This window comes from Clostridium nigeriense, from assembly GCF_050585245.1.
GTDB classification, from domain to species: Bacteria; Bacillota; Clostridia; order Clostridiales; family Clostridiaceae; genus Clostridium; species Clostridium nigeriense_A.
Map to the genome: position 1 here is coordinate 288,358 of NZ_JBNOOF010000002.1, position 57,671 is coordinate 346,028.

Here is a 57,671-nt window from a genome sequence, read left to right on the forward strand (position 1 = left end):
GAGGTTAGAGTACCATTTGCAGATTATAATATAGTAGAATATGCTTTTAATATTCCTTCAAATATAAAGCTTTTAAATGGAAGGGAAAAGGGCTTATTAAGAAAGGCTTTAGAAGGAATTTTACCAGAAGATATTATATATAGAAAGAAGAGTCCATATCCAAAGACTTATAATCCAATCTATACAGATTTAGTTTGTAATATGATGGGGGATATACTAAGAGATAAATCATCACCTATATTAAATATAATTGATGAAAATAAAGTTAAAGAAATAGTTGAAACTAAAGGTGAATCATATAAAACACCATGGTTTGGACAATTAATGGCTGGACCACAAATGATAGCGTATTTAATTCAAATAAATAATTGGTTAAAAAACTATAATGTAAAGTTAATATAGATAATTAATTTTTGATTGAGCTGTCTTTGCGACAGCTCATTATTTGTTTTATAATGAAAATAATAATTACTTTTTAGGAGGAGTTGTATGACCACTTTAATTTTATCTAATGGAAACATGATTAAAGATAAAGAAATAGATAAGGGATTGACTAATGTGGTTGCCTGTTTATCATCTTCAAAAAATATAAATAAGGTAAGGGATATACAGTTTAATAATATACATAAGGATATAATAATAAAAAATAAAAATAAAATATTTTTAAGAATACCAATTTTAATAGAGGAAGAAAAACTTATAATTAATGCAGTTATAGATAAGGATAAGTTAATTGTTAATTATGAAAATGACATACTTGTTAAATTTTTAAAAGAGAAAATATCATTACACGAAAAAGTAGACAAGTATATGATATGCTTATTTCTATTTCAATACTTTGCATATCTATATAATGAAGAATTATTGAAAATAGAAGATAGAGTAGATGATTTATTTCAAGATGCTATAAATTCTGGAAGTGTAGATAATAAGAAAATTTTAGAGATAAAAAAGGCAGTTTCATTGATCAAGAGATTTACATCATATTATAAATCAATGATAACTTATTTAGATGATGAATTTAGTGGATTAGATTTATATAACAAAGTTTTATTTGTTTTAGATAATACCTTAAGCCTAGTAGAAAATATAGAATCATCTATATTTTCATGTATAGATTTATATAATTCAGAGCTATCCAATAAAATGAATAAAACTATGGAACTTCTGACTATAATAACTGTATTGTCATTACCCCTTACTATTATATCAGGAATATTTGGTATGAATTTCGAAAATATGCCATTATTAAGAAATCCTTATGGATTTATTAGTTCTATTATTTTTACACTAGGATTAATAATATTAGAAATTATTTATTTTAAAAGAAAAAAATACTTATAAAAGATTGCGAAGCAAAATTAAAAATTGATAATGCATAATTGATAATGGATAATTAATGATGTTTTGCACAGCAAAACTTAAATTCAATTTGTGCGAAGCACCGTTTATTCAAAAATCCTTTAGGATTTTTTTCCTTAATTATGCATTATGCATTATCAATTATCCATTATAAAAATGCTCGCATTTTTTTACATAAGGTATTTTATTTCTAATATTTTATTATCTTTTATATAGACTCTTGGAGCTCTTCTTCCAATTAAGCAAAGGACTTCATAGCTTATAGTATTTAATATTTTAGCCATATCTTCCGCATCAAACTTAACATTACCATCAGAGCCTAGAAGTATAGCTTCATCTCCTGTCTGTACATCTTCAATATCAGTTACATCAACCATAAATTGATCCATACATACATTTCCTATAATTGGTGCTAGTTTTCCTTTAATTATTACGCTTCCTTTATTAGATAAGCTTCTAGAATATCCATCAGCATATCCAACAGGTAAAGTTGCAACAATTGTTTTTTTAGTTGTTTTATAAGTCATACCATAGCCTATAAATTCATTTTCTTCAACTTCTTTAATATGAACTATTCTAGTTTTCCAAGTTAAAACAGGCTTAATATTTATATCATCTTTATTAACTTCATCAGAAGGATAATAACCATATTGAATTATTCCTGGTCTTATATAATTAAAATGACTTTCTGGTAAATCTATTATAGCAGCACTATTAGAAAGGTTCTTTTTATTTATAGTAATACCTCTGCATTCTAGTTTAGTTAATATAGAATTATAAATATCAATTTGTTTTTTAGAGTAAGATTTATCCTTAGAGTCTGCTGTTGAGAAGTGTGAAAATACACTTTCAATACTTAAGTTACTTAACTTAGATATACTAACTATATCTTCTATATCCTTAAGATTATCTCTAAATCCTATTCTACCCATTCCAGAATCTATAGCTATATGAATATTAACATCTTTATTTAACTCTTTAGCTTTTTCATTAAGCTTTTCTGCAAAGCAAAGTGTAGATACAGTTGGTTCTACATTATATTTGATTAATGCATCAATGGAATATTCTTCGCTTATTCCAAGAAGCATTATTGGAGCAAGAATATCATTTTCTCTAAGCTCAATTGCTTCAACTATATTTGCAACTGCAAGTTTTTTAACACCACAATTAAGTAAGACTTTTGAAATTTCAACAGATCCATGACCATATGCATTAGCTTTAACAACTCCGATTATTTCACTACCTTTAGATTTCATCTTAATTTCTTTTATATTATTTATTAAATTATTTAAATTAATTTCTGCCCAGATTGGATGTAATAAATTCATAATATAACCCCTTACTATTGTTGACTTCTTAATTATATCATTGATAATATTATATACATAAACTGAAACTTTGATAAGTATCAGTTTTGATAAAATTAATGGTATCAGATTGGGTGATAATATGGATTTTCTAACAATAAATTTAAATACTAATAGTAATATACCACTATATATTCAACTTTATAGTTTTATAAAAAATGAAATTCAATTAGGAAACTTACAATCAAATAGTAAATTACCTTCGAAAAGAAAATTATCTAAATATTTAGATATTAGTCAAAATACAGTGGAAGCAGCTTATGAACAGTTGATAACAGAAGGTTATATAATTTCTTTTCCTAAGAAAGGATATTATGTTACAGAGCTTCAAGAGGTAATAGCATTAGGAAATAATAGTAAAATTAATGAAGATGAGCAAAAGAATAAAAAATACTATAAGTATGAATTCTATTCTAGTAGAGTAGACCTAGAAAGTTTTCCATATAGCATATGGAGAAAAATAAATAAGGATATAATATCAGAAGAAAATAAGGACTTATTACAGATTGGACATTCTCAAGGGGATAGAAATTTAAGGGAATCTATTTCAAATTATTTAAGGTATTCAAGAGGTGTAAATTCAAATATAGATAATATAGTTATAGGATCAGGAAGTGAATATCTAATTCAAATATTAATAAATATACTAGGAAGAAATAAAATTTTTGCAGTAGAGGAACCTGGCTATTATAAAATCAGAAAAATATTAAAAGTTAATGGAATAATACCAAAGGCTATACCAATAGACGAGCAGGGAATTAATATAGAAAATTTAAGATGTAGTAAGGCAGAGGTAATTCATATAACACCTTCACATCAATTTCCAACAGGAATAATTATGCCTATTAATAGAAGAATACAACTTTTAAATTGGGCTAATGAAGAAGATGAAAGATATATTATAGAAGATGACTATGATAGTGAGTTTAGATTTGAAGGTAGACCTATTCCAGCTTTACAAAACTTAGATACTAAAGGGAAAGTAATATATTTAGGAACATTCTCAAAATCATTTTCTCCTTCTGCAAGAATTGCTTATATGGTACTGCCTGATAAATTAATGCAAATTTATAAAAAAGATTTTAGTTTTTTAGCATGTACAGTATCTAGAACAACCCAACAAGCTTTATTTAAATTTATTGAAGAGGGATATTTTGAAAGACATCTTAATAAAATGAGAAATATATATAAGAAAAAAAGAGAATTTTTAGTTTCCTTAATAAAAAAATATTTACCTAGTACTGAAATTATAGGAACTAATTCAGGGCTTCATCTATTAATTAAAGTTAATAATGGAATGGACGAAAAGGAGCTTATTAAGGCTGCTGAAGAAAAAGAAATAAGAATATTAGGAATGTCTAATTCTTATTTAAATAAGTTGAAGGAAACAAATACTGTTTTCTTAGGATATGCAAGCTTAAGTAATGAAGAAATGGAGGAAGCTATTATTTTATTAAAGAAAGCATGGAATTTATAATTAATATTTGGAAATAATAATATAAGCAAATAGTTTAAAAGGAGTATTATTATGGCCTATATTAATTTTAAAGAAGAAATATCAGTAGCTAAAACACAATTTGAAAAAAGAATAAATAATAATAAAAGGATATTTGAGAATTTATTAGATAGTAAAGATGTATACACAGAATATATTCCAAATGAAAGATATAGTTTTAAAGAACATAAGGATTTAGTTATAGGTGGTGGTCATCCTAAGAAGGAAGATGAGTTCCAAGAAATTAAGGATGCAGACATAATTTGTGCAAAGTTTATAAAATGTAGATTTTCTAATATAAAGTTTACAAATTGTAGATTTGTAGGCTGCTATTTTGAAGAGTGTGAGTTTATGGGGGGAGGTGTTGTTTTTCAAGATTGTATTTTTGTTAAAAAGGATAGTGATGAAAAACCAAATTTAAATAAAAATGATAATTTTTCATGCGAATTTAATCATTGTAATATATATGCAAAGTTTATAAACTGCACATTGGAGTATATAATTTTCAATAAATCTAATTTAAAGAATACTAATTTTGAATTAAGTGATATGAGTAATGGTATGATATTTGATTCAAATTTAGATATGATTATTATTTCTGATACTGATCTTTCAGGTGTTAAAATAGTTAATACATATATTGAGGATTTAGAGTTTAGAGATAAATATAAAAGTAAATTAGATGAAAAGACATTTATAGATAAGATTAAAGTTAAGAAAAAGACTAGAGATGAGTATGAAGGTATTTATACAGTTTACGAAAATATTGCAGATAAGTTTAAGGATAACAATTTAACTAATAACTTTGGAGAATATTATTACTTGTGTAGAAAAACTCAAAGAAAAGTTCTTAAGCCTATACCTAAGATTGGATCTACCTTCGGACTATTAACCTGTGGATATGGAGAAAGACCAGTATATGCAGTTTATTTTTCTTTAATTGTAATTTTTCTATTTTCAATTTTGTATTTATTTTTGGGAATAAAGGTTGATGAAGAAATAATTACTTATAGTAGTAATATTAGCAAAGCATTTAATATAAGACAGTTATTAAAAGATTATAATGAATCTTTAAACTTAAGCGTTGGGATGTTTGCTGGAGTAGGACTAAATGAAGCACAACCTTCACCAAGGTCTTATATGCTTAGTAATATTGAAATGTTAATAGGCGTTTTGATGATGGGAGTTGGAATAGGAGCATTAGTCAAAAAGATAGTAAGATAATTAGAGTTGTATGATAAGTAAATTTAACTTATTATACAACTCCTTCACTTCTCAGGAATTTATAAAAAGATTAGCCTATGAATAATTTTTTATAAATTTCATCCTTCAGTTTTTGAAAATTTATTTTTATAATCTTCTCCCCATATAACCATTGAGTCTAAAATAGGCTTTAAGCTATAGCCTGTCTCTGTTAAAGTATACTCTACTCTTGGAGGGACTTCAGCATAAACTTTACGTGTTAAAAGTCCTGATGACTCCATAGTTCTAAGATTTGAAGTCAATACTTTTTGAGATATTTCTCCAATGGATTTCTTTAATTCACCAAATCTTTTTGTACCAGCAAGAAGATCTCTTATTATTAATACCTTCCATCTATCTCCAATAAGTTTTAATGTCATTTCAACAGGACAATCTGGAAAATCCTTTGACATAAAATCAATCCTTTCTCTATAGTATCATAAATATACTATAATTCTATTTATTATATATAGAAAATTATATACTAAAAATATTATAGGGACAAATGAATAATAATCTAAATAAGCATAATAGAATTATTTCTAGATATAATTTTATAGTTTCTAATCAATAAAAAAATATCGTTTTACAATAAAAATATCTTGATAAAGATTAAATACAATGCTAATATATAGATAAATAACTAGGAGGGATTTTATGGAGTTAAAGAACGAAAAATTTTTATCTAAGGCATTATCAATTATTCTTAATGTAGCTATTATTTTTGGTATAATTCTTACAGGGATACTAGTCTATGACACTTTTATAAATAGGGGAATTCAAGATATAGTAATAAACAAAGGTATAATTATAGTATTGTTAGTGGTAGGAATAAGTAATTTGTTTTTTATTGTTTTTATGTTAAAAGGAGTAATAAAGACTTTAATAAAAGGTGATCCTTTTGTTAGATCCAATGCTATTGCATTTAAAAAAATATCTTTATCATGTTTAATAATTGCTTCATGTTATTTAATTAATTTATTTATAAATTCAAATTTTAAAGAATTTAAATTCATTTATGTAGATAATATGGGTATTCATACGGATATGGAGGTATTTATATTTCTATTTGCATCTGCATTTATATATATTTTAGCAAAGGTATTCGATAAGGCTGTATCTTTTAAAGAAGAAAATGATTTAACTATATGATAAGGAGAATAGCATGGGAATAGTAGTAAATTTAGATGTTATGATGGCTAAGAGAAAGATTTCTTTAAATGAATTAGCTGAAAGAGTAGGAATAACTAATGCAAATCTTTCTATATTAAAAAATAATAAGGCCAAGGCAGTAAGATTTTCAACATTAGAAGCCATTTGTAGGGAACTTAATTGCCAGCCAGGTGATATATTAGAATATGTAAATGAATAGTGGAGGTGTATTATGGTCAATGCCGTATCTTTAGTTTTAATGAAGGGAGAAAAGGTTCTTTTATTAAATAGAGAGAAAAATAGGTTACCGGTTATAGTTATTAAAGATAACGAAACACCAGAAAAATGTATTGAGAGATGGACTAAGGATAATATAGAAGTAGGAACGTCAAAATTAATAAGACATGATAAAATATTCAAAATTGAAAATTATAATATAACTTTAATATTTATTGATGCTACTGATTCTGAAGTAAAATTGATTAATGAAGATTTAGTATTTGAGGATTGTAAATACACTAATAATATTAATAAAGTAGAAGAGGAATTTTTCAAAAATGTTATAAGAAAGTGTAGGTTAATTAATTATAATTCATTAGCAGTTGCAGCTTTAGCAAAAGCATATAATTTGAATAATAAATTTGAAATAAGAAATCCTTTTATGAGCTTTGAAAAAGGAAGGATGAAAAGCAACAAGGCTATTAATCTTGTATTATTATCATTATTAGTGGGAGTTTTATTCTCTATTTTTGTATTTAATTATTTAGGAATATCAGTACCAATTATAATAATTTTAACTTTTATAATATTTATTAGTATAGTTGGTATTAGAAATAAAAGTATTTTAGGTTTCTTTTTTGTTTTTTCCAGTATAGCATTATCTATAACTTATGGTATTTTTACTAATGAATTATTTAGAGCTTTGAATATAATAGTAATTCCAATAAATTTATTTTCTGGTTTCTTACTTTTAACTTATGATAATATACAGTTTAAATTAGCTACATTTACAACAGCATTTTTAGAAATAATAGTAGGACAGTCAATAGAAAATACTTCAAAGCTTCCATTAGAATTAAGAGAAAGATATGGAAAAACTGATGGTGAAAATAAAAAAGATTATTTTAAATATGTAATTAAAGGGCTACTAATATCTATACCTTTAGTTATATTCTTGTTAATTTTACTTTCTGGAGCAGATGAAGTATTTAGATATTATATATCAAATATTTGGGAATTTATCGTTATAGAAAATATATTTAATTTTATAGTTAGACTTTTAATAGCTGTAGTAGTTACATTTTTAATTTATGGGTTAAATTATGGATTAGCATCTACTAAGGTTACAAATGTAAATAACAAGAGCTTTAATAAGACATTTAATCCAGCTACAATTATTACTGTGCTTATTTCTATTATTTTAATATATCTAGTATTTACTAAGATTCAAGTTTCATATCTATATTTAAATAAAGAATTACCAGCAGGATTTAGTTTTTCAGATTATGCAAGAAAGGGATTTTTCCAATTAGTATTTTTAGTATTCTTAAATCTTATTATGATAATTTCAATTAAGCTTAAAACAGTAGTAAATAGCAATAAGATAAATAATGTTTTAAATACTTTTTATAGTATAATAACTATTTTAACTGTGAATATGGGGATAGCTGCAATATATAAAATGAATTTATATATTGGAGAATTTGGATATACAAGACTTAGAATTTTAGTTCAAGCCTTTACAGTATTTTTATGTATATCATTATTAACGCTTCTTATATTTATTTGGAGAGAAAAGACATTATTTAAGCCAATTGCTGTAACAGGAATGATTATATATCTTGCTTTAAATTATGTTAACATAGATAACTTTATTGCAAGAGAAAATATTAAGCTTATAAATCAGAGAGCTGAAATAGATTTATGGTATATATCAACTCTTTCCTTAGATGCCAAAAAGGCTATTGATGAAGGAAGAGAAAATGACTTAATAAGTAGTGAATATTATAATTTATGGGTAAATAAAAGAGTGTTAACTAATCATTGGTATGAGTACAACTATTTTAACAATAATATATTGAAATGAAAAAGCTAGGCTGTCTACGTACAGCCTAATTAAATAAAATGCATAATATTAACATATTAGGGAGTAGAGATAGTAGGGGTGAAGAGTATATGAGAAAAACAAAAAAATATTTATTGGCAATATCATTGTGAAAAAGCAGAATTAGAGTGGATAAGTGATGAAGTTATAAAAATAAATGGTGTTAAATTAAATATAAAAAAAGAAATTTATGATTATAGAAGAAAATAATATATTTTTAGATAATAAGTGCTTCTATTAATTTTGAAATTACTTGGAGAGAATTCCAAATAATAAGAAAAATTAAATAGATGCACTTTTTTAGTTATGTAAAGTTGTAAAAATAGTAAATATATTATATAATTACCAATAAAAACTAAATGAAAAGTGAAGAATTTAAAACTATTCCAGATTATATAATTGATAATCCTATAAGAACTAAAGAGTTTAGTGATGATAATTGTATTAATAAAGTATTAGAATTAAATAAGAGTAATTAGTAGAAATATAAGTAGTTAATTGTTAAAAGATTATAAGGGTATTAAAGCGAATAAAAAGATATTTTATTTTTTATAAAATAAATAGAGAGTGAGGCAAGATTTGAAAATGGATATAAAATTAATAAAACCAACTATAGAATATGCTAATGATATTATGGAATATAAAAAAGAGTTTTTAGAATGTGGAGATACTATGGCTGGCGGTGGAAATTTAAAAGAATGTTCTACAGCTGAAGAGTGGATTAAGGAAAACGAATTAAGAGAAAATAGTAAAACAGTTCCCTTAGGAAAGGTTAGCTCTAATGCTTATATAGCAGTAAGAATATCAGATAATAAAATTGTTGGAATGATTAATTTTAGACATCATATTAATCATCCTATACTTAGTACATGGGGAGGTCATATAGGATATTCTGTTCGACCATGTGAAAGGAAAAAAGGTTATGCAAAAGAAATGCTTAGACAAGTTATTATAAATTGTAAAAGTTATGGATTAGATAAGATACTTGTAACTTGTAATAAGGAGAATATAGGAAGTAAAAGAACCATAATTGCTAATGGAGGATTATTTGAAAAATATATTGAAGTAGATGGTGATACTATGGAGCGTTATTGGATAAAGTTGCAATAATGAAAGGAATTTGTATATTGGAATAAATTAAATACTAGATATTTTATAGGATTGGACAAATATAATTATTTATTTTAAAGGTGAGGATATTTATGAGAGAAACAATATGAGTTTAATTAATAATGGTTAGGTGGGGATTAATATGAATCATATAGAGTTAAATACAAATAGATTAATTATTAGAAATACTAAAAAAGAAGATGCTGATTTTTGTTTGGAAATATGGTTAGATGATGAAATGGGAAAATATTTATCTGATCCACCACGTAATAAAGCAAATGAAGCATATATTAAATGGAAAGAAAATGTGGAAACTTATAATGGGTGTTATTATTTTGTTGCAGTTTCAAAAGGAAATGGAGATTATATTGGAACATGTAGTGCTGTTCCAAGTGAAGATAAAAAGCATTGGGATTTAGGTTATGCAATTCATAAAAAATTTTGGAATCAAGGATATGCTACAGAAATGATAAAAACATTATGTGACTTTTGCAAAGAGAATGGAGCAAAATATATAACTGCTGATGTTGCTAAATTAAATAATGGCTCAAATGCAGTATTAAAAAAACTTGGTTTTAATATTGAAAAAGAAGATAGTTTCAGAAAAAGTGGAACAGATATTATTTATGAAAGCTATACGTATAGATTATACTGTTATTAATAATTTACTAACGTTGATATATAAATAAGTAAAACTTTTGGGGGCTTAAAATGAAATTAAAGTTGATAAAATTTACAGAATTATTTGCAAAAGAGGTTTGTGATTGGAAATATGAAGATGAATATTCTGTATATAATTATCCAGAATGGAACAAAGCATTAAAGGATCAATGGGCTAGTACTATAGAAGAAAAAAGAACAAAAGAATTTTTTGCAATAGTTGATGATTATAACAATTTATGTGGGTATATAAGATTACAAGATAAAGAAAGCAAAGTTCTAGTTGGAGTTGGAATTAAGCCATCCTTATGTGGACAAAAACTAGGAAGTACAGTAATGGAGATATTGAAACAGAAGTGTAGAGAATTATATCCAAGTAAAGAAATAATTTTAGAAGTACGGTCATTTAATGTGAGAGCAATTAAATGTTATGAAAAAGCAGGATTTATGGTAAAGGAAGTATATAAAAAAACAACACCCATAGGTACTGGAGAGTTTATAAAAATGATTTTTAATTATTAAATAATACAACTAAATAACAAAATAAATATAAAAAAGAGTATAGGGGAAATAATGAATAAAATTAAGGTAGTATTTTTTGATATGGGAAATACTTTATTACATTTCCATACAGGAAAATCAGATGATGAAAAGGATATAGAGGAATTAAAAATTTTAACCCAATATTTAAATAAATTAAGAGCTTTGGGATATAAAATAGGGGTTATTTCTAATACATGTTATTATGATGAAGTTATGAAGGAATGTTTTAAAAAGGCGGGAATATCTGATTTAATTGATAGTTTTACGTTTAGCTATTCATTGAAAGTTGGCAAGCCTGATAAAGAAATTTTTAAGTATGCACTTGAAAAAATGAATGTATTACCCAATGAATCTATTATGATTGGAGATAATTTAAATAGCGATATTAAACCTGCTCAAGAAATAGGAATGTACACTATATTATTTAATAAAAATAATGAAGAATTATCTAGTGAAATTATCCCCAATGATATAATTACAGATTTATCTGAGCTACCTATATATTTGAATGGAAAATTTAACGACAATAGAAGTGATCTATAGTATTAATTTATATTAGTATCAAAGTATTAATTAAGAATATTTAAGAGTTTTATAGAAGTTTGTGAAATGAAATATTAATTATGGGGTGGGATTCAAATGTCTACAATGAATAAAGCAGAAAATGTAAAAGATCAATATTCTGATGATAAAAATTTGGCAATAAGAACTAAATTGCATTTAAAATATAGTACAAACAAGTAAGGCTTTGTACCGTGGTTATTTGATAAATACGAGTTTTTAGAAAACTTTAATATACTAGAACTTGGTTGTGGGAATGGCGCACAATGGGAAAATAGGCTTGAAACTCTACCTAAATCTTGCAGTTTAACTCTTTCAGATTTTTCTAAAGGTATGGTAGATATAGTTAGAAAAAACTATTCTAAATACAATAATGTTTCATTTCAACAAATTGATATACAGGATATTAATTTTCCAGATGAAACTTTTGATATTATTATTGCTAATCATATGCTTTACCATATTCCTGACTTGCAAAAGGCATTATATGAAGTGAAACGTGTGCTTAAGACTGGAGGAAAATTCTATTCAACCACTAATGGAAATGGTGGAATGAGAACATTTTTACACAATGCCTTAAAACATGTTGATCCAGACACTAACGCATTCACACAAGAATTTTCTTTTAATCTCCAAAATGGATATGAAATATTAAGTAATAATTTTTCGAAAGTAAAAAGGATAGATTTTGAAGATTCATTATCAATTACAGAAACGCAAGATTTAATTGATTGGATGAAATCTACAATGTCTATAGCAAGTTACTCAGAAAAGGATATTGATAGATTGTTTGATTATTTTGAAGAGATAAGAAAAAAACAAGGTGTAATCAATATTGAAAAAGAGTGTGGTTTATTTATTTCAATTAAATAATTATTATACGATCAGTTTGGCTTAGTGATGATTCTGTAAAGCCTTACGGACTATTTTATTAATTTCAATAAGTATTATATTGCTTATTTAAGAAGAGGGGGATGAATTTGGATTTATATAATAAACTTAGGTTTAATATGGAGAGGTTTAGTGGAGGTACAGATTTCATATATACCATATATGGGTTAGATGAAAATGAAGATTATGAAGCTATTATTTTAGCACCATCATGGAAGCCAGAAAAGATATTCAAGAATTTTAATACTGAAATCAAATCCATTAAAATAGGACCATACTATAGTAGTTACATTGTACAAGTAAATAATAAGAAATATGGATATATACAAACTTCAGCAGGAGCATCTAATTTAGTAGATTGCTGTTTGACATTAGGAAATACTAAATGTAATAAAATAATATTTATAGGTGCAGTTGGAGCGTTAAAAGATGATATGAAATTAGGAGATATTATTACTCCATCAAAATCTATTGCAGGGGATGGAGCATCACTTTATTTGTATGAAAATATATCTACTGATAAGTTTCAAGCACTAATATATCCTAAAGTAGAGTTAAAAGAAAATTTAATAAGTATTGCAAATAAAATTGGAATTGAAGTTAAAGAAAAAGTAGTATATTGCACAGACTCTATATTTTGTGAATATTTTCATTTAAATGAGATATTAAAATTGGGTAGTGAAGCAATAGAAATGGAAACAGCAGCATTTTATCGTTGCATGGAAATTATGAATAAAGAAGGAATTGCAATTTTATGTGTTTCAGATAATTCAGCTACACAAAATGCATTAATTGGAAGAAGTGAAGAAGACACAGAAAAATTTCATAAAAGTAGAGAACAATTAATTTCCAAATTAATATTAAGTTTATAGAATATATGTATTAAATTGTGATTTAGTAAAAAAGGAGGCAAGTATATGATAAACATTAAAAAAATAATAATTCCAACGATATGTATAGCCATTTCATCATTTGCCATTGGTGCAAAAGATAGTAAAGATTCAGCTAAAAGTTTAGACGGAGTATATACATTAAATCAAATAATAACACAAGAAGGAGAAGTTAGAAATTTTACTTATGGAGGAGAATTGACAGTTAATGATTTAAAAACTACATTTAATACTCCAACGCAGAGCTGTCAGTGGGAAATTGAAAAAAATAGTTATGAAATAATTGAAAATGGATTTGTTGAAACTTCTTCAAATACAAATGAAAAATATGTTTGGATGAAAATTAACAATTAAAGAATAAGTATTAATAATAAAATAACGGATGCACAAGTGTATTATATCATGAATTAATATATTTTCTTGAAAGGAGATAGCTCTATGGAGAAAGTAGCAAATTTATTTTCTATTAAAGTATCATCTCTGCTTATTGGAGTAGGGCTTATAATTATTATAGCATTAGCCATCGTCATCTATATGAAAAAAAGAAATTCAGAACAATTTTAAACTTGTGTGAATTAAAAATAGGAAAAGAGAATAGGTGAGAAATTATGATTATTGATAAAAAAGAAATTATATTAAAAAACGGACAAAAAATATTACTTAAAAGTGCAACGGAAAAAGATGCAGAATCACTTTGTCATCATCGTTATATTACTTCTTCTGAATCGTATTTTATGGCAAGATATCCAGAGGAAATAAGTTTAGATGTAGAAGGAATGAAAGAAAAGTTAGTTACTATTGAAAAGGATGAGAAAGATTTTACAGTTACAGCTTTTTTAGATGGAAAAATAATAGGAGATGCAGGAGTCACTAAAATTAGGAACCATATTAAATATCGTCATAGAGCATATTTTGGAATTTCTATTTTGAAAGAATATTGTAATAAAGGACTTGGAAAATATATATTAGATATAGCATTAGAACAGGCTAAGAGGAATGGGTTTGAACAAGTTGAATTAGGTGTATTTGAAGATAATTTAAGAGCAATAAATTTATATGAAAAATGTGGATTTAAAAAAGTTGGGATTCAACCAAGAGCCTTTAAACTTAAAGATGGTACTTATAGAGATGAAGTTCAAATGGTGTATATTTTCAATTAATAATTAATAGGTATTTGTGGGTTATTTTGACTATGAAAACGAAAAATTATAGTATAAATCCTTTGTGAAAGTGTTATAATTACATTAAATTGGATAATACTTTAATTGAGGTGAAATAATGTTTGAAGATAAGTTAAGGGAAGCTATTCAACTGTTATTGGAATATAACCCCATTATTATATATTTATTTGGATCTGCAAGTAGAAATGAGTTAAGAGAAGATAGTGATATTGATATTGCATTTTTATCTAAGGAAGATATTGATGAATATACTGTGTTTATGAAAGCACAAGAGCTTGCTGATATTTTTAAAAGAGAAGTAGATTTAATTGATATTTCAAAGTCATCAACAGTATTTAAAGCTCAAATCGTAGGAAATGGAAAAGTTATTTATTGTTCAGATGACAAAGAAAGAATGTTTTTTGAGATGCGTGCTTTTAAAGAATATATTTTATTTAATGATGAGAGAAAATGTATTATTGAAAAGATAAAAGAAAGAGGTTCAGTTTATGGGAAGTGATGTAATTTTAAATAAAATAGATACTATAGAAAGATGTATAAATAGAATAAAGGAAGTTTATGCTGACAATCCGGAAAATTGAAATAAAAATTGTTCAAATGATAATTGAAAGACATTTAGAGGATTTTAAAGATTTAATATATTATATGAATAAGTTAATATAAAAAGAATTTAATCAAACAAGATTTATTCACATAACTTTTGGGGGGGAGCAAAGAAAATGTTGATAACGTACAGTGAAGTTAACCCCAGGATGTAGGAAGAATTGTGTAAAAGCAAATCTACTACATCCTTTTTTGGATTTATTTCCTAACAAAAGGAGTTCACTTTATTGTAAAAATACTCTATTTTTAGCTATTATAGCTAAGTAATATTAGATGTAAGTAGTTTCATAAAATTTATTTTAGAAATTAATTAGGTTGGTTGAAAAATATGATATAATTCGTATTAAATTACATTGATTAAGGGGAGGTTATGTTGTATGGAATTATATTAATTATTGCAGGGTTATTGTGTATATTATTACCGAAAACTAACTGGTATAGAGAATCTATAATAAAGCATAATCACTTAGAAGTAGAGGAACTTTTATCTTCTATTAGAAATATAGTGGGTTTTATATTTATATTTTTAGGGGTTTTATCTTTCTTTTCATAAATGATAAATATTTTTTAGATGGAGAGAGAATTTTTAAAAAAATTAGATTTAGAAGGGAAATACAATATAATGAAAGATGTATACAAAAATGTCCTGAATTTGAAAATAAAAAATATAAATTGTTTTTCATTTATATTTATTATAGTTTTATCAGTTCTTAAAGTTATTTTTGATATTTACTTTTTAAAAATATCTTTTAACAAATCAATTATTTATGTCTCATTTCTTATATTACCAATAGTAATAATGTACTTATTAAAAAAATATGTATCAATTAAAAATTATACTATAAATTTTAATAATAAGTTATTATTAGCATTTATATTTGTATTTTCTATTCAAGAATTAATTTCTTTATTTATACAATCTTCTATAATTAAATTAGGCAATAATATATTTATTCTTAAAATAATACTTATACTAATTGTATTTCTATCTTATTTTTATCTTAGAGTAAAATTTAAGATAAAAAAGATATATTTAAATGTAAATTGTAAAAGCGTTTTAATAGCATTAATAATAGGAATTATATATTTATTTTTAACAAGATTACAAAGTAAGATATATGGAGAAATACATATATTTAATATGATAATTTATTTTATTAGTTTACTATTTTATCCATCCTTATATGAGGAATTTCTTTTCAGAGGTTTTTTTATTGGGGGAATTAAAAAGTTTAAATTAGATGATAATTGGATAAATATAATTCAGGCATTAGTTTTTGGATTAATTCATTATAATCAATTTTCTCAATATGGAATACTTGGGATTTTAGGTAGTAGTAATCAGATTTTGATAGGATTTTTATTGGGACAAGTTTATTATTATACTGGATCTCTAACTCCGTGTATAATAATACATGCATTTTGTGATTTGTTATTTTTATAAACTTAAGTTGAAACATCTTTTATAATTTCCTTCCGTCAGCTCTGAAGTGCTTCTATTAATTTTGCAATGACTTGGAACTTAGAAACAGAACAAAATTCATAATTCCGAGGAATGAGGAATTATTACCTTCAGTGTATAAAGAGATAAATATTGTATGACGGCGACTTGGAGCTTGCGACGGAGTAAGGAATATAATATTTATCTCTTTCTTATATTATACCTAACTTTAATTTTAGGTTTAATACTTTTAAAACAGCTTCATCTATTACTTTTTCTTTTATATCTCCATTTTTTACAGCTTCTATTATAGATGGAATTTGAACTTCATAGTCTGAAGATATAATTAAGTCATTACCTGAATTTACAGCAAAAATTGCAGAGTTAACTTCTCCAATATAATCTTTTATAGCACTCATCTGTAAATCATCTGTCATTATTACACCGTTGAAATTTAATTCATTTCGAATAACATCATGTACTTTTTTAGATAGAGAAGCAGGTAAATTTTCATCTATAGAATTTATTATATTATGAGAAACTAAAATGCTATCAGCTCCTGCATCTACACCGGCTTTAAAAGGAATAAAATCATTATTTAAAAAACTTTCATAACTTCTATTATCTATAGAAATACCTGAATGAGTATCTAAATTATCGCCATATCCAGGAAAATGCTTTAAAGTTGAACCTATATTATTTTCCTTCATAGTTTTAACTACAGTTTTAATATATTCAGCAGTTTCTTCTGCAGATTTTCCAAAAGTCCTAGGATAAATATAATCATTAGGATCAGTTGAAATATCAGCAACTGGAGCTAAATTCATATTAATTCCAATGGATTTTAAAAGAGTAGCTTTTTCCTTAGTATCAGTAATAATTAGGGGATATCCTCCTTCATTATATAGTTCTTGTGGTGAGTAAAACGGAACTGATCTAAACTCTGAATACCAGCTTAACCTATTAACAGTGCCACCTTCTTCATCTATTGCTATAAAAAGTTTAATAGGTGAGTTTGTTTGATAAGTACTTATAGTAGAGGAAAGACTTTCTTTATTTTCACCGTCTATATTTTCATCAAATAAGATAAACCCACTAACTTTATATTCATTTATATCATCAATGGCGGTATATTCATTGCATCTAATTAAAAACATTTGTCCAATTTTTTCTTCTAAAGACATAGTCTTTAATATTTCATTAGCCTTCTCATCAATACTATCTTTAACTTCTACGCTTTCCTCAATAGTTTCTTCTGGATTAATTGCAGATTGTCTAATATCTCTATTAATAAACTTGCCAAGTAAAAATCCAGAAAGAAGCGATGTTATAATAATAAGTATAATTAAAATAAGCTTTTTCATGTTTACCTCCACAAAAAATTACTGTTTACTATAAATATTAACACTTATAGCCAAGCTTAAACATTATATAATATAAGAAATTTCAAATTTTTGTTCCAATGTGGACTAGAAAATTGAAAATAATAAAGAATACAGCATAAAATATTTACAAAGGGGAAATGTAAAGTTATAATGTTACTGATAATAAGTGAATATTTAAGCGTTGAAAGAGAAGAGTATATAGCAATTTAATTTAAAGAGATCTAGGGATGGTGAAATCCTAGAAGTTAAATCTATAGAAAGAAGCTCTGGAGCTATAAACTGAAAAAGCATTAATTGTAAGTAAGTTTGTGGGATTCTTCCCTTAAAGAGAAAGAGTGGATTAATTATTTTATTAATCAACTTAGGTGGTAACGCGGAATATGTCTTTCGTCCTAAGCTTTTAGGATTGAAGACTTTTTTTATTTTATATTTAAAGAAAGGATAGATAAGGATGAGTTTAGAAAAATTAGCAAATTTAATATTTCCTAATGTAGATAAAACACCAGAAGATTATATTAAAATGTATCCAAAAAGAAATCTAAAAGAAGGTGCTGTTGTTACAAGATATGCACCATCACCAACTGGCTTCCAACATATTGGTGGAGTTTTTGCTGCATTAATTAATGAAAGATTAGCAAGTCAAACAGATGGAGTTTTCTATTTAAGAATAGAAGATACTGACCAAAAAAGAGAAGTTGAAGGTGCTATAGAAGATACTATTCAAACTATGCATAACTTTGGTATGGATTTTAATGAAGGTATGACTGGAAACAATACTTCAAAAGGAGAATATGGTCCATATAGACAAAGTGAAAGAGCTGATATATACAGAGCTTTTGCTAAGGATTTAATTAAGAAGGGATTAGCTTATCCAGCTTTTGATACACCAGAAGAGTTAGCAGAACTTAGAGAAAGACAAACTGCTGCTAAAATAACTCCAGGATATTATGGAGAATATGCAAAAGATAGAAATTTAACTCCAGAAGAAGCTATGGAAAAAATAAATAATGGAGATGCCTACATAATTAGATTTAAGTCACCAGGAAATATAGAAAATAGAGTAGAATTCCATGATTTAATAAAGGGAGATATAAGCTTTCCAGAAAATAATCAAGATATAGTTATAATAAAGGGAGATGGACTTCCAACTTATCACTTTGCGCATGCTATAGATGATGCTTTAATGAGAACTACTCATGTTATAAGAGGAGAAGAATGGTTATCTTCATTACCAATACACGTTCAATTATTTGATGTATTAGGTTTAGAAAGACCAAACTACGCTCATATTCCAACTATAATGAAGAATGATAATGGCTCAAAGAGAAAACTATCAAAGAGAAAAGATGCAGAGGCTGCAGTTTCATACTATAAAGAAGTAGGATATCCAATGGTATCAGTAATTGAATACCTATTAAATATAATAAATTCTACTTTCGAAGATTGGAGATCAGAAAATCCAACAGTGGATTATCATGAATTTGAAGTAGCTTTAGATAAGATGAGTAAGTCAGGAGCATTATTTGATATAGTTAAATTAAATGATGTAAGCAAAGAAGTTATTTGTAAGATGAAAGCTGATGTAGTATATGATTATTATACAGCTTGGGCTAAGGAATATGACAAAGAAATGTATGATTTAGTAACTCCAAATGAAAAAATGTCTAAAGAAATCTTCAATATAGATAAAGAAGGTCCAAAGCCAAGAAAAGATTTTGCAAAATGGGATGAAGTAAGAGGAAAGATTGATTATTTCTTTGATGAATTATTTAACAAAGAAACATCAGAAAATGTTGAGCTTCCAAAGACTTTAACTTTAGAAAATGCAAAAGAAATAATAAAGGTATATAAAGAAAAATTCAATTTCAATGCAGGAAGTCAAGAAAATTGGTTTGAAGATTTAAAGGCTATTGGAGCAGAACTTGGATATTGTGCAAATAGAAAAGAATATAAAGCAAATCCAGATCAATATAAAGGAATGATTTCTGATGTAGCTGGAGCTGTAAGAGCCTCACTATCTCATAGAAGTAATACTCCAGATCTTTATACTATTATGCAAATATTAGGTAAAGATAAAGTAAGATCTAGATTCGAAGCGTTTTTAAATTTATAAAATTAAGGGAGTAGTAATGTACTCCCTTTTTGTTTTTTAAAACATGGCTTATAAGAATATTAATAAACGAATGTAAATATATGTAGACACTTTTAATGTATCTAATGATTATCTACCTGAAGAGATGAGAGAAAATACTTTAAGTGGAGAGGTAGAAATACCAGATAATTTTACAATTGATTTAGATATAAAATCTTTTTCAAATAGTGTATATGGAGATTGGAAATTTAAATTTAATGTATCAAAAGATGAAATAGAAAAAAATACTAATAAAGTTGCTCTTTCAGTAGATTTATCAGAAGTTAGAGAGGGATTAAAAGTTAATGAAGTTATTTTTACACCAATTAATACAATATTAAGATTGTCAGAAAGTAATTTATGGTCAGTTGCTGGTGGGCAAAGTGGGAGAATAGGTAATTTTATTGTAGTAGATGATAAAGGAAGAAACCTTAGATCTATAAGTGGAGAGGGGTATAGTCCATCATCTGATGCAAAGGAATTCTATAGCCAAGAACAATACAGGGGTATTTACGAAGATACTAATTCAGTAACGTTTATCCCGGTTATTTCCAAGAAAAATGTAAGGGATGTATCAGAGGATAAGAAAAAAGAAGTTTTATTAAATAACGATGGTGAAACTATTTTATCTCAGGGAAGTATTGGAGAATATATAGTAACAAAAGTAGAATTTTTAGAAGATAAAACACTAGTTCATTATAAATGCACTGGATTTATTGAAACCCACTATGGATTGGCTTTAAATATAGTAGATAGTGATGGTAAAGAATATAAATTTGCGACAGAAAATTTAAGAGAAGGAGACAATGAATATATAGCTGAAATAGAAGCTTTATCAAAAGATAAAGAATATAAACTTAGCGCACCAGATTACGAAAAAATTTATTACGTGAAAGAAGATTTGAAATTCACTGTTGATGTTAAATAGTAAAATAAATATATATGATAAAGGTTGAACAAGTTAAATATACAAAAAAATTGCTTAACAATCTTGAAATATTGTTAAGCAATTTTTTTTCATATAGATAAAGATAAATTTAATTTCAATGCAGAAAGTAAAGAAAACTTGGTTTGAAGATTATGCAAGGAAGTGTTTTGGAGTATAAAAGTGAAAATGATAAAAAAATATTTACAAATACATATTTGAATTGTATAATATATTTAGAAAATTTGGAAAAATAAGTAGTTGATTTGTATGCGTGTTACCAATAAGGGCATTAGCTTTCTTACAAGTTTAGTAAGAGAGCTTTTTTTTATTTATATTTATATATCTTTAAAATTGAATATACATAAATTTAATGAGAGAAGGTGGATTTTAAAATGTAATATTTAACTTCGAAATCATTGTTAAATAATATGGTTAATGCTAATAATTTTAAGTGAAAATTTAATTATTAACGGGGGAGAAATGTATGAAAAGAAAAAGGTTGATAAGCATTTTATTAACAGCTGCTATGGTTGCAAATTTTATAACTGTTAAATCAAAAGCTGTACAAGCGGTAGAAAATGTAAATTTAGCTCTTAACAAACCAATAACTGCTAGTAGCTATGAAGTTAATACTACATCACCAGAAAAGGCTGTAGATGGAGATTTAACAACACGTTGGGGAACAGCTCAAAATAAAGCGGCTAATGAATGGGTAGAAATAAATTTAGAGGAAGCTAAACAAATAAGACAAATTAATATTTGTTTTGAGAGAACTGATGAGAATCAAAATATTTTAGGTTACAAGATAGAGTTAGAAAATAACGGAACATATACTGAGGTTTATAAAAAGACAGAAAAAGTAAAACAAAATGAAAAAATAGTATTTGATGAAGTGAAAACGGCTTCTAAGGTAAAAATAACCATTTTAGATGCAAATGGTGGAACTTTAAACTGGAAAAATGTTGGAATAAATGAAGTTGAGATTTATAGTGATGTTGTGAAAGATGTTGAATCAAGAGAAAATGTTAATCATGTTCTTAATTCAACCATGACAGCTTCTAGTGTAGAAGAAAATTTAGAAAGATTAAATGCTTCAAAAGCAAATGATGGTTCAAAAGACACTCGTTGGGCAAGTAATTATGATAGTCCTTCTACACAATGGTTAAAGGCAGAGTTTCCAAAGTTAACAAAAGTAAAACAAATTAATATTAATCTATTAAATAGAGATATAGCTCCGAATGATTCTAATGTAGAAAAATTAAGTATAAAGTACACAGATGAAAATGGAGAGGAAAAATATATTAAAAAGGATTTTGCAAATACTTCCTTAGGTTCAGGAAAGGGTTGGAGTACTAATATATCTATTTTATTAGATGAAGCTATTGTAGCTAAGGATGTTACAGTTTGTGAATTTGTTGCAAATAGTACTTCGTATAATAATATAAGCATTACAGAATTGGAGGCTTACTCAAATGAGAAAAGTCAAGAAGTATCATTAGACAGTGCAGTTGCTGGAATTGTTGGACAAACTGTTGAAAATGATGTTGAAAAATTACCAATGCCGTCAATGCCAGAGGGATATACAGTTAAAATAAATGGTGCTGATTTTGAACAAATTATTGCTGATGATGGAACAATTGTAAGGCCATTAACTGATAAAAGTGTAAAAGTTTCTTTCGAAGTAACTGAAGAAGCAACAAAGAAAACAAAGAAAACTGATGATTTGGAATTTATTATTAAAGGTAAAAATACACAAAAAGAAGGTATGAATTCAAAACCTGTTGTTATTCCAGAAATTGCAGAGTGGTATTCAGATAGTACAAATACTTTAAATATTAATAGTGTTGATACAGTAGTTTACAATGACGATTCTTTAGAGGGGGTTGTAGACGAATTCATTAGTGATTATGAAGAGTTTACAGGAATAAAATTAAGTAAGGAAAAGGGTAGTACTAAAGCAAATGCATATAATTTTGTAAAAGAAGCACCAGATTCTTTATTAGGCGATGAAGGATATACAATGGATATCCAAGGGGATAGAATTATTGTAAAATCACAAAGTGTTACAGGTAATATGTATGGAATGCAAACTATACTACAAATGTATAAGCAAAATGAAAGTTCATTTAATATAGGAACAATGAGAGATTATCCTCGTTTTGAAAAACGTGGTTTTTTATTTGATGTAGCTCGTAAGCCTGTTTCAATGGAAATGATTAAAGATGTTGCAAGAACTATGAGATATTACAAGATGAATGATTTCCAAGTACATTTATCTGATAATTATATTTTCTTAGAGCAATATGGAAAAATGGAAAATGAAAATGAAGCATTTAAGGCATATGAAGCTTTCCGTTTAGAATCAGGATTAACAAACGATGAGGGAGAATCTCCTACAGCAAAAGATTATTGGATTTCAAAAGAAGATTTCAATGATTTTATAGTTAGCGAAAGAAATGTTGGAATGAATATAGTTCCTGAAATAGATGTTCCAGCTCACGCTACATCTTTTACTAAAATTTGGCCAGAATTAATGGTTTCAAACAAAGTATCTTCATTAAATGCAAATAGACCATTAATAGACCACTTTGATGTATCTAAACCAGAAGTTGTTGAAAAAATTAAAGAAATATTTGATGATTATACAAAAGGAAATAATCCAACATTTGATTCACAAACTACAGTACACATCGGGGCAGATGAATTTTTATCAGATTATACAGCATACCGTGACTTCTTAAATGAGTTAGTACCTTATATAAAGGAAACTAATACTGTTCGTATGTGGGGAGGATTAACTTGGATTAATGATAATAAAACTGAGATTAATAAAGATGCTATAGAAAATGTAGAAATGAATTTATGGTCTAGTGATTGGGCAGATGGATTACAAATGTATAATATGGGCTATAAATTAATTAATACTATTGATGACTTTGGTTACATGGTACCTAATGGAAGTATGGGACGTGCAAATGCATATGGAGATTTATTAAATATTAATCGTATATTTAATGAATTTGAAGCAAACCGTTTAAAAACAAGATCAGGGTATAAATATGTTCCTTCTGGGGATGATCAAATGCTTGGTGCAGCTTTTGCAATTTGGAGCGATAATATTGATAAGTCTGCTTCTGGACTAAGTGAGTCAGATTTATATTGGCGTTTCTTCGATGCTATGCCATTCTATGCTGAAAAAACTTGGGCAGCAACAGGTAAAGAAAAAGGAAGTGCAAATGAATTAAGTACATTAGCAAATGAAAAGGGTATAGGACCAAATGTAAATCCATACTATCAAGAAGAAAAAGAAGGGGAAGTATATGAAAGCTATGATTTTGAAAATGGATTAGAAGATACTTCAAAGAATGATAGGGATTTAATTGAAGGAACTGCTAAAGTGGAAAATGGAGCTTTAACTCTAGATACAGACGAAAGTTATGTAACATCTCCTATAGAAAAGCTTGGAAATGGTAATGAGTTATCCTTTGATATAACCTTAGAAAAAGCATCTAAACCAGGAGATATATTATTTGAAGCAGATGCTGCATATGGAACACATGACATAAGAATTATGGAAAATGGAAAGCTAGGCTTTACAAGAGAATTATATAATTACTACTTTGATTATGAATTACCAGTAGGTAAAACTGTAAATATTAAAATTGTTTCAGAGCAACAAAAAACTAAATTATATGTAGATGATGAATTTGTTTGTGATGCTAGTGGAAAATTTATTCATAATGATATAGTGAAAAAAGAAAATATTACTAATTCTACATTTGCATTACCTTTAGAAAGAATAGGATCTAAAGCAAATGCTATTGAAGCAGTTATTGATAATGTAGAAGTTTCAGAGTCTAAAGCAGTAGAGGATATTTACCATAAAGAAAATTGGACTGGTGAAACTAATACTGAAACTGTTTATAATGAGACAGAAGGTAAATTACAATATGCATTTGATAATAAGCAAAATACAATTTGGCATTCTAATTGGCAAGGAGCAACTGATAAATTAGATGGAACAAATTCATTCTATGCAGAATTAAATTTAGGTAAAGCATATAAAATTAATCAATTTTCATTTACACCTAGAGTAGATACTGCTAGTGGTTATGTTACTAAGGCAGATTTATATGTTAAAAATAAAGAATCTGATGCATGGAAGTTGGTAGCTGAAAATGAAATATTTGAAGCAAATGCAAATAAAAAGACATTTACATTTGATGAGCAAGAAGTTAAATATATTAAATTTGTAGCTAAGGCATCCAATGATGGTTGGGTAGCAGTTTCAGAGTTTGATATTGCAAATAAGCCAGAACAAACATTTACTGTACATGTTGATGCTACTGAAGGTGGAACAGTAAGTGGTGGAAAAGAAGCAAAACAAGGGGAAGAAGTTACTATAACTGCAACTCCTAATAAGGGATATATATTTGATGGATGGTATCGTTCTACAGGAGAGAAGGTTTCTGAAAATGATAAATATACATTTAATGTAGATGGAAATATATCATTAACAGCTCACTTTACTAAAAATGGAGAAGTTGAAGTTAATAAGGAAGAACTTGAAAATATTTATAACACAAATAAAGATAAATTAGAAGATAAATATACACCTGAATCATGGTCAATATTTAAAAATGCATTAGATAACGTAAAAGTAGTATTAGATAATGATGATGCAACACAAGAACAAGTAAATGACGCTATTAACAAATTAAATGATGCAATATCCAAGCTTGTTAATAAGCCTGAAACTTCTGAGGTTGATAAATCTAAGCTTCAAGAAGTAATAAACAAAGCAGAAGCAATAGACACAGCTAAGTATACTAAGGAAAGTGTTGATGCATTTAATAAGAAGTTAAAAGAGTGTAAAGATATTTTAAATAATGAAAAAGCTACTCAAGAAGAAGTAGATAAAGCAATAAAGGAATTAGAATTAGCATTAAATAATCTAGAATTATTGAAAGATAATGATAACACTGGAAATGATAATAATGGAAACAACAATGGAAATGGTAATGCTGGAAACGGTAATGCAATTGATAATGCTAGTAATAATAGTACTGGAAAGGGTAATGGTTCAAATAAGTTACCAAGTACAGGGGGAACTTCATCAATGGCTGTTGGAGTAATGGCCTTAATAATGACTGGTGTGGGAATAGTTCTAAGAAGAAAGAGATAGTTAATAAGTTTAAAATTTAATAAAAATGAGCTGTCGTACTAATTAGTGCACAGCTCCATTTTTTTATAAGCAGAAATAATAGAATTAAATAATAAAAATTTTTATTTAATAGTTGAAATTAATTAGTGTTATTATGTAAAATATTTATGAAAAGATAGTAAAGGAGATGAATCAATGGAAAACTATAATGTTGTATTAGATTGTTTTGAAAAGAATGATGAGCCAATGAATGCCACTAAAGTTGCAGAAAAAACAGGCATAGATAAAAAAGACGTATCTAAGGTAATGGATAAACTTAAGAAGGAAGAAAAAATTTATTCACCAAAAAGATGCTACTGGCAAATAAAAAGAGACTAGAAGGAGCTGTCAAAGACAGCTCCAATTAAGAATTGAAAATGAATAATGAGTAATTTAGGTTGAAATTTCACATAAGATGAAATTTCTTTTTTTTATAAATAATTGTATTAAAAAGCTTAATATTGTTATATTATAAATATAGTGGTTATATACAAAATTAACCATTAATTATCTGAAAGGATGTGATGTTTTATGATGAGTTTAGTAAGAAGAAATAGAAACTATATTGTTGTTAATGGGAAGGTGACTACAGTATAGGAATAAATTAAATATCCTTCCCAATAAGTTATATTTCGGGAGGAAAAATGAATAATAAGAACTTACTAGAATTAGGATTAAATGAAGGATACGTTAAAGAGGCAAGTATCTATAATGAAGATTTTTATATTGGAAGAATATCAGTACAATATAAAGATATTTACAAAGTTTTTACAGAACAGGGAGAAGTACTTGCAAGAGTATCTGGTAAATTATCATATTCTTCAAATAGTACTTTAGATTATCCTGTAGTAGGAGATTGGGTATTATTAGATAGAGCAGCTAATAAGAATGGAGATGCTATAATCCACAAGGTGTTATCTAGGAAAAGTTATTTTTCAAGAAAGATTGCTGGAAGTAGGTTTGATACACAAGTTGTTGCAGCAAATATTGATTATATATTTATTTGTATGGCCTTAAATAATGATTTTAATATTAATAGGCTTGAAAGATATATAGCTGTAGCATGGGATAGTAAGGCTGTTCCAGTTATAGTATTAACTAAGGCAGATTTATGTGAAGACATAGACAAAAAACTTAGAGAAGTTGAAGAAGTTGCTATAGGAATTGAAATATTAGTAACTTCAAGTTTAAATGGAAATGGATATGAAGAAATTAAAGAATATATCAAAAGTGGAACAACAATAGCCTTTATAGGTTCATCAGGAGTTGGAAAATCTACTCTTATTAATAAGTTATTAAACAAAGAAGCATTGAAAACTAATGAAGTAGATGAAAATGATAAAGGGAGACATACAACTACTCATAGAGAATTATTTCTGTTGGAAGATGGTGGGGTAATAATAGATACTCCTGGTATGAGAGAGCTTGGATTAATGTCTGCTGATGTTGATAAATCCTTTAGTAACATTGAAGAATTAGAAAAGCAATGCAAATTTTCAAATTGTACTCATAAAAATGAGCCTAAATGTGCTGTAAGAGAAGCAATAGAAAATGGAGAATTAGATTTAGATAGATTAGAAAGATATAGAAAGCTTAAAAGAGAAGAGGAATACAATTTATTAAAATCTAAGCAGCAAGAGAAGAAAAGAATGAAAAATATGGCGAAGGTGAAGAGATAATATGAGCACTTATTTCCTTTGATCCAAAGAATAATATAGCCAGAAGTCTCTATGAAAGCTTTGGATTTAAAGATACAGGAAAAATTATGGATGAGGAATTATTATTTAAATTGAAAATATAAGATAATTAATAAAAAGAGTTGCTTAAGCAACTCTTTTTATTAAAGAAAAATCACTAAAATTCCTTGTAGGACTCCAATAATAGCACCTAGTACAAGACCTAGAATTTCTATATGCTTTAGTTCTTTTTTTGAAACTTTAATTATTATATCTTCAAGCTTTTCTAAATCTAATTCATTAATTTTTTCTTCAACAATTTTTTGAATATTAACATTTTCTTTAGCTTTAACTAATAAATCAGCACTGATTTCATCAATTGCACTAGGAACTTCTTTATTTAAAATATCATCAATATAAGGAGCAGCCATCATTCTAAATGGAATAGGAATAATATTTAATTTTTCATTTATTATATTTTTTATTTTATCTATTATGTAAGAATTGAAATTTTCCCCGTCTGAATTATTTAATGCTTGATCTAATATATCATCTATTGAGAGTAGTTCATTAGAAATAACTTCTCCTATATTAGCAGCTATTTCATTTTTTCTTTTAGGAATTAAACCTAATATTTCAATATTTAAAATAGGAATTTTAATTGGGTTAATTGGTCTAAATAAAAGCTTTATAGCAAGTATATTAGTTATCCATCCTATAAGACCACCAACAACTGTTAATATTAAAATAGTTATAAAATTATTCATAAGTGCCTCCTATTATGTAAAGTGTTAAATACATAAACAATTTTATAACTTAATATAAAATATTTCAATATAAAGTTTGACTGATTAGTACAAGTTTAGATAAAAAAGGGCTTGGCAAAATTATAATCAAAATATTAAAGAAGCTGTCAAAAGACAGCTTCTTACAATAATTCTTCACTTTTCATTCTTAATTATTAATTTTAAACGAGCTCTTTAATGATACTATTCTATTAAATACTAATTTATCATCAGTAGTGTACTTTGGATCTACATTAAAGAATCCATTTCTAACTAATTGGAACTTATCTTGTGGTTTTGCTACTTTAGCAGTAGTATCTTCAATATATCCTTGTAGTACTTCTAATGAGTTAGGATTTATTTGTTCTAAGAAATGCTTACCTTCATTTTCAGGAGCATCATCTAAAATTAAAGGTTCATAAAGTCTAAATTCTGCTGGTTTTGCAGTTTTAGCATCTACCCAGTGAATAGTTCCTTTTACTTTTCTTCCAGTAAATCCAGATCCACTCTTAGTCTCTGGGTCATAAGTACAATGTAATTCAATTACATTTCCGTTTTCATCTTTAATTACATCGTTACATTTAATAAAGTACGCACCGATTAATCTCACTTCGTTTCCTGGAAATAATCTAAAGTACTTTTTAACTGGTACTTCCATAAAGTCTTCTTGCTCTATATAAATTTCTCTTGAGAAAGGAACTTCCCTAGTACCAGCAGCTTCATTTTTAGCGTTATTTGGAACTGGTAGCATTTCAGTTTGACCTTCTGGATAGTTAGTTATAACAACTTTTAATGGTCTTATAATTGCCATAGCTGCATTTGCTTTTAATTGTAGATCTTCTCTTATGAAGTATTCAAGCATTTGAGAATCTACAACAGAATTAGCCTTAGAAACACCAATAGCACCACAGAAGTTTCTGATAGCTTCAGGGGTATAGCCTCTTCTTCTTAATCCAGATACTGTAGGCATTCTTGGATCATCCCATCCGTCCACTACATTTTCATCAACTAATTGTTTAAGTTTTCTTTTACTCATAACTGTGTTAGTCATGTTAAGTCTAGCAAATTCTATTTGTCTTGGAGTGCTTTCCATTTCACATTCTTTAACAAACCAATCATAAAGAGGTCTATGATCTTCAAACTCTAAAGTACAAATTGAGTGTGTTATGCCCTCAATAGCATCTTCAAGTGGGTGAGCAAAATCATACATAGGATAAATGCACCACTTATCTCCAGTGTTATGATGTGTAGCATGAGCAATTCTATATATTATAGGGTCTCTCATATTGATGTTAGGAGAAGCCATATCTATTTTAGCTCTTAGAACCTTTGTTCCATCTTCAAATTCACCATTTTTCATTCTTTCTAATAAATCAAGATTTTCTTCTACAGATCTATTTCTATAAGGACTTTCCTTTCCTGGTTCAGTTAAAGTTCCTCTATATTCTCTTATTTCTTCTGGAGTTAAATCACAAACGTAAGCTAATCCCTTTTTTATTAATAACTTTGCCTTATCATACATAATATCGAAATAGTCAGAAGCAAAATAGATATCATCCCAATTACCGCCTAACCACTTAACATCTTCTTTAATTGATTCAACATATTCAGTATCTTCTTTAGTTGGGTTAGTATCATCGAATCTTAAATTAAACTTTCCTTTAAATTCTTCTGCAAGACCTGAGTTTAAAACTATTGATTTAGCATGACCAATATGTAAATATCCATTTGGCTCAGGTGGGAAACGAGTAATTATTTCATCGTGTTTTTTTGTTTCTAAATCGTCAATAATTATATTTCTTATAAAGTTAGATGACATGTTTTCATTTGACATATGCAAACCTCTCCTATACAAATTTTCTTTTATTGTTATATATAGTTATACACTATTTTTTACTTTTAAATCAAAGATTAAATAAATATGTATATAATTTTAAACTAAGGTTGGAAAAAAATAAAGAGATAGAATATAAATTAAAGGTTATAGATATTTATTTATCAATATTAAATGGGAAATAGCTATAATTTATGGAATAAAAAGTAAAAATAGTATATAATTAAAGTATAAATTAATTAAAGTATAAGGGGGAATTATATGAAGGAAAAATTTAAAGCATTTTTCGCTTCTATTGGGTATTTATTTTTAACGATTTTAATACAATTAGTTGTATCAATAGTAGGGGGAATTGCAATTGGATTTTACTATGCAATTAATGGAGTCATTCAAATGGAGAATGGATTAACCTTAGAATATGAAATTGATAGTATGCTTAATTCTATTCTAAGTTTAACAAATATTTTTTTATTAATTTCATCAGTAATAACAATACTAGCTTTAATACTTATATATAAAATTAAAAGGAGAAATTATAAAGAAGAGCTTCAAATTTCCAAAACTAAAAGTGTTAATATTTTTTATGCAATTATTCTAGGACTTTGTTGCTGGTTATTTAATTCAGGAGTATTAAGTTTAGTTGAAGAAGCAGGATTATTTTCAAGTCAATTTGAATATATGAATGATATATTAGCTCCAATTAGTCAAGGAAGTATATTGATTTCAATGCTTACCGTTGGAATAGTTGCACCTATTGCTGAAGAATTTTTATTTAGAGGTGTAATTTATAATACATTAAAAAGGAAAATATCTATTAAGTGGACAATAATTATTCAAGCAATTTTATTTGGTGCATTCCATGGAAATTTAGTTCAAGGTATTTATGCAACACTTTTAGGGATAGTATTTGGGTATGTTACTTATAAAACAAAATCTTTATGGCCAGCGATAATAATGCATATGGTAAATAATTTAACTGCAAACATAGCTTCTTTTATACTAGGAGATTACCTTGGTGGGACTTTACTTTATATTATATTTACAGTAATAGGTACTATAGGAATGGTATTATTGATATTCTTAATTAGAAAGAGCAATACTAATAATGAAGAGAAAATAATGAATTTTGAAGGTTTTAATAATTTAAATTAATAACAAAGAGCTAGTAAGACATTGTATAGATGATTTTACTAGCTTTTTCTATTGATAATCTAAAGAAAATAATACAAAATGGTAATAGAAGATAATAAATAATAATAAATGAGAACAGAAGAAGGTGCAGAATAATGTTAAAGCACTATATTAATATTTTACAAGGGAGGAAATCAGATTATGATAAAATTAATAGCATCTGATATGGATGGAACTTTATTAAATAAAAAAGATGAAATAAATGAAGAGTTTTTTGAGGTTTTTAATAAACTTAAGGAAAAAAATATAATATTTGCTGCAGCAAGTGGAAGACAATATTATAATCTATTAAAGAGATTCGAAAGAATAAGTGATGATATTATGTTTATTGCTGAAAATGGAACTTTTGTAGTGTATAAGGGAGAAGAAATATTAGTAAATTCGTTAGATAGAGAAATAGCCATAGATCTTTTAAAAATAGCTAGAACTATAGATAATTCTTTTCCGATTCTTTGTGGTAAGAAATCAGCTTATATTGAAAATACTGATGAAAGATTAATTAAAGAAACTAAAAAGTATTATGAAAGATATGAAATAGTTGATGATTTAACAAAAGTAGATGATGATGTTTTGAAAGTTACTGTTTGTGATTTTTCAGGATCAGAATTAAATAGTAATAATTATTATAAGGAATATTGGAACAAGCTACAAGTTACAGTTTCAGGTGAAATATGGTTAGATATTACAGCTAAAGGAGTTAATAAAGGAGTAGCAATTGAAAAAGTGCAAGAAATATTTAATATAACTCATAAAGAAACTATGGTATTTGGAGATTACTTAAATGATCTAGAAATGATGGAAAAGGCTTATTACAGTTTTGCTATGGAAAATGCTCATGATGATTTAAAGAAAGTTTCTAGATTTACTGCAAAAAGCAATAATGATAATGGAGTGGTTGAAGCTATAAAAGAAGTGGTCAAATTATAAATATTATAAATTGGGATGTTCTTTTTACATCCTATTTTAATCTTTAGGAAATTATATAGAAGTACTTTTTTTAATAATTGCAGTTAGAAAATAGTTAAATAGGGGATTATAAATGAGATATAAAGAAGAAGTTTTTAAGGTTATGAATAGCATTGAAAAAGTAAATGAATCAGCAAGAGATAAAGCTAAGAAAAGAGTAGATTCTTTAGCAAAGCCCCTTGGTAGTTTAGGAAAACTTGAAGAAATAGCCATAAAACTAGCAGGAATAACAGGGAAGATTAATAATGAAATAAATAAGAGGTGTATAATAATTTTATCTTCAGATAATGGAGTTGTAGAAGAGGGGGTTGCTTCATCCCCACAATATGTGACATTAGCTCAAACTATTAATTTTTCTAAAGGACTTACTGGGGTAGCTGTATTAGCAAAAGAAAATAATACTGATTTATTTGTTATAGATATAGGCGTTAATTGTGATGGGGAAATTCCAGGAGCTATTAATAGGAAGATTAGAAAAGGAACTTATAATATAGCTAAAGGGCCTGCAATGAGTTATGAAGAAGCATTAAAAGCTATTTACATAGGAATAGATATGGTTAGAGAAGTTAAGGAAAAGGGATATGAAATAATTGGTGTAGGGGAAATGGGTATAGGAAATACTACAACCAGCAGTGCAGTCTTAGCTTCTTTATTAAATTGTGAAATAGAAGATGTTGTGGGTAAGGGTGCAGGACTTACAGATGAAGCTTTTAAAAGGAAAATAGAAGTAGTAAGAAGAGCAATAAATATTAATAAACCAAGGGAAAAGGATCCAATAGATATACTTTCGAAGGTTGGGGGATTTGATTTAGCTGGAATGGTAGGAGTTTATATAGGATCTGCTTATTACAAACTTCCTGTAGTAATTGATGGATTTATATCAGCGGTAGCAGCCTTATTAGCAACTAAGTTATGTCCAGATATAAAAGACTATTTAATAGCATCTCATATTTCTAAAGAAATAGGATACAGAATTGCTATAGACAATATTGGAATTGATCCAATGATAAATTTAGATATGAGATTAGGTGAAGGTAGTGGTTGTCCTATAGCATTTTCAATAGTAGATTATGCTTGTGCCATGATGAACAACATGGCGACTTTTGAAGAAGCTGAAATAGATCCAAGCTACTTAGAAGAAATTAGAGATAAAAAAAGTTATATAGTAAATAAGAAATAAAGAGGCTTGATAAATATGATTATTTTATTAGTAGGTGGTTCAAAAAGTGGAAAATCAATGGCTGCTCAAAGATATGCAAAGAAATTAGAGAAGAGAGAAGGTCATTTATATTATATAGCAACAATGAAGCCATATGATGAGGAGGATTTAAAAAGAATAAAAAATCATGTTGAAGATAGAAAAGGATGGGGATTTACAACTATTGAGAAGAGTCAAGATATAAAAGATATCCTTGATAAGATTGATAATAATGATACTACATTAATTGATAGTATAACCTCCTTAGTTACAAATGAAATGTTTCCTAAAGATGCTTTTATTTCTGAAATTAGTGATAAGATTATTGGTGAAATAAATTCTATAAGTAATAACGTAAAAAACTTAGTTATAGTTACAGATTATTTGTTTAGTGATGGAATAATATATGATGATTATACAAACGCCTTTAGAAGAGAGTTAGGAAATATTAATATATCATTAGCTTCTATAGCCGATATTGTTATTGAATTTTCCTTTGGTAATGAAATAATTCATAAAGGTAAAAATTATGTGAGGGATTTAAATGAAAAATTTATTTAATGGTTTTATAATGGCGATAAGCATGTTTACAATAATACCAATGCCTTATAAAAGTTGGAGGGACGAAGCAGTTAGACATATGATGAAGCTTTATCCTTTAGTTGGTTTAGTAGTTGGACTTATTAATTACTGTGTTTACAGAATTGTAGATTATTTTAACCTTTCTACAATTTTAATTTCTGCAATTACTATGGTAACGCCTTTCATCATTACTGGAATGTTACATTTAGATGGATTTATGGATGTATGCGATGCGTTATTGTCTAGAAGGGATCAAAAAGAAAAGATAAGAATACTCAAGGATCCCAATACAGGGGCTTTTGCAGTTATTTCTCTAGCTATTTTGTTTGCTATTAATTTTGCAGCAACTTATACTTTAGTAGAAAATAAAGTAAATGTAATTGGAATTATAATTATACCTATAATATCAAGATGTTTAATGGCACTTATGCTTATAAAAAAAGATTCTATGAAAGAAAGCTCTTTAGGATCTTACTTTAAAAAGGATACTGGTAAAATAGATATAGTTATTTTATATTTATTTTTATTAGTTTCTTCAATTTCTTTTATTATAATATTTAATTTAAAAGCTATATTAGTACCTGTATTTATGATAATTTCAGCTGTATTATCTGTAAATAAAAGTACTAAAGAACTTGGAGGAATGTCTGGAGATAGTGCAGGATATGGTCTTGTAATTGCAGAAGTAGTAGGAATGCTATGCTTATGTATAATATAGTAAGGGGGGATATTTTTGATATTAGTTTTTGGTGGAGCTTATAATGGAAAACTTAATTTTGTTAAAGAAAAATTCAATATATCAAATGAAGATATTTTTACAGTTAATGATGATTTAAAAGACTTAAAGGTAGATTTCTCTAAAAAAGTAATTAATAATTTTCATAAGTTAACTTATAAGCTTTCATTAGATAATATAGATGCTTTAGATTATATTATAGAGAATCAAGAGTTATTTAAAAATAAAATAATAGTATGTGATGATATTTCCCAGGGAATAGTTCCATTAAAGAAAGAAGATAGATTTTGGAGAGAAAATACAGGAAGATGTCTTCAATATATAAGTAAGAATTCAGAAGTTATTTATAGAGTTTTCTGTGGAATACCAATGGTGATTAATGATGAATAAGATAGATATTTTTTTAATACGTCATGGAAAAACAATAGCTAATGAAAAAAGGTTGTATTGTGGAAAGACTGATTTAAAATTAAGCCATAAAGGAATAAATGAACTTATAGATTTAAAGAAAAATATAAGTTATCCGGATTGCGATCTGTACTTTACTAGTGGTGCAAAAAGAGCAAATGAAACTTTTAGAGTTTTATATAAAGATTGTTATTATAAAGAATTAAAAGGTTTTTTTGAGTATGACTTTGGTGATTTTGAAATGAAATCCTATGAGGATTTAAAAGAAGATAAAAATTATATTAATTGGATAACGGATGATACTGGTGAAGTTTTATGTCCAAATGGAGAAAGTAAGAACAATTATAAAGATAGGATAAAAGCTGAGTTTGTAAGATTTATTAATGATTTAAGAAAAAGAGAAATTAAATCAGCTTTATTAGTTTCTCATGGGGGGACTATAGGAACTATATTAGAAGAATTTTATGATGATAGTAAGAATTTTTATAGCTGGCAGCCAAGCTTTGGCGAAGGATATAAACTTTCAGTAGAATTTATAGTTGATAGTTTTGAAATTACAAAAGTTATAGAGTTAAAGAAATAATAGAAGTTAGGAAGAAAAAAATGAAGGAATTAACTATAGGTTATTTATTAGATTTAATAATTGGAGATCCTCAAAATCCAATTCATCCTATTAGATTAATAGGAAGTTTATGCAAAAAATTAGAAGATTTATTTAGAGATATTTTAAAAAGTTCATTAAAGATTGCAGGTTTACTAACTTGGATTTTTAGTGTTTTAATAGTTTACTTAGTAAGTTGTTTTATTGTAAAGATAAGCTTTAGTATTAATTATATAGTTGGAATACTTATTAGTGGTATAATGATATATTTTACTATTTCTACAAAGGCTCTAAAAGTCGAAGGATTAAAAGTAATAAAATTTTTATTAAAAGATGATATAGAAGGGGCTAGAAATCAGCTTTCATATATAGTTGGAAGAGATACGAAATCATTAGATAAGGAAGGAATATTAAGAGCGGTAGTTGAAACTATAGCTGAAAATATGTCTGATGGAGTAGTTGCACCAATTTTTTATGCAGGACTTTTGGGGGCACCCTTTGCTTTTGTTTATAAAGCTGTAAATACTATGGATTCTATGTTTGGATATAAAAATGATAAGTATAAAGACTTTGGTTTTTTCCCAGCAAAACTAGATGATGTATTTAACTATATACCAGCAAGGCTTACAGGATATTTAATTGTAGTGGTAGCTTTTATATTGAAGTTAGATTATAAAAATTCATATAAGATTTATCGTAGAGATAAAAGTAATCATAGTAGTCCTAATAGTGCTCATCCAGAAGCAGCAGTAGCAGGTGCTTTAGGATTAAAGTTAGGTGGAGCTAATTATTACTTCGGTAAATTAGTGGAAAAGCCAACTATAGGTGATGAAATAAAGAAAATAGATATTGATGATGTAAATAAAACTAATAATATTTTATATTTAGTTTCATTTTTAAGCTATTTAATTTCTATGACTTTAACTTTAATAGGGAGATTTTTAATATGAGTAAAGTAGTTCATGGTGGAAATTTAGATGAATTGTCTAGAACTTTTAAATTGAATAAGGAAAGCTTAATAGATTTTTCTGCTAATATAAACCCTTTAGGAATAAATAAAAAAGTTAAAGATGCTATTATTAATGCCTTAGAGGAAGTTGAAAGATATCCTGATATTACATATTTTAATTTAAAATATGGCATAAGTGATTTTGAAGGAGTTAACTATGAGGATTTAGTTTTAGGAAATGGAGCAGCAGAAGTAATATTTAATTTAGTAAGGTCTATTAAACCTAAAAAAGTATTGATTCCTGCACCAACTTTTGGAGAATATGAAGAGGCAGCATTAAGTATAAATAGCAGTATTGAATACTATTATTTAAAAGAAGAGAATAATTGGATTATAGATGAGGATATAATTAACCATATTAATGAGGATATAGACATGGTTTTTATTTGTAATCCTAATAACCCAACAGGAATACTTACTGAGAAAGAAGTTATTATTAATATTGCTAAGAAAGCATTATCTACAAATACAATATTAGCGATAGATGAATCTTTTTTGGATTTTATAAGAGATGGAGAAAACTACTCTGTAATTAATTTACTAAAGGAATATAATAATATTTTTATAATTAAGTCTATGACGAAATTATTTGCAATACCAGGTATTAGAATAGGTTATGGCATGTGTGAAAATAAAGAAATTATAAAAAATATGGAATTGGTTTCAGTACCATGGAATATAAATATTTTAGCTGAGAAAGCTACTTTGGAGGCTATAAAAGATAAGGAATATATTAATAGAACAATATCATATATACAAAAAGAAAAAAACTATTTATATAAAGAATTAAATAAATTTAATGATATAAAAGTATTTAATCCATCTGTCAATTTTATAATGTTTAAGATAATTAATAATATTGATTTAAAGCTAGAGTTAATGAAAGAAAATATAATTATTAGAAGTTGTAATAATTATATTGGATTAGATGAAAGTTATTATAGAGTTGCAGTAAGAACAAGGGAAGAAAATGATAATTTAATCATGGCTTTAAAAAAAGTAATTAATTAATACATTTTAATTGACATATAATAGCATTAATAATATAATTCATATTGGAATTTAAGCTATATAACTATAATAGGTGCTTTTTTAAAGCTTAATAGGGAATCAGGTGTATTCCTGAGCTACCCCAGTAACCGTGTAATGGACGAAATCTATTAATGCCACTGCAAATAGCGGGAAGGTTTGAGAGTAGGATGAAGTAAAGCCGGGAGACCTACCTTTTATGGGAAAACTATTATCTTCTGAGGGTTGGATAATAGGAATACTAACATAGTTTTGAAATATATTTTAAAATTCAAAACTATTAAAAAGTATTTAGGGCATGCTCTTAGTATGTCTTTTTATTTTGTGAAAATAATTACAAAATAACCCTAATAAAAAATTAGGAGGATTTATTATGAAAAAAAGAAGTAGAATTCTTTCAGTAGTTTTTGCCATGATGTTTTCTTTAGCACTATTTACAGGTTGTGGTAACACTGAAAAAACTATGACAGACAGGGAAGGTAATGAATTTACTTTACCAAACAAAATTGAAAAAATAATATCAACTGCACCATCTAATACTGAGGTATTAGTAGAACTTGGGCTTTCTGATAAACTTGTTGCTATAGATAAGTATTCAGCAGATGTGGAAGGTGTTAATACTGATTTACCACAAATAGATTTTAGAAACCCAGATGCAGAAACTTTAATATCATTAGATCCAGATATAATTATAGCATCAGGACATAATAAGACTGGAGAAGAAGATCCATTCCAATTAGTTAAGGAAGCAGGAATTCCAGTTGTATATATTCCAAGTAGTTATAGCATAGATGGGATATATGGAGATATTGAATTTATTGCAGACATAACTAACACTGAAAAACAAGGTGAAGAATTAATTAAAAATATGAAAAGTGAAGTTGAAGCTATAAAAGCAATAGGAGATACAATAACTGATAAGAAAAAGGTTTATTTTGAAATAGGTTCAGGTTCATCTTTATATAGCTTCGGAAAAGATACTTTCTTAAATGAAATGATTCAAATAATTGGAGCAGAAAATATATTTGCAAATGAGGACTCTTGGATTTCACCAACTCCAGAATCAGTAATTGATGCTAATCCAGATGTAATATTAACAAATGTTCCAGATACTAATGGAGTAAGTGCTGTTGATGATATAAAGAGCCGTGAAGGTTGGGATAGTATAACAGCAGTAAAGGAAGGTCAAGTATATAGTATAGATAAGAATTCTTCATCTAGACCTTCTCAAAATGTAATTAAAGCATTAAAGGAAATGGCTAAGGCTATTTATCCAGATGAATATAAGTAGAGATAAAAAAAATAAAACATTGATGATACTATCAATGCCACTAGTATTTATAATAATTTGTATTGGAACTTCCATAGGAAGTTCCAATATTAGCATTATGGATATTATTTCAATAATTGTACATAAGTTATTTAATATAAATCTATTAGAAGGCATTGAGGCTAAGGAAGTTTCAATAATTTGGAGTATAAGGTTACCTAGAGTATTATTAGCCTTTTCAGTTGGAGGAGCCTTAGCAGCTAGTGGAGCTGTTGTTCAATCAATTTTGAAAAATCCACTAGCATCTCCATATACACTAGGAGTATCATCAGGTGCTTCGCTAGGAGTAGGGCTTTTAGTAGTTTCTGGAGTTACTATCCCATTCATAGGAAACTTCTCTATGCCCATAGTTGGATTTTTATGTAGCTTAGCTACTATGATTATAGTTTTATTATTTGCAAGTAAAGTAGATAAAAAGTTATCAAACAATACTATTATTTTAACAGGAATGGTTTTCTCACTATTTTTCAATGCTGCCTTAACAACTTTAACAGCATTATTTACAAAGAAAATGGAATCTGTAACATTATGGCAAATGGGTTCTTTTTCTATGAGAGGTTGGAGTTATCTAAAGGCTGGAATTCCTTTTTTCTTAATTGGCATAATTGGTATTATGCTTTTTGTTAAAGAAATGGATGTATTAACTTTTGGAGAGGATCAAGCAAAGGCAATAGGAGTTGAAACAGAAAAAGTTAAAAGATATCTTTTCTTATTTGTAGCTATATTAACCGGAGCTGCTGTTGCTATAAGTGGAACTATTGGCTTCGTAGATTTAATTGCTCCACATTTAGTAAGAAAAGTTTTTGGCTCAAAACATTCTTATGTCATCCCTATGTCGGTAGTCTTCGGAGGATGTCTTATGGTTATTACAGATTTAATTTCAAGAACCATCATAGTCCCTTCAGAGTTACCAGTAGGTGCTGTAACTGCAATGATAGGTGCACCATTCTTTGCATATCTATACTTTAAAAAGTCAAAGTAGGTGATTAAATGTTAGAAGTTAAAAATTTATATTGTGGTTATAATGGAGAAGACGTAGTAAAAAATGTTAATTTTAAAGTAAACAGAGGAGAAAATATTTGTATAGTTGGTCCAAATGGATGCGGGAAAAGTACATTGCTAAAGGCTATATCAAATTTGATTACTTTTAAGGGAAGGGTATTATTAGATGGTAATGATACTAAATCATTAAAAAGAAAGGATTTAGCTATAAAAGTAGCATTAATGACTCAAAGTTCCAATATACTATTTCCATATAGCATATATGATACAGTTGCATTAGGAAGATATGCTCATTTAAATGGTGTATTTTCAAGACTAAATAAAAATGATGAAGAAATAATAAATAGTAGTTTAGATAAAGTTGGACTTTTAGATATTAAAGATAAACTTATAAGTGAATTATCTGGTGGACAGCTTCAAAGAGTATTTTTAGCTAGAGCCTTTGCTCAAGATCCAGATGTAATATTATTAGATGAGCCAACAAATCACTTAGATTTAAGATATCAAATTGAAATGTTAGATTATTTAAAGCTTTGGGCAAGAGAAAATAATAAAATAGTAGTTGCTGTACTTCATGATTTAAATCTAGTACAAAATTTTGGCGATAAGGTATTAATGCTTAAAGATGGAGTAATTAAAAATAATGGAAACACCAGAGAAGTATTAAATGGTAGTGATTTAGAAGAAGTATATGGAATAGATATAAAAGCATTTATGCTAAGAACTTTAGGTAAATGGAAATAGGAGGAGAGCTATGAGTAAAAAATTTGTAATGTCGTACAGTTGTGGAAAAGATAGTACATTAGCTTTATATAGAATGATAAGAGATGGCCATAAACCAGCTGCATTACTTATAACTGTAGATAAAAAGGCTATAAGGTCTTGGTTTCATGGAGTTCCTGAAGATTTATTACAAGAAGTATCAAAATCTTTAAATATACCATTACTTTTAGTTAAATGTGAGGGAGAAGAATATGAAGATTCTTTTAATAAAGCTTTAAGTAAAGCGAAAAATGAGCTAGGGGCAGAGATATGTGTATTTGGAGATATTGATATAGAAGCACATAGAGCATGGTGTACAGATAGATGTAATGAAGCTGAAATTGAAGCCATTTTTCCTTTATGGCAGGAAAGTAGAGAGGGATTAACTTTTGAATTTATAGATACTGGATTTAAAACAGTTATTAAAAATGTAAGGTTAGATGTATTATCTACAGATTTCTTAGGAAAACAATTAACAAAACCAGTAGTTAAAGACATAGTTGAAGCAGGTTCAGATGCTTGTGGTGAAAATGGAGAATACCATACATTTGTTTTTGATGGGCCATTATTTAAATATCCAATTAAATTCAGAGATAATGGAATTATTACTAATGAGACACATGGGTTTTTAGATATAGTAGGTGTGATTAATGAGTAAGAGTATTATGATTTTAGGAACAGCCTCTTCAGTAGGGAAAAGTACTATTGCAACAGCTTTTTGTAGGTATTTTAAAAATAAAGGTATGAAAGTTGCTCCTTTTAAAGCTCTAAATATTTCTTTGAACTCCTTTGTAACTAAGGATGGCCTTGAAATGGGAAGGGCTCAAGTAGTTCAAGCGGATGCTTGCGAATTAGAGCCAAAGGCATGGATGAATCCTATATTATTAAAACCAAGTGGAAATATGAAAACACAAGTTATAGTTAATGGTAAAGTAAAATGTAATATGGATTCATATAAGTATAAGGAGTTAAATAAGAAGTTAAAAGAAGTAGTTAAGGAAACTTATAATGAAATATCGCAATTCTTTGACATTATGATATTAGAAGGATCTGGAAGTTGTGCAGAGATAAATTTAAAAGAGAGTGATATAGCAAATATGTATATGGCTAAAGCAAGTGATTCCCAAGTTATCTTAGTAGCAGATATTGATAGGGGGGGAGTGTTTGCATCAGTTCTAGGAACTATAATGTTATTAGATGAGGATGAAAGACGTAGAGTTAAAGGTGTAATAATTAATAAGTTTAGAGGTAATATAGAATATTTTAAGCCGGCTATGAAGCAATTAGAAGATATTATAAAAATCCCTGTTCTTGGAGCTATGCCTTATTATAATTTAGATATAGAGGATGAAGATAGTGTAACGGAAAGAATAACAAATAATGGGAAAAAGAGTGGTGGATTAGATATTGTAGTAATTAGATTGCCGTATATGTCTAATTTTACAGACTTCAATTCTTTAGGTAGATTAGAAAATATATCTTTAAGATATGTAAATGAGGTTAAAGATATTGGAAATCCACATTTATTAATAATTCCAGGAAGCAAAAATACCATAGAAGATCTTAAATTTTTAAAGGAAAAAGGTATTTATAATGAAATTATTAAGTTAGAAAAAACTAATACTATAATATTTGGAATTTGTGGTGGCTATCAAATGCTTGGAGAAGTAATTGAAGATAAGTTTGGTATTGAAGGAGAAATTAGCTCTGAAAAAGGTTTTGGATTATTACCTATTAAGACTATTTTAAATAAAAAGAAAGTAACCAAACAAGCTTCTGGGAAAATCATATCTAATATACTAGAATCTATTAATGAAATTGAAGTTTCAGGTTATGAAATTCATAATGGAGAAACTACAATAAATAATAAAGATAATATGTTTATAAAATTAGATAATGGAGAAATAGCAGGGGCAATTAACAATAATGGAAATGTCTTTGGAACATATCTACATGGAATATTCGATAATGGAGATTTTTTAGTGGCTTTTGTAAAGTTATTATTAGAAAAAAATAATATAAATAATGAATGTAATGATACTATGTCTTATAATGAATATAAGAAGAATGAATTAAATAAATTAGCTAATATACTTGAAGAAAACATAGATATGTTAAAAGTTGAAGAAATTCTTAAGAAGTATTAGGAAATCTTATAAAATTCTTAATAATAAAAATTTTAAGTACAATGTAAGTTTTATATTGTAAAATAAATATATGAAAATTTTTATGTTCTAAAGGAGCTAGGAGGAGTTTTTATGGGTAATATTTTTAAGAGGTTTATGTTAAAGTATAGGTTAGAAGAAATTAAGTGGATAGACTTGATTTGGCTTTTAATTTTACCAGTAATAAATATAAATTATGTAATATCTAATACATTATCTCAAAATGGTAAAAACCTAGCTTTAATGTTAGATAAAGAAATTCCTTTTGTATCCTTATTTGTATTCCCTTATGTATATTGGTATATTTATATTTTTATTGGGTTAATATTTATTTTATCTAAGGATAGAAAAAGATATTTAAGAACTCTTATGGCAATTTATATTGGAATGTGTATATGTTATGTCTTTTACTACTTATATCCAGTAGAGATATCAAGACCGGTAATTGATAACAATACAATAGCAAATAAGATTGTAAATATAATTTATGAAAATGATAGACCTGTTAATTGCTTTCCTTCAATTCATGTATTAAATACCTATATAATTATGAGGTTTACAAAAGTTAAGGATAATAAATCTTGGTTTTATTATACAAATATAATTGGGATATTAATAATGCTATCAACATTATTTATAAAGCAACATTTTATATTAGATGGAGTTGTAGCAATAATTTTAGCAGAGGTAGTTATATTAATAGCTAAAAAAGTTGAAGATAAATATATAAAGCAGATATTAGGTTTACCGTATAAACTTTTAGATAGAATTAAGGAAAGTAAGGACATTACAATTAGCTAAAATGGTTAATAGTTTGATTATGAGATATCATTATAAAGTAAGTAAAAGATAAGGGGGTATTGAGATTTACTCTCATCTTTCACATTTTATTAACAAAATTAAAATAAATTTTAATAAAAACTATTTACAACGGATAATAATTATTATATGATAAACACATCAAAGGAAATAATTTAAATAAATGATGTGGAAATTAGGAGGAGTTTAATTATGAAAAAATTTGTTTGTACAATATGTGGATATGTTTATGAAGGAGAAATGGCACCAGCACAATGTCCAATATGTAAAGCTGGAGCTGATAAGTTCATTGAACAAACAGGAGATTTAAGTTGGGCAGATGAACATAGAGTTGGAGTTGCTAAAGATGTAGATCCAAGAATTATGGAAGGATTACAAGCTAACTTCATGGGTGAATGTACAGAAGTAGGAATGTACTTAGCAATGTCAAGACAAGCTGATAGAGAAGGATATCCAGAAGTTGCTGAAGCTTACAAGAGAATAGCTTTCGAAGAAGCAGAACATGCTGCAAAATTTGCAGAACTTATAGGAGAAGTTGTAGTTGCAGATACAAAAGCTAACTTACAAGCTAGAGTTGATGCAGAACACGGTGCTTGCCAAGGTAAGAAGGATTTAGCTACATTAGCTAAACAATTAAATTTAGATGCAATCCATGACACAGTTCATGAAATGTGTAAAGATGAAGCAAGACATGGACAAGCATTCAAAGGTTTATTAGATAGATATTTTGGACAAAACTAATAAATATATAGATAAAGGTTTAGTACAAGCTGTACTAAACCTTTTATTTTTACTCGAATTAAATTTAATAATGATAAAGATATAAATTTATTCACATAGTGTTAACAGAAATTATATATCAATGAAATTTACATATGATATAATGAAAATATTAAATTTCAAAGAGGAGAGAGAAAAAGATATGAAAATCAAAAAAATATCAGCGCTTTTAGCAGCCGTAGTTTTAACAGTTGGATTAGCAGGATGCACAAGTGGAACACAATTACCAGAAGGTGATGTTAAGATAGTAAATCAAGAAGTACAAGGAGTAGTTGAATTGCTTTTAGAATCGTCTAATTATGGTAATGATAAGAGTACGGTAGCATCAATGGTATTACCAAAGGACTCACAATATAATATCCACTTATTTGCTGAAAAGTATTCAAATGGTGATTTAGTAGAAACTAATGAGATAGCTAATTATTCTACAGATACTATAGAAAAAGATTCAATAATTCATATTGTTATTAATACAGCTAAGATTAATGATGGTGAAGCTGATAAATCCATATATTCCATAGCAGAAGTAGATAAGGAAAATACAGAAGATAGTAGTAATCCTGAATATAAGGTAAGTAAATTTTATGGAGAAGCTTTAGATTTTGATGGTAAATCGGCTTTAACTCAAGTTGGTAAAAACTTAGATGAAGATGTAGCATTAGTTGGATTAGTTAAATTCAAAGAAGAGGATAATGAAAAAAATACAATTAACTTAGATTCATACAAAGATGAAGTTGGTAAATATTCAGAAGTAACTATAATAAAGGCGAAAGTTACTAAAAAGTAACTTAAGTATTAGACATATAAATCAGTCCATTAGAAAAATAAAATTTGATATAATTATTATAAATTTGTATAATTGTAATGAATTATAGTAAATGGAGTGAATAACAATATGAGATTAAGAAAAAAACCATGGGCTAGACCAGAATTAGAAGCATGTAATTTCTTTATAATAAATCCAAGCCAATATAAAGGAAAGTGGAGAGAAACTTTCAATAATAATAATCCAATATATTTAGAACTTGGATGTGGAAAAGGAACATTTATAGCTGTTCATGGATCAGAAAATCCTGATATTAATTATCTAGCTATAGATATAAAGGATGAAGTTCTAGTTTTAGCTAAGAGAAATATAGAAAAAGCATATGATGAAAAAGGTTTAGAAGTAAAGAACTTAAAGTTCATGGCTCAAGAAATTTCTTTGATTAATGATGTATTTAGTGAGGAAGACATAGTAGATAGAATATATATTAATTTTTGCAATCCTTGGCCAAAGAAAAAACATAAAAAAAGAAGACTTACGCATACTAAGCAATTAGAAAAGTATAAACAATTTTTAGCTAAGGGTGCTAAGATTTATTTTAAAACTGATGATGATGATTTATTTAATGAATCATTAGAATACTTTAAAGAGTCTGGTTTTGAAATTGAATATATTACTTATGATTTACATAAAAGTGATTTTGAAGGTAATGTAAGAACTGAACATGAAAATATGTTTAGTGAACAAGGCATTAATATTAAATTCTTAATAGCAAAAAGATAATAATTAAGAACGGAGCGACAGAATAAAAATTCATAATTCCGAGGAATGAGGAATTATTACCTTGAGTTTGTAGAAGTAAATATGTTATGTTAGGGCAACTTGGAGCTTGCGACGGAGCCACTAATATAACATATTTACTTCTTTTTTATTTTTTAGGAAATTATAAAGAGGTTACCCTGTGAATAACCTTTTATAATTTCCTTCCTTCAGCTCTGAAGTGCTTCTATTAATTTTGCGATGACTTGGAGCTTGTGACGGAATAAGCAAAATTATATAGAAGTACTTTTTTACTTATTCTTTAATTTGCATATTAATTCTAAGGTGTTTAAGAAAATATCTACTTCTCTTATTGAATTATATACTCCAAAACTTGCTCTAACCATTCCGGGCATTTTACAAGTTGAATCTACTAAATGTCTACTAGCTTCTTCGTCATTTATCTTTAGCAATCTTTTTACATATGGATGAGCACAAAAAGCGCCCTGTCTAACGGCGATTGCTCTGAGTGATGCTAATAATTTAGCAGTTTCTGCATGATATATATCTTTAATGTTAAAAACTACTATTCCAAGCCTGTCATCTATATTAATATTATCTCCATAATTAATTATATCCGTTATTGAATTTAAACCTTTAATAGTATGATCTAATAGTATTTTTTCATTTTTTTCTATAGTTTCATAGCCGATAGTATTAAGAGCTTTCATTGATTCTACTAAGGCTATAGCACCAAAGAAATTAGGGCTTCCTGCTTCATCTTTTTCAGGGGGTGGTAGAAAAACTTCAGAATCATCTAAAACAGTCTCAACAGTACCTCCACCTTTAAGATCGGAGTCAAGTCTTTCAAATTCTTCTTTTAGGCCAATTATTGCACCACTTCCAAAGGGAGCATACATCTTGTGGGCTGAAAAAACTAAATAATCGATTAAAGTTTTAGTAAAATCTATTTTCTTATGGGCTACAATTTGAGCACCATCTATAATTAATTTAGCATTATATTTATGAACAATCTTAGATATATAAGATAAGTCGTTAAGATATCCGGTAACATTTGAAGCGGCAGTAATTGTAACATATTTTACTAAGCCATGATATTTTTCAAGTAAGTATTCTAGCTCATCTAGCTTTAACCTACCAAGTTCATCTACTTCTATATATTTCAAGTTACATTTTCCACGCCAAGGTAAATCATTAGAATGGTGTTCCATTCTAGTTGTTATTACAATATTATCTTTATCTTCAATTAGCATATTAGATAATCTATTTATACCCTCAGTAGTATTATTTACAAATATAACTGTGTATTTCTCTTTTGAAGCCTTAAAAAAATCGAGAATATAATTTCTAGAGTCTAGATAAATCTTTGTTGAATACTCAGATTTTTGACCTAGTCCTCTACCTATGGCTCCATATAATTCACAAGCTTTTGTTATACTGTCAAGAACACTTCTAAAGACAGGAGTTGTAGCAGCATTATCAAAATTTATTGATTCTATTTTATTATTGTTTAAAATTGGAACTTTTTTATCAAGGCCTATAAATAGATGTCTAAAAGAATTATTTGTTAAATCATTCATAGAAAAACCTCCCTTTATATATTATTCAGTTAACTAAATTAAGGTGATAATAAGATTGTTCTAATGCCCTTCCATAGAACATATATAAATATATAGCATATACTTATAATGAAATATTTTTTGGAGGAAATATATGTATTATAATAACCTAAATAGGCAACAAGAATACGATGATTTAAAATTTATGCCTTTAAATATAAGGGAACCATTTTTAGATAAAGATTCAAGCTGGTTTCCTATTATAGATATGGCTTTGCCTAACTTTAGTGAACTTTCTAATAATTTTTTATTGGGCTTTGCAACTCCTGTTGATAATTCTAATTTAGAGGGAAATTCATTAAAAACTTTAGATTTTATTCAAAATAATAATTTGAATGTACCAAATGCACAAAATAATCAATCAGCTGAGGAGTTTACTAAGGATTTTAATTTGGAATATCCATCTGAAACACTATCAGAAGAACTATATTCATATAATAAAGAATGTAAATCAATAAACAATTCTGGTAGTAATATGAATATGCAAAATACAAATATGCAAAATACAAATATGCAAAATACGAATAAGCAAAATATGAATAATAATAAGGACAATCAAGATGAGCCAATCCATATGAATTTATTAAGAAATTTTAACTTTGAATGCTATTTAGATAACTCATACAGAGGAGAGTCAAGTAGTCAAATGGAGGAAATAGATAGAATATTTAATGTAATAAAAGGTGATAATTCTATTGTTGAAACCTTTAAAGCTTACAATATTCCAAAACCTATTTCGAATTTAATTATTAAAAAAGTAATTAAAATAACATTAGAAAATTCAAGGTCTAAGTGGGAGGAATAAAGATGCTATTTCGTCAAAACATGCCTAACTTACAAAGTAAAATAAGATTTTTACATGCAATTCCAACTATGCAAGCTGTTGATGTTTACTTAAGTGGGTCATTATTTGGAAGAAACGTAGCTTTTTCGGATATTACCTGCTATGAAAATATATCATCAGGAAATTATGAACTTCAATTATATAAAACGGGTACTTATGATAATCCATTAATAAGTAAGGAGATTGATATTCTTCCGAATACTGATTCAACTGTAAATTTAGTAACTTTAAGTGGAGAATTATATGCTTTAACGTTAAATGATGCGACTGGTAAGGGTGGGTTAGCAAATTGCTTTTTAAGATTTATGAATTTATCTCCTAATGCGCCTTTATTAACATTATCATTATCTAATGATACTTCTCTTTTTAGTAATGTTGAGTATTTAGAAACTACAGGATATTATGCTTTATCCCCAGCAATATATGATTTTAAAGTAAGTTTTTCATCTTTATCTGGATTATATAAATTTATTAGTAATAAAACTTTAACCAATGGAAAATTTTATACTATATATATAATTGGTTTATTAAATAAGCAACCTGAACTAGGATATTTGATGGTAGAAGATGGAATATAATAAGCGATGAGCAGTAGAAGAAAATATGTTATGGTAGGGCGACTTGGAGCTTGTGACGGAGCAACTAATATAACATATTTGCTTCTTTTTTACTTTTGAGGAAATTATAAAAATGTTATTATGTGAAAAACTTTTATAATTTCCTTCCTGTATCTTTGAAGTGCTTCTATTAATTTTGCGATGACTTGGAACGGATGCGAAGGAATAAGCAAAGTTATATAGAAGTACTTTTTTAGTGAGCATATATGTGACTTAATATAATGGTAAATATACCAAGAAAAATTGAGAATAAATAAGTCTTGTGATACTTATATTCTCTAGCAGTTGGAATAAGTTCAGCAAAGGAAATATAAAGCATTATACCTGCAACTAAAGCAAAGACTATAGATAGAATAGTTTCGTTTATATAAGGTCTTAGAAATAAAAATGCAATAAATGCGCCAAGGGGTTCTGCTAGACCAGAGTAAAGAGTATATTTAAAGGCTTTGAATTTATTTTTAGTTGAATAATAAATTGGCATAGCTATTGATATTCCTTCAGGAATATTATGAAGGGCTATTGCAAGAGCTATGGATATACCTAAAGATGTATTTTCATATCCAGAAACAAAGGTAGCTATACCTTCAGGAAAATTATGTATCATTAGGGCAATCATTGATACAAATCCAACCCTATATAATTTGTCAGGTGAATTACAATTATATCCTTGTGGCTCAGTAGGTACAAATTGATCTATAAGTAATGCCATTAAAGCACCTATAAGTAAAAATAATAATGAGTATACCACTCCTTTAAAGTTACCATTATATTTACTTAAGGTTTCTTCTGCAGATATAAAAAGATCAGTAAAAGAAACAGTTATCATTACTCCTGCTGAATAGGATAAAGCAAATGTTATTAATTTCTTATTTTCAGTTTTAGAAAAAAATAATATAAAGGCTCCTAGTACAGTAGAAAGACCTGCAATCAGTGAAAGTATAAGTGGAATAAAAGATTGATGTGATATCATAATATTTCTCCTCATAAAGTATTAAATATATTTATAAATATATTTAAATAAAAAAATACTATGCAAAGCAAATGAAATTTTATAATATATAGTAGAATAAATATATCAAAATTAGGAGATGAATATGTGGTTATATAAAATAGAGGAAAAGATAATAATGATTCCAATTATTATAAAGACTTTTTTTCTTAATATTAAGAGTAAAAAAAATAATTTTAAAAGTTATAAATATGGAGAGAATATTAAGCAATATTATAGGGTATATGAAGGAGATTTAAAGAAACCTACAATTGTATTTGTACATGGGGGAGGATGGTGGCATGGTAGCCCTAAAACCTCTAGTTTTATCGGAAAGTTTTTTAATGATTTAGGATATAATGTTGTAGTTCCTGCATATAGATTAGTTCCATTATATAAATATCCAACTCAGATTAATGATGTGTTTACAGCAGTTAAGGATTATTTGCAGAAGTATAATAATACAAAAGAACTTATTGTAATTGGATTTTCAGCTGGAGGAGAGCTTTCTACTAATTTAGTTTTTAATAAAATTAAGCAAAAAGAATTTGGAATAAATAGGAGTATTTTCAAAGGATTAATTACTTTATCAGGAGTTTTAGATTTTAATAAATGTACTTCTAAGCATTCAAAAACTTTAATTGAAAATTATGTAGGTTTTGAAAATGAAATAGAGAAATTTAATCCAATTGATCTAGTTAATGAAAATGTTGATGTTAAAGTCTTATCTTTGCATGGAGATAGAGATACTTTAATTAATAAGGAAAACTCCATAAGTTTTGTAGAAAGAATAAAAAAATATAATGGAAGTGCTAGATTAAGCATATTAACTGGAAAGCATCACTCTGATATTATATCTTTATTCATAAATAAAGGAGAAAAGGGATCTAAAGAAATTTTAGATTTTATAGAAGAAGTATGGAAGCAGTAAAAAGAAGAAATTATTTAATAGATAATTTAAAAGTAGTATTAATATTTTTTGTTGTATTTGGTCACGTAATAGAATATTACATAAAGGATAATAGTATTCTTAGAATAATATATGTATTTATTTATATTTTTCATATGCCACTTTTCGTATTTATTTCAGGGTATCTTTCTAAAAATTTTTATAGAATGAAAAGAAAGGCTATAAAAAATTTATTAATACCTTATATAATTTTTAATATGATTTGGTACACTGCAGTTTATATTGGGACTAAAGAAAATATGTTTTCATTGCTTTTACCAGGATGGACTCTCTGGTATTTATTAAGTCTCTTCTTTTGGAGAATATCTTTAAAATATATAGTTAGGTTTAAATATGTATTATTATTTAGCTTTTTTATAGGAATACTAGTAGGGGTAGTACCAAGTGTAGGAAGTTTTTTATCAATTTCAAGGACGATAGTTTTTTTACCATTTTTTCTATTAGGTTATTATACTAAAGAAGAACATTTAACAAAGATAAAAAGAGTTAATAAATCCTTAGCTATTATAGGAATATTAATATTTTTATTTTTAGCATTATATATTGTTAAAATGGATTTATTTGATTATAAATTCTTATACTATTCTTATTCTTTTAGTGCTTTAGAAGTTTCTTTAATAAGTGGTGTTATTTTTAGGGGAATATTATATATATCTTCAATTATTTTTGGAGTTTGTGTTATATCAATAGTTCCTGAGAAAAAGCAAGTTTATTCTAGTTTAGGTAAAGCTACTATGAATATATATGTTTTTCATATTTACTTAGTTATGTTAATTTACTTCTTTATACCTAAGTGGAATATAGGAATTATTCAAAATATATTAATTTTATTAAGTCCATTTCTGATTATTTATATTTTATCTAGAAAAAAAGTAAATAAGGTTTATGATGGAATATTTTATCCTGTTAATATAAGTATTGATACAGGAAAAAGTTCTTATAAAAAATTTAGAAAAACAAAAAATAGATAAAATTTATTAAGCTTACTAATATATTAGTGAGCTTTTTACATTTTTCAATATTTACAAATGAATACTTTTATACTATACTAGTGTATATACACTAGTTAGGGGGAGTATTTATGGAAAGTAGAGAAAAAATTAGAAAGATGGTATTTGCAGCTGTGTTAACAGCTATTGCTATTATAATTCCAACTCAATTTGGATTTTTAAAAATAACTATAGGTCCATTTACAGCAACAATTGCATCACATGTACCTATGTTTTTAGCAATGCTAATATCACCATCAGTAGCAATATTTGTAGGATTAGGTTCAGCACTTGGATTTTTTATAACAACGCCACTAGTTGTAGCAGCTAGAGCTGCTATGCATATAGTAGTTGGATTTGTTGGAGCATTAATAATTAACAAGGATAAAGATTTTAAAAAAGCCATTTTATTTACAGCGCCTATTCATGGAATTTTAGAAGGACTAATAGTTATTCCATTTGGATTTTCAGTTTATCAATTTGTAGTAGTTGTTGCAGTGGGAACTATTATTCATCATTTTGTAGATGGAGCAATATCATACGCATTAGCTAATGCATTAGCAAAGGCTAGAAGAAAAAATCTTTATGAAGTATTTACAAGTGAAGCAATATAGTAAATAACATATTCAAGGGTCTGTCTAGTTGACAGGCTTTTTTTCTTTCTTTAGGAAATTAGTATACTTTCTAGTTATTTTAAAGTTAAAGTGATATAATTTAAAATTAATGGAAATGATTAGAGTATAAAAAAGTTTGGAGGAAGAAATATGGAGAATACATCACTTATACTAGAAGGTGGAGGAATGAGGGGAGTTTACTCTGCTGGAGTTTTAGATTTGTTATTAGATAAAAATATAGATATTAAATATTGTATAGGAGTATCAGCAGGTGCATGTAATTGTGTTTCTTATATTTCAAAGCAAAAGAAAAGAAATTATAGAGTTAATATAAATTATATTAATGATAAAAGATACTTAAGTTTTAGAAACTTAATTAAGACAGGTTCTGCTTTTGGTATGGATATGCTTTTTAATAAAATACCAAATGAATTAGAGCCTTTTGATCATGAAACATTTAAAAAATCAGGAACAAAATTTTTGGTAGGAGTTACTAATTGTGAAACAGGATTACCTGAATTTTATAATATAAAAGATTTTAATGAAGATGGATATGATTCATTAAAAGCTTCTATATCATTACCTTTAGTTGCAAGTATAATAGATTATGATAATAAAAAGTTTTTGGATGGTGGTATTTCAGCTCCAATTCCAATTCAAAAAGCTATAGATGATGGGGTAAAGAAACATATAGTCATTTTAACTCAACATAAGGGGTATAAGAAAAGTAGAAGTAAAATAATGCCTGTAATTAAAAGAAAATATAAAAATTATCCTAGTTTAATAGATACAATAGAAAATAGATATAAAATATATAATGATACATTAGAAATGCTAGATAAATTAGAGAAAGAAGGAAGATGTTTTGTTATAAGACCTAGTAGTCCTCTTGAAGTAGGAAAGTTTGAAAGAAATAAGATTAAATTGGAAGAAATATATGATAAGGGATATGAAGATGCTAAAGCGCTTTCAGAAGATTTAATAAAGTTTATAAATAGTTAAAAGATTGGAGGTACTTAAATGAGAATATTTCATATGGGAGATTGGCATATAGGAAAACTTGTAAATGGATTTTATATGACTGAGGATCAAAAATATGTTATAGAACAAGTTTACAAGGCAATAGAAGAAAAGAAACCAGATGTAGTAATAATTGCAGGAGATTTATACGATAGATCAATTCCTCCAGTTCAAGCTGTTGAATTATTAAATGAAACATTAAGAAAAATAGTTAAGGATTTAAATACTAAAGTAATAGCATTAGCAGGGAATCATGATAGTAATGAAAGAATAGAATTTGCTAGTTCACTGTTATATGATAGTGGACTATATATAGTTGGTAATTTAAAAAATAAAATAGATAAAATAACTTTAGAAGACGAAAGTGGAAAAGTTAATTTTTATCCAATACCATATGCAGATGTTCCCTATGTTAGAGACTTATATGAAGATGAAAATATAAAGACATATGATTTAGCAATGGAAAGAATAGTTTCAGAAATACATAAGGATTTTAATGATGATGAAAGAAATGTTGCTATAGCTCATGGATATGTTACTAAAATAAAAGATGATGATTATGAATTATTAGAAGAAAGTGATTCAGAAAAGCCTTTATCAATTGGTGGAACTGACTATATTAATTCTAAGCATTTTGAAAAGTTTAATTATACTGCCCTTGGGCACTTACATGGTCCTCAGAAGGTAGGCTTTGATAAAATAAGATACTCTGGTTCTCTTATGAAATATTCTTTTTCAGAAGTAAATCAAAGAAAAGGAATAACTATAGTAGACTTAGATAAAGATGGAAATATCCATATTGAAATTTATGATTTAAATCCAAGAAGAGATTTTAGAATAAAAATAGGAACTTTAGAGGAAGTATTAAACTCTTATGATAAAGATAAAGAAAATAATGAAGATTACATTAAGGTTATATTAAAGGATAAGGGTGAGCTTTTAGATCCAATGGCAAAGATTAGAGCAGTGTATCCAAATGTTATGGAACTTACAAGGGAAGAAAGGGCTATAAGAGGAGGAAGTAGAAGTATAGCTACTAATATTAAAGAAAGGTCTAAGCTTTCTTTATTTAAAAGCTTTTATAAAGATATAATGGACGAAGATTGTGAAGAAGAAGAATTAAATATAATGGAAAGAGTTATGGAATCAGCAGAAAGGGGAGTTGAATAATATGAAGATTAAAAAGCTTATAATTTCAGCCTTTGGACCCTATGCTGAAAGACAAGAATTAGACTTTGAAATTAATCTTGACGGAAAGAATATGTTTGTTATAACTGGTAATACAGGAGCTGGAAAAACTACTATATTTGATGCTATAAACTTTGCACTATATGGAGAAGCAAGTGGAAGTGAAAGAGAAGGAAAGTCTTTGAGAAGCGATTTTGCTGATCCAACTACTCCAACTGAAGTGGAACTTTGGTTTTCGCTAAGGGGAAAAGAGCATTATATAAAAAGATCACCACAATATTTTAGAGCAAAACAAAGAGGGGAAGGCTTTACTGAGAGTAAGCCTTATGCAGAAATTAAGTTAGAAGGTAAGACAGTTTCAGGGCCAAAAGAAGTTACAAGATTAGTAGAAGAAATATTAGGAATAACTTGTGAACAATTTAAGCAATTAGTTATGATTCCTCAAGGAGAGTTTAAAAAGTTATTAAATTCTGATAGTGATAAGAAAGAAGAGATATTTAGAAAAATATTTGGAACTAAAATATTTTCAGATATCCAACAAAATATTAAACTAGAAGCAAATAACCTAAAGAAATCTATAGAAGTAGTTCAAAGAGATAGAGGAAATAGAATTAGATCTTTTAGTTGTAGAAATGATGATGAAAATCTAATTAACATAATAAATAATAAGGACTTGAATATTGATTTAATTATGGAGATGTTTAAAATTTCTATAATTAAAGATAAAGAAGAGGAAGAGATATTAAAGGAAAGATTAAATGTAATTAACAATGAAATTAATAATATCTCTAAAGAATTAGTATTAGCTAGAGAAGCAAATAAAAAATTAGAGGACTTAGAAAAATATAAAGCTGAGCTTGAAAAGTTAAATTTATTAAGGGATGAATATAAATCTAAAGAAGAAAAATTAAAGTTAGGTAAAAAGGCACAAACAGCCTTAGCTTTTGAAGAAAAATACGAAGAAAAGAAAAAATCTCTTAATAGGGTAAACGAATCTTTAAAGATTTGTGAAGCTAATTTATTAAAATATAAAGAAGACCTAGAGAAGGCAGATTTAAAGTTTAAAGAGGAAAGTAATAAAGAGCCTTTAAAAAATCAGTTAATTAAGAATATAGATGAAATAGAAAAATTAAAAGAAAAATCTTTAAATTATTTATCTAATAAAGAAAAACTAGAGTTATTGAAATCTAAATCTAAAAATGTTAGTGAAAGAATTATTGTTATTAATAAGACTATAGAGGAAAATTCTATTACAATTAAACTTTTGGCTGAAGAATTAGAAAAGATAAATAAACTAAAAGAAGATGTTAATAAACTTAAAATAGACGAAATTAATTATAATAGTAGAGAAGAAAAACTAAATAAGCTTAGACTATCTTTAGATAAGTGCATAAAAGAATTACTAAGGCATGAAAAAGGAAGTAATTATTATGAAATAGCTAATAAGGATTACTTAGATAAGAAAGCAAATTATGAAAAATTAGAAGATATATTTAGAAGAAATGTAGCAGGGATATTAGCAAAAGAATTAAAAGAAGGTGAGTGTTGTCCAGTTTGTGGATCAGCTAATCATCCATCACTAGCAGTTCTTGAAGTTGATAGTATAAATGAAGAGGCTGTAAAAGAGGCAAAGTTAAAAACAGAAGAATCGTATAATACTAGAGAAAAATACTATAGGGAACTTACCAAAATTAAGGCAGAAATAGATTCTCTAAAAAATGATTATATTAAGCCTTTATTTACCGAAATATTTAATGATGATAATATTGAAGATTTAAATATTTGTCTTGAAAAGGTTAATGAAAATATAAGATTAAATAATGAAGAATTAAATAAAGTAAAGAATAAAAAAAATGAGATTGAGAAAGAAGTATTAAAAGAAGTAGAAAAGAATAAGAAAAAGCAGGATGTTGAAAAGTATAATGAAACATTAAGATCTGAATTAGAAGCTAAAAATAATGATCTTGTTATTATACAGGGGGAAGTTAAGTCCCAAGAAGCTAATTTAGATAATATAATAAAGGAATTTAATGGTGAAATTAAAACTGTAGATGTTTTAGAGAAAGAAGAAATAGAGATTAATAAAACATTAGATAAGTTAAAAGAAGATTACGTTAAGGCTGAAAAGTATTTTAACGATACAAAAACTATATT

57 protein-coding genes, 1 pseudogene, 1 riboswitch and 1 other annotated feature (2 of these 60 only partly in view) are annotated in these 57,671 nt (G+C 27.0%); of the genes and pseudogenes, 51 read left to right on the plus strand and 7 right to left on the minus strand.

The features are described 5' to 3' along the window. Both asnB and ACQPUY_RS04690 read left to right on the plus strand, forming a co-directional pair. On the plus strand, positions 1–402 hold the end of the coding sequence (asnB, locus tag ACQPUY_RS04685) for an asparagine synthase (glutamine-hydrolyzing) (RefSeq protein ID WP_430839773.1). It extends 1,437 nt beyond the left edge of the window; 402 of the gene's 1,839 nt are visible here — the last part of the coding sequence; the start codon falls outside the window, past its left edge; it ends in the stop codon at positions 400–402. 87 nt (positions 403–489) lie between these two features. After that, positions 490–1,344, plus strand: coding sequence for a CorA family divalent cation transporter (locus ACQPUY_RS04690; RefSeq protein WP_430839775.1), 855 nt, complete (start codon positions 490–492; stop codon positions 1,342–1,344). A 188-nt stretch (positions 1,345–1,532) separates the two neighbouring features. Here ACQPUY_RS04690 and alr read toward each other — a convergent pair whose 3' ends face one another. Further along, positions 1,533–2,690, minus strand: coding sequence for an alanine racemase (alr, locus tag ACQPUY_RS04695; protein ID WP_430839777.1), 1,158 nt, complete (start codon positions 2,688–2,690; stop codon positions 1,533–1,535). 121 nt (positions 2,691–2,811) lie between these two features. On the opposite strand from alr, the gene ACQPUY_RS04700 reads away from it, so the two are divergent. Further along, positions 2,812–4,206: a PLP-dependent aminotransferase family protein gene (locus ACQPUY_RS04700; RefSeq protein ID WP_430839779.1), complete on the plus strand. Its 1,395-nt coding sequence runs from the start codon at positions 2,812–2,814 to the stop codon at positions 4,204–4,206. 51 nt (positions 4,207–4,257) lie between these two features. Next, the gene (locus ACQPUY_RS04705) at positions 4,258–5,448 is read left to right on the plus strand and encodes a pentapeptide repeat-containing protein (RefSeq protein WP_430839781.1); all 1,191 of its coding nucleotides are present in this window, start codon (positions 4,258–4,260) and stop codon (positions 5,446–5,448) included. Positions 5,449–5,546: 98 nt separating this feature from the next. Here ACQPUY_RS04705 and ACQPUY_RS04710 read toward each other — a convergent pair whose 3' ends face one another. Beyond that, positions 5,547–5,879 (minus strand): winged helix-turn-helix transcriptional regulator, encoded by a 333-nt coding sequence (locus ACQPUY_RS04710; RefSeq protein WP_430839782.1) that lies wholly within the window; start codon positions 5,877–5,879, stop codon positions 5,547–5,549. Positions 5,880–6,123: 244 nt separating this feature from the next. Between ACQPUY_RS04710 and ACQPUY_RS04715 the strand changes: the two genes are divergently transcribed. From ACQPUY_RS04715 to ACQPUY_RS04790, 16 genes and pseudogenes are all read left to right on the plus strand, one after another. Then, complete coding sequence (locus ACQPUY_RS04715; RefSeq protein WP_430839783.1) at positions 6,124–6,618, plus strand: DUF2975 domain-containing protein; 495 nt, start codon at positions 6,124–6,126, stop codon at positions 6,616–6,618. A 13-nt stretch (positions 6,619–6,631) separates the two neighbouring features. Next, complete coding sequence (locus tag ACQPUY_RS04720) at positions 6,632–6,838, plus strand: helix-turn-helix domain-containing protein (RefSeq protein WP_430839785.1); 207 nt, start codon at positions 6,632–6,634, stop codon at positions 6,836–6,838. A gap of 12 nt (positions 6,839–6,850) precedes the next feature. Further along, on the plus strand, positions 6,851–8,704 hold the full coding sequence (locus ACQPUY_RS04725) for a DUF4153 domain-containing protein (RefSeq protein WP_430839787.1): 1,854 nt from the start codon (positions 6,851–6,853) through the stop codon (positions 8,702–8,704). A 108-nt stretch (positions 8,705–8,812) separates the two neighbouring features. Next, entirely contained in the window at positions 8,813–8,932 is a 120-nt protein-coding gene (locus ACQPUY_RS04730; protein WP_430840252.1) for a DUF5412 family protein, read from the plus strand. A 375-nt stretch (positions 8,933–9,307) separates the two neighbouring features. After that, positions 9,308–9,832 (plus strand): GNAT family N-acetyltransferase, encoded by a 525-nt coding sequence (locus ACQPUY_RS04735; protein ID WP_430839789.1) that lies wholly within the window; start codon positions 9,308–9,310, stop codon positions 9,830–9,832. 142 nt (positions 9,833–9,974) lie between these two features. Further along, complete coding sequence (locus ACQPUY_RS04740; protein WP_430839791.1) at positions 9,975–10,493, plus strand: GNAT family N-acetyltransferase; 519 nt, start codon at positions 9,975–9,977, stop codon at positions 10,491–10,493. 50 nt (positions 10,494–10,543) lie between these two features. Next, complete coding sequence (locus ACQPUY_RS04745) at positions 10,544–11,014, plus strand: GNAT family N-acetyltransferase (protein ID WP_430839793.1); 471 nt, start codon at positions 10,544–10,546, stop codon at positions 11,012–11,014. Between the two features lie 27 nt (positions 11,015–11,041). Further along, positions 11,042–11,578, plus strand: coding sequence for an HAD family hydrolase (locus ACQPUY_RS04750; RefSeq protein WP_430840253.1), 537 nt, complete (start codon positions 11,042–11,044; stop codon positions 11,576–11,578). Between the two features lie 249 nt (positions 11,579–11,827). Beyond that, a pseudogene (locus ACQPUY_RS04755) lies at positions 11,828–12,469 on the plus strand (class I SAM-dependent methyltransferase); the annotation flags it as partial. A 101-nt stretch (positions 12,470–12,570) separates the two neighbouring features. After that, on the plus strand, positions 12,571–13,359 hold the full coding sequence (locus ACQPUY_RS04760; protein ID WP_430839794.1) for a phosphorylase: 789 nt from the start codon (positions 12,571–12,573) through the stop codon (positions 13,357–13,359). A gap of 45 nt (positions 13,360–13,404) precedes the next feature. After that, complete coding sequence (locus tag ACQPUY_RS04765; protein WP_430839795.1) at positions 13,405–13,731, plus strand: hypothetical protein; 327 nt, start codon at positions 13,405–13,407, stop codon at positions 13,729–13,731. Between the two features lie 84 nt (positions 13,732–13,815). Then, positions 13,816–13,941, plus strand: a complete 126-nt coding sequence (locus ACQPUY_RS04770) for an LPXTG cell wall anchor domain-containing protein (protein ID WP_430839797.1) — start codon at positions 13,816–13,818, stop codon at positions 13,939–13,941. A 44-nt stretch (positions 13,942–13,985) separates the two neighbouring features. Then, complete coding sequence (locus ACQPUY_RS04775; protein WP_430839799.1) at positions 13,986–14,537, plus strand: GNAT family N-acetyltransferase; 552 nt, start codon at positions 13,986–13,988, stop codon at positions 14,535–14,537. Positions 14,538–14,655: 118 nt separating this feature from the next. Beyond that, entirely contained in the window at positions 14,656–15,057 is a 402-nt protein-coding gene (mntA, locus tag ACQPUY_RS04780; RefSeq protein ID WP_430839800.1) for a type VII toxin-antitoxin system MntA family adenylyltransferase antitoxin, read from the plus strand. Positions 15,058–15,531: 474 nt separating this feature from the next. Further along, on the plus strand, positions 15,532–15,714 hold the full coding sequence (locus ACQPUY_RS04785; protein WP_430839801.1) for a hypothetical protein: 183 nt from the start codon (positions 15,532–15,534) through the stop codon (positions 15,712–15,714). Between the two features lie 588 nt (positions 15,715–16,302). Continuing rightward, complete coding sequence (locus ACQPUY_RS04790; RefSeq protein WP_430839802.1) at positions 16,303–16,605, plus strand: lysostaphin resistance A-like protein; 303 nt, start codon at positions 16,303–16,305, stop codon at positions 16,603–16,605. 209 nt (positions 16,606–16,814) lie between these two features. Here ACQPUY_RS04790 and ACQPUY_RS04795 read toward each other — a convergent pair whose 3' ends face one another. Further along, complete coding sequence (locus ACQPUY_RS04795; protein ID WP_430839804.1) at positions 16,815–17,966, minus strand: glycoside hydrolase family 3 N-terminal domain-containing protein; 1,152 nt, start codon at positions 17,964–17,966, stop codon at positions 16,815–16,817. 193 nt (positions 17,967–18,159) lie between these two features. Continuing rightward, positions 18,160–18,385, plus strand: a binding site (T-box leader). Between the two features lie 53 nt (positions 18,386–18,438). Between ACQPUY_RS04795 and gltX the strand changes: the two genes are divergently transcribed. From gltX to rsgA, 5 genes are all read left to right on the plus strand, one after another. Next, positions 18,439–20,100, plus strand: coding sequence for a glutamate--tRNA ligase (gene gltX, locus ACQPUY_RS04800; RefSeq protein ID WP_430839806.1), 1,662 nt, complete (start codon positions 18,439–18,441; stop codon positions 20,098–20,100). 124 nt (positions 20,101–20,224) lie between these two features. Next, positions 20,225–21,046, plus strand: a complete 822-nt coding sequence (locus ACQPUY_RS04805; protein WP_430839808.1) for a DUF5643 domain-containing protein — start codon at positions 20,225–20,227, stop codon at positions 21,044–21,046. A 484-nt stretch (positions 21,047–21,530) separates the two neighbouring features. Next, positions 21,531–26,231, plus strand: coding sequence for a discoidin domain-containing protein (locus ACQPUY_RS04810; protein ID WP_430839809.1), 4,701 nt, complete (start codon positions 21,531–21,533; stop codon positions 26,229–26,231). A 174-nt stretch (positions 26,232–26,405) separates the two neighbouring features. After that, on the plus strand, positions 26,406–26,588 hold the full coding sequence (locus ACQPUY_RS04815; RefSeq protein WP_430839811.1) for a MarR family transcriptional regulator: 183 nt from the start codon (positions 26,406–26,408) through the stop codon (positions 26,586–26,588). A gap of 305 nt (positions 26,589–26,893) precedes the next feature. Then, positions 26,894–27,928, plus strand: a complete 1,035-nt coding sequence (gene rsgA / locus ACQPUY_RS04820) for a ribosome small subunit-dependent GTPase A (protein WP_430839812.1) — start codon at positions 26,894–26,896, stop codon at positions 27,926–27,928. Between the two features lie 161 nt (positions 27,929–28,089). On the opposite strand, the gene ACQPUY_RS04825 is transcribed toward rsgA, so the two are convergent. Together ACQPUY_RS04825 and ACQPUY_RS04830 are read right to left on the minus strand one after the other, a co-directional pair. Beyond that, entirely contained in the window at positions 28,090–28,692 is a 603-nt protein-coding gene (locus tag ACQPUY_RS04825; RefSeq protein WP_430839813.1) for a DUF445 domain-containing protein, read from the minus strand. Between the two features lie 187 nt (positions 28,693–28,879). After that, the gene (locus ACQPUY_RS04830) at positions 28,880–30,544 is read right to left on the minus strand and encodes a glutamine--tRNA ligase/YqeY domain fusion protein (RefSeq protein WP_430839815.1); all 1,665 of its coding nucleotides are present in this window, start codon (positions 30,542–30,544) and stop codon (positions 28,880–28,882) included. Between the two features lie 261 nt (positions 30,545–30,805). Between ACQPUY_RS04830 and ACQPUY_RS04835 the strand changes: the two genes are divergently transcribed. From ACQPUY_RS04835 to trmB, 18 genes are all read left to right on the plus strand, one after another. Further along, a complete protein-coding gene (locus ACQPUY_RS04835) occupies positions 30,806–31,696 on the plus strand; it encodes a lysostaphin resistance A-like protein (protein ID WP_430839816.1) in 891 nt (296 codons plus the stop codon). 180 nt (positions 31,697–31,876) lie between these two features. Continuing rightward, positions 31,877–32,662 carry an HAD family hydrolase gene (locus tag ACQPUY_RS04840; protein WP_430839818.1) on the plus strand — a complete coding sequence of 262 codons (786 nt, stop codon included), beginning with the start codon at positions 31,877–31,879 and terminating at the stop codon, positions 32,660–32,662. Positions 32,663–32,774: 112 nt separating this feature from the next. Beyond that, positions 32,775–33,881 (plus strand): nicotinate-nucleotide--dimethylbenzimidazole phosphoribosyltransferase, encoded by a 1,107-nt coding sequence (gene cobT, locus ACQPUY_RS04845; protein ID WP_430839820.1) that lies wholly within the window; start codon positions 32,775–32,777, stop codon positions 33,879–33,881. Between the two features lie 15 nt (positions 33,882–33,896). Continuing rightward, on the plus strand, positions 33,897–34,460 hold the full coding sequence (locus tag ACQPUY_RS04850) for a bifunctional adenosylcobinamide kinase/adenosylcobinamide-phosphate guanylyltransferase (RefSeq protein WP_430839822.1): 564 nt from the start codon (positions 33,897–33,899) through the stop codon (positions 34,458–34,460). After that, positions 34,444–35,199, plus strand: coding sequence for an adenosylcobinamide-GDP ribazoletransferase (locus ACQPUY_RS04855; RefSeq protein WP_430839824.1), 756 nt, complete (start codon positions 34,444–34,446; stop codon positions 35,197–35,199). The genes ACQPUY_RS04850 and ACQPUY_RS04855 overlap by 17 nt, the downstream gene beginning before the upstream one ends. A gap of 15 nt (positions 35,200–35,214) precedes the next feature. Further along, positions 35,215–35,607 carry a bifunctional adenosylcobinamide kinase/adenosylcobinamide-phosphate guanylyltransferase gene (locus tag ACQPUY_RS04860; protein ID WP_430839826.1) on the plus strand — a complete coding sequence of 131 codons (393 nt, stop codon included), beginning with the start codon at positions 35,215–35,217 and terminating at the stop codon, positions 35,605–35,607. Next, positions 35,600–36,208: a histidine phosphatase family protein gene (locus ACQPUY_RS04865; RefSeq protein WP_430839828.1), complete on the plus strand. Its 609-nt coding sequence runs from the start codon at positions 35,600–35,602 to the stop codon at positions 36,206–36,208. The genes ACQPUY_RS04860 and ACQPUY_RS04865 overlap by 8 nt, the downstream gene beginning before the upstream one ends. Positions 36,209–36,228: 20 nt before the next feature. Beyond that, positions 36,229–37,176, plus strand: a complete 948-nt coding sequence (locus tag ACQPUY_RS04870) for a cobalamin biosynthesis protein (RefSeq protein WP_430839830.1) — start codon at positions 36,229–36,231, stop codon at positions 37,174–37,176. Next, positions 37,173–38,246, plus strand: a complete 1,074-nt coding sequence (gene cobD / locus ACQPUY_RS04875) for a threonine-phosphate decarboxylase CobD (RefSeq protein WP_430839832.1) — start codon at positions 37,173–37,175, stop codon at positions 38,244–38,246. Before ACQPUY_RS04870 ends, cobD begins: the two co-directional genes overlap by 4 nt. Positions 38,247–38,300: 54 nt before the next feature. Further along, positions 38,301–38,476: riboswitch (cobalamin riboswitch) on the plus strand. A gap of 161 nt (positions 38,477–38,637) precedes the next feature. After that, a complete protein-coding gene (locus ACQPUY_RS04880) occupies positions 38,638–39,555 on the plus strand; it encodes an ABC transporter substrate-binding protein (protein WP_430839834.1) in 918 nt (305 codons plus the stop codon). Next, complete coding sequence (locus tag ACQPUY_RS04885) at positions 39,542–40,576, plus strand: FecCD family ABC transporter permease (RefSeq protein ID WP_430839836.1); 1,035 nt, start codon at positions 39,542–39,544, stop codon at positions 40,574–40,576. Before ACQPUY_RS04880 ends, ACQPUY_RS04885 begins: the two co-directional genes overlap by 14 nt. Before the next feature lie 8 nt (positions 40,577–40,584). Further along, positions 40,585–41,340, plus strand: coding sequence for an ABC transporter ATP-binding protein (locus ACQPUY_RS04890; protein ID WP_430839838.1), 756 nt, complete (start codon positions 40,585–40,587; stop codon positions 41,338–41,340). Between the two features lie 10 nt (positions 41,341–41,350). Then, entirely contained in the window at positions 41,351–42,016 is a 666-nt protein-coding gene (locus ACQPUY_RS04895; RefSeq protein ID WP_430839840.1) for a diphthine--ammonia ligase, read from the plus strand. Next, positions 42,009–43,505 carry a cobyric acid synthase gene (locus ACQPUY_RS04900; RefSeq protein ID WP_430839841.1) on the plus strand — a complete coding sequence of 499 codons (1,497 nt, stop codon included), beginning with the start codon at positions 42,009–42,011 and terminating at the stop codon, positions 43,503–43,505. Before ACQPUY_RS04895 ends, ACQPUY_RS04900 begins: the two co-directional genes overlap by 8 nt. A gap of 111 nt (positions 43,506–43,616) precedes the next feature. Further along, positions 43,617–44,324 carry a phosphatase PAP2 family protein gene (locus tag ACQPUY_RS04905; RefSeq protein ID WP_430839843.1) on the plus strand — a complete coding sequence of 236 codons (708 nt, stop codon included), beginning with the start codon at positions 43,617–43,619 and terminating at the stop codon, positions 44,322–44,324. Positions 44,325–44,534: 210 nt separating this feature from the next. Continuing rightward, the gene (locus ACQPUY_RS04910; RefSeq protein ID WP_430839845.1) at positions 44,535–45,083 is read left to right on the plus strand and encodes an NADH peroxidase; all 549 of its coding nucleotides are present in this window, start codon (positions 44,535–44,537) and stop codon (positions 45,081–45,083) included. A 181-nt stretch (positions 45,084–45,264) separates the two neighbouring features. Beyond that, positions 45,265–45,909, plus strand: a complete 645-nt coding sequence (locus tag ACQPUY_RS04915; protein WP_430839847.1) for a hypothetical protein — start codon at positions 45,265–45,267, stop codon at positions 45,907–45,909. A gap of 108 nt (positions 45,910–46,017) precedes the next feature. Further along, positions 46,018–46,671, plus strand: a complete 654-nt coding sequence (trmB, locus tag ACQPUY_RS04920; protein WP_430839848.1) for a tRNA (guanosine(46)-N7)-methyltransferase TrmB — start codon at positions 46,018–46,020, stop codon at positions 46,669–46,671. 287 nt (positions 46,672–46,958) lie between these two features. On the opposite strand, the gene ACQPUY_RS04925 is transcribed toward trmB, so the two are convergent. Next, positions 46,959–48,248: an aminotransferase class V-fold PLP-dependent enzyme gene (locus ACQPUY_RS04925; protein ID WP_430839850.1), complete on the minus strand. Its 1,290-nt coding sequence runs from the start codon at positions 48,246–48,248 to the stop codon at positions 46,959–46,961. A gap of 133 nt (positions 48,249–48,381) precedes the next feature. Here ACQPUY_RS04925 and ACQPUY_RS04930 point away from each other — a divergent pair, with 133 nt between their 5' ends. Both ACQPUY_RS04930 and ACQPUY_RS04935 read left to right on the plus strand, forming a co-directional pair. Beyond that, the gene (locus tag ACQPUY_RS04930; protein ID WP_430839852.1) at positions 48,382–49,092 is read left to right on the plus strand and encodes a hypothetical protein; all 711 of its coding nucleotides are present in this window, start codon (positions 48,382–48,384) and stop codon (positions 49,090–49,092) included. 2 nt (positions 49,093–49,094) lie between these two features. Then, complete coding sequence (locus ACQPUY_RS04935; protein WP_430839854.1) at positions 49,095–49,709, plus strand: DUF4397 domain-containing protein; 615 nt, start codon at positions 49,095–49,097, stop codon at positions 49,707–49,709. A gap of 232 nt (positions 49,710–49,941) precedes the next feature. On the opposite strand, the gene zupT is transcribed toward ACQPUY_RS04935, so the two are convergent. Next, positions 49,942–50,718: a zinc transporter ZupT gene (gene zupT, locus ACQPUY_RS04940; RefSeq protein ID WP_430839855.1), complete on the minus strand. Its 777-nt coding sequence runs from the start codon at positions 50,716–50,718 to the stop codon at positions 49,942–49,944. A 124-nt stretch (positions 50,719–50,842) separates the two neighbouring features. Between zupT and ACQPUY_RS04945 the strand changes: the two genes are divergently transcribed. From ACQPUY_RS04945 to ACQPUY_RS04970, 6 genes are all read left to right on the plus strand, one after another. Continuing rightward, on the plus strand, positions 50,843–51,667 hold the full coding sequence (locus tag ACQPUY_RS04945) for an alpha/beta hydrolase (protein ID WP_430839857.1): 825 nt from the start codon (positions 50,843–50,845) through the stop codon (positions 51,665–51,667). Continuing rightward, on the plus strand, positions 51,655–52,677 hold the full coding sequence (locus ACQPUY_RS04950) for an acyltransferase family protein (RefSeq protein WP_430839858.1): 1,023 nt from the start codon (positions 51,655–51,657) through the stop codon (positions 52,675–52,677). Before ACQPUY_RS04945 ends, ACQPUY_RS04950 begins: the two co-directional genes overlap by 13 nt. A 110-nt stretch (positions 52,678–52,787) precedes the next feature. Continuing rightward, positions 52,788–53,309 carry an ECF transporter S component gene (locus ACQPUY_RS04955; RefSeq protein WP_430839860.1) on the plus strand — a complete coding sequence of 174 codons (522 nt, stop codon included), beginning with the start codon at positions 52,788–52,790 and terminating at the stop codon, positions 53,307–53,309. A gap of 150 nt (positions 53,310–53,459) precedes the next feature. Continuing rightward, positions 53,460–54,311: a patatin-like phospholipase family protein gene (locus ACQPUY_RS04960; protein WP_430839862.1), complete on the plus strand. Its 852-nt coding sequence runs from the start codon at positions 53,460–53,462 to the stop codon at positions 54,309–54,311. A gap of 18 nt (positions 54,312–54,329) precedes the next feature. Then, a complete protein-coding gene (locus tag ACQPUY_RS04965; RefSeq protein WP_430839864.1) occupies positions 54,330–55,499 on the plus strand; it encodes an exonuclease SbcCD subunit D in 1,170 nt (389 codons plus the stop codon). A 1-nt stretch (position 55,500) separates the two neighbouring features. Next, positions 55,501–57,671, plus strand: the 5' portion of a protein-coding gene (locus ACQPUY_RS04970) for an AAA family ATPase (RefSeq protein ID WP_430839866.1). 961 nt of this gene lie beyond the right edge of the window; 2,171 of the gene's 3,132 nt are visible here — the first part of the coding sequence; the start codon lies at positions 55,501–55,503; the stop codon falls past the right edge of the window.

What these genes read in the sequence shown, in the direction of transcription:
- ACQPUY_RS04690 (WP_430839775.1), top strand. Translation starts at nt 490, where the DNA reads ATGACCACTTTAATTTTATCTAATGGAAACATGATTAAAGATAAAGAA.
- alr (WP_430839777.1), bottom strand. Translation starts at nt 2,690, where the DNA reads ATGAATTTATTACATCCAATCTGGGCAGAAATTAATTTAAATAATTTA.
- ACQPUY_RS04700 (WP_430839779.1), top strand. Translation starts at nt 2,812, where the DNA reads ATGGATTTTCTAACAATAAATTTAAATACTAATAGTAATATACCACTA.
- ACQPUY_RS04705 (WP_430839781.1), top strand. Translation starts at nt 4,258, where the DNA reads ATGGCCTATATTAATTTTAAAGAAGAAATATCAGTAGCTAAAACACAA.
- ACQPUY_RS04710 (WP_430839782.1), bottom strand. Translation starts at nt 5,879, where the DNA reads ATGTCAAAGGATTTTCCAGATTGTCCTGTTGAAATGACATTAAAACTT.
- ACQPUY_RS04715 (WP_430839783.1), top strand. Translation starts at nt 6,124, where the DNA reads ATGGAGTTAAAGAACGAAAAATTTTTATCTAAGGCATTATCAATTATT.
- ACQPUY_RS04720 (WP_430839785.1), top strand. Translation starts at nt 6,632, where the DNA reads ATGGGAATAGTAGTAAATTTAGATGTTATGATGGCTAAGAGAAAGATT.
- ACQPUY_RS04725 (WP_430839787.1), top strand. Translation starts at nt 6,851, where the DNA reads ATGGTCAATGCCGTATCTTTAGTTTTAATGAAGGGAGAAAAGGTTCTT.
- ACQPUY_RS04735 (WP_430839789.1), top strand. Translation starts at nt 9,308, where the DNA reads ATGGATATAAAATTAATAAAACCAACTATAGAATATGCTAATGATATT.
- ACQPUY_RS04740 (WP_430839791.1), top strand. Translation starts at nt 9,975, where the DNA reads ATGAATCATATAGAGTTAAATACAAATAGATTAATTATTAGAAATACT.
- ACQPUY_RS04745 (WP_430839793.1), top strand. Translation starts at nt 10,544, where the DNA reads ATGAAATTAAAGTTGATAAAATTTACAGAATTATTTGCAAAAGAGGTT.
- ACQPUY_RS04760 (WP_430839794.1), top strand. Translation starts at nt 12,571, where the DNA reads ATGAATTTGGATTTATATAATAAACTTAGGTTTAATATGGAGAGGTTT.
- ACQPUY_RS04765 (WP_430839795.1), top strand. Translation starts at nt 13,405, where the DNA reads ATGATAAACATTAAAAAAATAATAATTCCAACGATATGTATAGCCATT.
- ACQPUY_RS04770 (WP_430839797.1), top strand. Translation starts at nt 13,816, where the DNA reads ATGGAGAAAGTAGCAAATTTATTTTCTATTAAAGTATCATCTCTGCTT.
- ACQPUY_RS04775 (WP_430839799.1), top strand. Translation starts at nt 13,986, where the DNA reads ATGATTATTGATAAAAAAGAAATTATATTAAAAAACGGACAAAAAATA.
- mntA (WP_430839800.1), top strand. Translation starts at nt 14,656, where the DNA reads ATGTTTGAAGATAAGTTAAGGGAAGCTATTCAACTGTTATTGGAATAT.
- ACQPUY_RS04785 (WP_430839801.1), top strand. Translation starts at nt 15,532, where the DNA reads ATGTTGTATGGAATTATATTAATTATTGCAGGGTTATTGTGTATATTA.
- ACQPUY_RS04790 (WP_430839802.1), top strand. Translation starts at nt 16,303, where the DNA reads ATGATAATTTATTTTATTAGTTTACTATTTTATCCATCCTTATATGAG.
- ACQPUY_RS04795 (WP_430839804.1), bottom strand. Translation starts at nt 17,966, where the DNA reads ATGAAAAAGCTTATTTTAATTATACTTATTATTATAACATCGCTTCTT.
- gltX (WP_430839806.1), top strand. Translation starts at nt 18,439, where the DNA reads ATGAGTTTAGAAAAATTAGCAAATTTAATATTTCCTAATGTAGATAAA.
- ACQPUY_RS04805 (WP_430839808.1), top strand. Translation starts at nt 20,225, where the DNA reads ATGAGAGAAAATACTTTAAGTGGAGAGGTAGAAATACCAGATAATTTT.
- ACQPUY_RS04810 (WP_430839809.1), top strand. Translation starts at nt 21,531, where the DNA reads ATGAAAAGAAAAAGGTTGATAAGCATTTTATTAACAGCTGCTATGGTT.
- ACQPUY_RS04815 (WP_430839811.1), top strand. Translation starts at nt 26,406, where the DNA reads ATGGAAAACTATAATGTTGTATTAGATTGTTTTGAAAAGAATGATGAG.
- rsgA (WP_430839812.1), top strand. Translation starts at nt 26,894, where the DNA reads ATGAATAATAAGAACTTACTAGAATTAGGATTAAATGAAGGATACGTT.
- ACQPUY_RS04825 (WP_430839813.1), bottom strand. Translation starts at nt 28,692, where the DNA reads ATGAATAATTTTATAACTATTTTAATATTAACAGTTGTTGGTGGTCTT.
- ACQPUY_RS04830 (WP_430839815.1), bottom strand. Translation starts at nt 30,544, where the DNA reads ATGTCAAATGAAAACATGTCATCTAACTTTATAAGAAATATAATTATT.
- ACQPUY_RS04835 (WP_430839816.1), top strand. Translation starts at nt 30,806, where the DNA reads ATGAAGGAAAAATTTAAAGCATTTTTCGCTTCTATTGGGTATTTATTT.
- ACQPUY_RS04840 (WP_430839818.1), top strand. Translation starts at nt 31,877, where the DNA reads ATGATAAAATTAATAGCATCTGATATGGATGGAACTTTATTAAATAAA.
- cobT (WP_430839820.1), top strand. Translation starts at nt 32,775, where the DNA reads ATGAGATATAAAGAAGAAGTTTTTAAGGTTATGAATAGCATTGAAAAA.
- ACQPUY_RS04850 (WP_430839822.1), top strand. Translation starts at nt 33,897, where the DNA reads ATGATTATTTTATTAGTAGGTGGTTCAAAAAGTGGAAAATCAATGGCT.
- ACQPUY_RS04855 (WP_430839824.1), top strand. Translation starts at nt 34,444, where the DNA reads ATGAAAAATTTATTTAATGGTTTTATAATGGCGATAAGCATGTTTACA.
- ACQPUY_RS04865 (WP_430839828.1), top strand. Translation starts at nt 35,600, where the DNA reads ATGAATAAGATAGATATTTTTTTAATACGTCATGGAAAAACAATAGCT.
- ACQPUY_RS04870 (WP_430839830.1), top strand. Translation starts at nt 36,229, where the DNA reads ATGAAGGAATTAACTATAGGTTATTTATTAGATTTAATAATTGGAGAT.
- cobD (WP_430839832.1), top strand. Translation starts at nt 37,173, where the DNA reads ATGAGTAAAGTAGTTCATGGTGGAAATTTAGATGAATTGTCTAGAACT.
- ACQPUY_RS04880 (WP_430839834.1), top strand. Translation starts at nt 38,638, where the DNA reads ATGAAAAAAAGAAGTAGAATTCTTTCAGTAGTTTTTGCCATGATGTTT.
- ACQPUY_RS04885 (WP_430839836.1), top strand. Translation starts at nt 39,542, where the DNA reads ATGAATATAAGTAGAGATAAAAAAAATAAAACATTGATGATACTATCA.
- ACQPUY_RS04890 (WP_430839838.1), top strand. Translation starts at nt 40,585, where the DNA reads ATGTTAGAAGTTAAAAATTTATATTGTGGTTATAATGGAGAAGACGTA.
- ACQPUY_RS04895 (WP_430839840.1), top strand. Translation starts at nt 41,351, where the DNA reads ATGAGTAAAAAATTTGTAATGTCGTACAGTTGTGGAAAAGATAGTACA.
- ACQPUY_RS04900 (WP_430839841.1), top strand. Translation starts at nt 42,009, where the DNA reads ATGAGTAAGAGTATTATGATTTTAGGAACAGCCTCTTCAGTAGGGAAA.
- ACQPUY_RS04905 (WP_430839843.1), top strand. Translation starts at nt 43,617, where the DNA reads ATGGGTAATATTTTTAAGAGGTTTATGTTAAAGTATAGGTTAGAAGAA.
- ACQPUY_RS04910 (WP_430839845.1), top strand. Translation starts at nt 44,535, where the DNA reads ATGAAAAAATTTGTTTGTACAATATGTGGATATGTTTATGAAGGAGAA.
- ACQPUY_RS04915 (WP_430839847.1), top strand. Translation starts at nt 45,265, where the DNA reads ATGAAAATCAAAAAAATATCAGCGCTTTTAGCAGCCGTAGTTTTAACA.
- trmB (WP_430839848.1), top strand. Translation starts at nt 46,018, where the DNA reads ATGAGATTAAGAAAAAAACCATGGGCTAGACCAGAATTAGAAGCATGT.
- ACQPUY_RS04925 (WP_430839850.1), bottom strand. Translation starts at nt 48,248, where the DNA reads ATGAATGATTTAACAAATAATTCTTTTAGACATCTATTTATAGGCCTT.
- ACQPUY_RS04930 (WP_430839852.1), top strand. Translation starts at nt 48,382, where the DNA reads ATGTATTATAATAACCTAAATAGGCAACAAGAATACGATGATTTAAAA.
- ACQPUY_RS04935 (WP_430839854.1), top strand. Translation starts at nt 49,095, where the DNA reads ATGCTATTTCGTCAAAACATGCCTAACTTACAAAGTAAAATAAGATTT.
- zupT (WP_430839855.1), bottom strand. Translation starts at nt 50,718, where the DNA reads ATGATATCACATCAATCTTTTATTCCACTTATACTTTCACTGATTGCA.
- ACQPUY_RS04945 (WP_430839857.1), top strand. Translation starts at nt 50,843, where the DNA reads ATGTGGTTATATAAAATAGAGGAAAAGATAATAATGATTCCAATTATT.
- ACQPUY_RS04950 (WP_430839858.1), top strand. Translation starts at nt 51,655, where the DNA reads ATGGAAGCAGTAAAAAGAAGAAATTATTTAATAGATAATTTAAAAGTA.
- ACQPUY_RS04955 (WP_430839860.1), top strand. Translation starts at nt 52,788, where the DNA reads ATGGAAAGTAGAGAAAAAATTAGAAAGATGGTATTTGCAGCTGTGTTA.
- ACQPUY_RS04960 (WP_430839862.1), top strand. Translation starts at nt 53,460, where the DNA reads ATGGAGAATACATCACTTATACTAGAAGGTGGAGGAATGAGGGGAGTT.
- ACQPUY_RS04965 (WP_430839864.1), top strand. Translation starts at nt 54,330, where the DNA reads ATGAGAATATTTCATATGGGAGATTGGCATATAGGAAAACTTGTAAAT.